This is a genomic window from Dehalococcoidales bacterium, assembly GCA_028716225.1.
Lineage (GTDB): Bacteria > Chloroflexota > Dehalococcoidia > Dehalococcoidales > UBA5760 > UBA5760.
This window is the reverse complement of record JAQUQE010000005.1, coordinates 1-55,894: the sequence shown is the minus strand read 5'-3', so window position 1 is coordinate 55,894 and position 55,894 is coordinate 1. Positions and strand designations below refer to the sequence as shown.

Annotated in this window: 63 protein-coding genes, 5 tRNA genes and 1 pseudogene (1 of these 69 cut by a window edge); 37 read left to right on the top strand and 32 right to left on the bottom strand. The window is 50.9% G+C overall.

What is annotated here, in order from left to right; all coding sequences use genetic code 11:
* The 13 genes from ychF to hypB all read left to right on the top strand — a co-directional run.
* Positions 1-197, top strand: the final stretch of a protein-coding gene (ychF, locus tag PHI12_04810) for a redox-regulated ATPase YchF (GenBank protein ID MDD5510108.1). The gene continues 910 nt to the left of window position 1, outside the view; only the last 197 of its 1,107 coding nucleotides appear in the window; its start codon lies beyond the left edge, outside the window; it ends in the stop codon at positions 195-197.
* 337 nt (positions 198-534) lie between these two features.
* A complete protein-coding gene (locus PHI12_04805; GenBank protein ID MDD5510107.1) occupies positions 535-1,509 on the top strand; it encodes a F420-nonreducing hydrogenase in 975 nt (324 codons plus the stop codon).
* A gap of 9 nt (positions 1,510-1,518) precedes the next feature.
* Complete coding sequence (locus PHI12_04800; GenBank protein ID MDD5510106.1) at positions 1,519-2,979, top strand: Ni/Fe hydrogenase subunit alpha; 1,461 nt, start codon at positions 1,519-1,521, stop codon at positions 2,977-2,979.
* Positions 2,980-3,014: 35 nt separating this feature from the next.
* Positions 3,015-3,233 (top strand): NifU family protein, encoded by a 219-nt coding sequence (locus tag PHI12_04795; protein ID MDD5510105.1) that lies wholly within the window; start codon positions 3,015-3,017, stop codon positions 3,231-3,233.
* Positions 3,234-3,249: 16 nt separating this feature from the next.
* Entirely contained in the window at positions 3,250-3,699 is a 450-nt protein-coding gene (locus PHI12_04790) for a hydrogenase maturation protease (GenBank protein MDD5510104.1), read from the top strand.
* 132 nt (positions 3,700-3,831) lie between these two features.
* Entirely contained in the window at positions 3,832-6,015 is a 2,184-nt protein-coding gene (locus tag PHI12_04785) for an FAD-dependent oxidoreductase (GenBank protein ID MDD5510103.1), read from the top strand.
* Positions 6,016-6,657: a methylenetetrahydrofolate reductase C-terminal domain-containing protein gene (locus PHI12_04780; GenBank protein ID MDD5510102.1), complete on the top strand. Its 642-nt coding sequence runs from the start codon at positions 6,016-6,018 to the stop codon at positions 6,655-6,657.
* A gap of 32 nt (positions 6,658-6,689) precedes the next feature.
* Positions 6,690-8,999: a carbamoyltransferase HypF gene (gene hypF / locus PHI12_04775; protein ID MDD5510101.1), complete on the top strand. Its 2,310-nt coding sequence runs from the start codon at positions 6,690-6,692 to the stop codon at positions 8,997-8,999.
* A complete protein-coding gene (locus tag PHI12_04770; protein ID MDD5510100.1) occupies positions 8,990-9,220 on the top strand; it encodes a HypC/HybG/HupF family hydrogenase formation chaperone in 231 nt (76 codons plus the stop codon). Before hypF ends, PHI12_04770 begins: the two co-directional genes overlap by 10 nt.
* Positions 9,217-10,311, top strand: a complete 1,095-nt coding sequence (gene hypD / locus PHI12_04765) for a hydrogenase formation protein HypD (GenBank protein MDD5510099.1) — start codon at positions 9,217-9,219, stop codon at positions 10,309-10,311. Before PHI12_04770 ends, hypD begins: the two co-directional genes overlap by 4 nt.
* Positions 10,301-11,305: a hydrogenase expression/formation protein HypE gene (gene hypE, locus PHI12_04760; GenBank protein MDD5510098.1), complete on the top strand. Its 1,005-nt coding sequence runs from the start codon at positions 10,301-10,303 to the stop codon at positions 11,303-11,305. The genes hypD and hypE overlap by 11 nt, the downstream gene beginning before the upstream one ends.
* Before the next feature lies 1 nt (position 11,306).
* Positions 11,307-11,648: a hydrogenase maturation nickel metallochaperone HypA gene (gene hypA / locus PHI12_04755; protein ID MDD5510097.1), complete on the top strand. Its 342-nt coding sequence runs from the start codon at positions 11,307-11,309 to the stop codon at positions 11,646-11,648.
* Between the two features lie 77 nt (positions 11,649-11,725).
* Positions 11,726-12,379, top strand: coding sequence for a hydrogenase nickel incorporation protein HypB (gene hypB / locus PHI12_04750; GenBank protein MDD5510096.1), 654 nt, complete (start codon positions 11,726-11,728; stop codon positions 12,377-12,379).
* A gap of 74 nt (positions 12,380-12,453) precedes the next feature.
* Here the strand turns inward: hypB and PHI12_04745 are convergent, their stop codons facing one another.
* Genes PHI12_04745 through PHI12_04730 form a run of 4 tightly spaced genes read right to left on the bottom strand, consistent with a single transcriptional unit; the run spans position 12,454 to position 16,884 of the window.
* The gene (locus tag PHI12_04745) at positions 12,454-12,918 is read right to left on the bottom strand and encodes a hydrogenase maturation protease (GenBank protein MDD5510095.1); all 465 of its coding nucleotides are present in this window, start codon (positions 12,916-12,918) and stop codon (positions 12,454-12,456) included.
* 9 nt (positions 12,919-12,927) lie between these two features.
* On the bottom strand, positions 12,928-14,352 hold the full coding sequence (locus tag PHI12_04740) for a Ni/Fe hydrogenase subunit alpha (protein MDD5510094.1): 1,425 nt from the start codon (positions 14,350-14,352) through the stop codon (positions 12,928-12,930).
* 23 nt (positions 14,353-14,375) lie between these two features.
* Complete coding sequence (locus tag PHI12_04735) at positions 14,376-14,909, bottom strand: hypothetical protein (GenBank protein MDD5510093.1); 534 nt, start codon at positions 14,907-14,909, stop codon at positions 14,376-14,378.
* Positions 14,910-14,919: 10 nt separating this feature from the next.
* A complete protein-coding gene (locus PHI12_04730; protein ID MDD5510092.1) occupies positions 14,920-16,884 on the bottom strand; it encodes a molybdopterin-dependent oxidoreductase in 1,965 nt (654 codons plus the stop codon).
* A gap of 613 nt (positions 16,885-17,497) precedes the next feature.
* On the opposite strand from PHI12_04730, the gene PHI12_04725 reads away from it, so the two are divergent.
* Positions 17,498-17,797 (top strand): winged helix-turn-helix domain-containing protein, encoded by a 300-nt coding sequence (locus PHI12_04725; GenBank protein ID MDD5510091.1) that lies wholly within the window; start codon positions 17,498-17,500, stop codon positions 17,795-17,797.
* 235 nt (positions 17,798-18,032) lie between these two features.
* Here PHI12_04725 and PHI12_04720 read toward each other — a convergent pair whose 3' ends face one another.
* The 7 genes from PHI12_04720 to PHI12_04690 form a co-directional block, all read right to left on the bottom strand.
* Positions 18,033-18,647: a molybdenum cofactor guanylyltransferase gene (locus PHI12_04720; GenBank protein ID MDD5510090.1), complete on the bottom strand. Its 615-nt coding sequence runs from the start codon at positions 18,645-18,647 to the stop codon at positions 18,033-18,035.
* Between the two features lie 89 nt (positions 18,648-18,736).
* Complete coding sequence (gene fdhD / locus PHI12_04715; GenBank protein ID MDD5510089.1) at positions 18,737-19,522, bottom strand: formate dehydrogenase accessory sulfurtransferase FdhD; 786 nt, start codon at positions 19,520-19,522, stop codon at positions 18,737-18,739.
* A 217-nt stretch (positions 19,523-19,739) separates the two neighbouring features.
* Positions 19,740-22,457 (bottom strand): formate dehydrogenase subunit alpha, encoded by a 2,718-nt coding sequence (gene fdhF, locus PHI12_04710; protein MDD5510088.1) that lies wholly within the window; start codon positions 22,455-22,457, stop codon positions 19,740-19,742.
* Between the two features lie 3 nt (positions 22,458-22,460).
* Positions 22,461-25,556, bottom strand: a complete 3,096-nt coding sequence (locus tag PHI12_04705) for an FAD-dependent oxidoreductase (GenBank protein ID MDD5510087.1) — start codon at positions 25,554-25,556, stop codon at positions 22,461-22,463.
* 11 nt (positions 25,557-25,567) lie between these two features.
* Complete coding sequence (locus PHI12_04700; GenBank protein ID MDD5510086.1) at positions 25,568-26,077, bottom strand: NAD(P)H-dependent oxidoreductase subunit E; 510 nt, start codon at positions 26,075-26,077, stop codon at positions 25,568-25,570.
* A gap of 272 nt (positions 26,078-26,349) precedes the next feature.
* Entirely contained in the window at positions 26,350-27,165 is an 816-nt protein-coding gene (locus tag PHI12_04695; protein ID MDD5510085.1) for a formate/nitrite transporter family protein, read from the bottom strand.
* 272 nt (positions 27,166-27,437) lie between these two features.
* On the bottom strand, positions 27,438-27,896 hold the full coding sequence (locus PHI12_04690; GenBank protein MDD5510084.1) for a ferritin family protein: 459 nt from the start codon (positions 27,894-27,896) through the stop codon (positions 27,438-27,440).
* Between the two features lie 301 nt (positions 27,897-28,197).
* On the opposite strand from PHI12_04690, the gene PHI12_04685 reads away from it, so the two are divergent.
* On the top strand, positions 28,198-28,878 hold the full coding sequence (locus PHI12_04685) for a vitamin B12 dependent-methionine synthase activation domain-containing protein (GenBank protein MDD5510083.1): 681 nt from the start codon (positions 28,198-28,200) through the stop codon (positions 28,876-28,878).
* Positions 28,879-28,971: 93 nt separating this feature from the next.
* On the top strand, positions 28,972-29,292 hold the full coding sequence (locus PHI12_04680; GenBank protein ID MDD5510082.1) for a hypothetical protein: 321 nt from the start codon (positions 28,972-28,974) through the stop codon (positions 29,290-29,292).
* A gap of 123 nt (positions 29,293-29,415) precedes the next feature.
* On the opposite strand, the gene PHI12_04675 is transcribed toward PHI12_04680, so the two are convergent.
* From PHI12_04675 to PHI12_04655, 5 genes are all read right to left on the bottom strand, one after another.
* Positions 29,416-29,491, bottom strand: a tRNA-Asn gene (locus tag PHI12_04675).
* 9 nt (positions 29,492-29,500) lie between these two features.
* Positions 29,501-29,574: transfer RNA gene (locus PHI12_04670), tRNA-Gln, on the bottom strand.
* A 62-nt stretch (positions 29,575-29,636) separates the two neighbouring features.
* Positions 29,637-29,725 (bottom strand) — tRNA-Leu (locus PHI12_04665).
* 3 nt (positions 29,726-29,728) lie between these two features.
* Positions 29,729-29,800: transfer RNA gene (locus tag PHI12_04660), tRNA-Gly, on the bottom strand.
* Between the two features lie 11 nt (positions 29,801-29,811).
* A tRNA-Phe gene (locus tag PHI12_04655) sits at positions 29,812-29,887 on the bottom strand.
* 193 nt (positions 29,888-30,080) lie between these two features.
* Between PHI12_04655 and PHI12_04650 the strand changes: the two genes are divergently transcribed.
* The 7 genes and pseudogenes from PHI12_04650 (at position 30,081) to panC (ending at position 34,484) form a co-directional block, all read left to right on the top strand.
* The gene (locus PHI12_04650; protein ID MDD5510081.1) at positions 30,081-30,548 is read left to right on the top strand and encodes a universal stress protein; all 468 of its coding nucleotides are present in this window, start codon (positions 30,081-30,083) and stop codon (positions 30,546-30,548) included.
* Between the two features lie 214 nt (positions 30,549-30,762).
* Positions 30,763-31,215 carry a hypothetical protein gene (locus PHI12_04645; protein ID MDD5510080.1) on the top strand — a complete coding sequence of 151 codons (453 nt, stop codon included), beginning with the start codon at positions 30,763-30,765 and terminating at the stop codon, positions 31,213-31,215.
* A 255-nt stretch (positions 31,216-31,470) separates the two neighbouring features.
* Positions 31,471-31,806: pseudogene (locus tag PHI12_04640) on the top strand (NAD(P)-binding domain-containing protein).
* A gap of 30 nt (positions 31,807-31,836) precedes the next feature.
* Positions 31,837-32,367: a DUF2520 domain-containing protein gene (locus PHI12_04635; protein MDD5510079.1), complete on the top strand. Its 531-nt coding sequence runs from the start codon at positions 31,837-31,839 to the stop codon at positions 32,365-32,367.
* A gap of 2 nt (positions 32,368-32,369) precedes the next feature.
* Positions 32,370-32,744, top strand: a complete 375-nt coding sequence (locus PHI12_04630; protein MDD5510078.1) for an aspartate 1-decarboxylase — start codon at positions 32,370-32,372, stop codon at positions 32,742-32,744.
* A gap of 49 nt (positions 32,745-32,793) precedes the next feature.
* The gene (gene panB, locus PHI12_04625) at positions 32,794-33,621 is read left to right on the top strand and encodes a 3-methyl-2-oxobutanoate hydroxymethyltransferase (GenBank protein ID MDD5510077.1); all 828 of its coding nucleotides are present in this window, start codon (positions 32,794-32,796) and stop codon (positions 33,619-33,621) included.
* 32 nt (positions 33,622-33,653) lie between these two features.
* Positions 33,654-34,484: a pantoate--beta-alanine ligase gene (gene panC, locus PHI12_04620; GenBank protein ID MDD5510076.1), complete on the top strand. Its 831-nt coding sequence runs from the start codon at positions 33,654-33,656 to the stop codon at positions 34,482-34,484.
* A 106-nt stretch (positions 34,485-34,590) separates the two neighbouring features.
* Here panC and PHI12_04615 read toward each other — a convergent pair whose 3' ends face one another.
* From PHI12_04615 to PHI12_04550, 14 genes are read right to left on the bottom strand one after another with little or no spacing between them, the layout of a single operon-like run.
* The gene (locus tag PHI12_04615) at positions 34,591-35,472 is read right to left on the bottom strand and encodes an ARMT1-like domain-containing protein (GenBank protein MDD5510075.1); all 882 of its coding nucleotides are present in this window, start codon (positions 35,470-35,472) and stop codon (positions 34,591-34,593) included.
* 38 nt (positions 35,473-35,510) lie between these two features.
* On the bottom strand, positions 35,511-36,494 hold the full coding sequence (locus tag PHI12_04610; protein MDD5510074.1) for a histidinol-phosphate transaminase: 984 nt from the start codon (positions 36,492-36,494) through the stop codon (positions 35,511-35,513).
* A 17-nt stretch (positions 36,495-36,511) separates the two neighbouring features.
* Positions 36,512-37,618, bottom strand: a complete 1,107-nt coding sequence (locus tag PHI12_04605; protein ID MDD5510073.1) for an ATP-NAD kinase family protein — start codon at positions 37,616-37,618, stop codon at positions 36,512-36,514.
* A 6-nt stretch (positions 37,619-37,624) separates the two neighbouring features.
* Positions 37,625-38,608, bottom strand: a complete 984-nt coding sequence (locus PHI12_04600; GenBank protein MDD5510072.1) for a radical SAM protein — start codon at positions 38,606-38,608, stop codon at positions 37,625-37,627.
* A gap of 11 nt (positions 38,609-38,619) precedes the next feature.
* Entirely contained in the window at positions 38,620-39,264 is a 645-nt protein-coding gene (gene mobB / locus PHI12_04595) for a molybdopterin-guanine dinucleotide biosynthesis protein B (protein ID MDD5510071.1), read from the bottom strand.
* 20 nt (positions 39,265-39,284) lie between these two features.
* Positions 39,285-39,734 (bottom strand): iron-sulfur cluster assembly scaffold protein, encoded by a 450-nt coding sequence (locus PHI12_04590; GenBank protein ID MDD5510070.1) that lies wholly within the window; start codon positions 39,732-39,734, stop codon positions 39,285-39,287.
* A 4-nt stretch (positions 39,735-39,738) separates the two neighbouring features.
* Positions 39,739-40,758: an Mrp/NBP35 family ATP-binding protein gene (locus PHI12_04585; protein ID MDD5510069.1), complete on the bottom strand. Its 1,020-nt coding sequence runs from the start codon at positions 40,756-40,758 to the stop codon at positions 39,739-39,741.
* 57 nt (positions 40,759-40,815) lie between these two features.
* Positions 40,816-41,154, bottom strand: a complete 339-nt coding sequence (locus PHI12_04580) for a NifB/NifX family molybdenum-iron cluster-binding protein (GenBank protein ID MDD5510068.1) — start codon at positions 41,152-41,154, stop codon at positions 40,816-40,818.
* A gap of 35 nt (positions 41,155-41,189) precedes the next feature.
* Positions 41,190-42,050: an ATP-binding protein gene (locus tag PHI12_04575; protein ID MDD5510067.1), complete on the bottom strand. Its 861-nt coding sequence runs from the start codon at positions 42,048-42,050 to the stop codon at positions 41,190-41,192.
* Positions 42,047-42,919 carry an ATP-binding protein gene (locus PHI12_04570; protein MDD5510066.1) on the bottom strand — a complete coding sequence of 291 codons (873 nt, stop codon included), beginning with the start codon at positions 42,917-42,919 and terminating at the stop codon, positions 42,047-42,049. Before PHI12_04570 ends, PHI12_04575 begins: the two co-directional genes overlap by 4 nt.
* Before the next feature lies 1 nt (position 42,920).
* Positions 42,921-43,151: a hypothetical protein gene (locus tag PHI12_04565; protein ID MDD5510065.1), complete on the bottom strand. Its 231-nt coding sequence runs from the start codon at positions 43,149-43,151 to the stop codon at positions 42,921-42,923.
* Between the two features lie 51 nt (positions 43,152-43,202).
* Positions 43,203-43,775 (bottom strand): NifB/NifX family molybdenum-iron cluster-binding protein, encoded by a 573-nt coding sequence (locus PHI12_04560; protein MDD5510064.1) that lies wholly within the window; start codon positions 43,773-43,775, stop codon positions 43,203-43,205.
* Between the two features lie 4 nt (positions 43,776-43,779).
* Entirely contained in the window at positions 43,780-44,148 is a 369-nt protein-coding gene (locus PHI12_04555; GenBank protein ID MDD5510063.1) for a hypothetical protein, read from the bottom strand.
* On the bottom strand, positions 44,141-44,635 hold the full coding sequence (locus PHI12_04550; GenBank protein MDD5510062.1) for a DUF134 domain-containing protein: 495 nt from the start codon (positions 44,633-44,635) through the stop codon (positions 44,141-44,143). The genes PHI12_04555 and PHI12_04550 overlap by 8 nt, the downstream gene beginning before the upstream one ends.
* Positions 44,636-44,790: 155 nt before the next feature.
* Between PHI12_04550 and PHI12_04545 the strand changes: the two genes are divergently transcribed.
* Complete coding sequence (locus tag PHI12_04545; GenBank protein MDD5510061.1) at positions 44,791-45,450, top strand: YggS family pyridoxal phosphate-dependent enzyme; 660 nt, start codon at positions 44,791-44,793, stop codon at positions 45,448-45,450.
* 99 nt (positions 45,451-45,549) lie between these two features.
* On the opposite strand, the gene PHI12_04540 is transcribed toward PHI12_04545, so the two are convergent.
* Positions 45,550-46,191 (bottom strand): MtnX-like HAD-IB family phosphatase, encoded by a 642-nt coding sequence (locus PHI12_04540; GenBank protein MDD5510060.1) that lies wholly within the window; start codon positions 46,189-46,191, stop codon positions 45,550-45,552.
* A gap of 90 nt (positions 46,192-46,281) precedes the next feature.
* Entirely contained in the window at positions 46,282-46,776 is a 495-nt protein-coding gene (def, locus tag PHI12_04535) for a peptide deformylase (protein ID MDD5510059.1), read from the bottom strand.
* A 447-nt stretch (positions 46,777-47,223) separates the two neighbouring features.
* On the opposite strand from def, the gene PHI12_04530 reads away from it, so the two are divergent.
* The 13 genes from PHI12_04530 (at position 47,224) to PHI12_04470 (ending at position 55,779) form a co-directional block, all read left to right on the top strand.
* Entirely contained in the window at positions 47,224-48,153 is a 930-nt protein-coding gene (locus PHI12_04530; GenBank protein ID MDD5510058.1) for a tyrosine-type recombinase/integrase, read from the top strand.
* Positions 48,119-48,355: a hypothetical protein gene (locus PHI12_04525; protein ID MDD5510057.1), complete on the top strand. Its 237-nt coding sequence runs from the start codon at positions 48,119-48,121 to the stop codon at positions 48,353-48,355. The genes PHI12_04530 and PHI12_04525 overlap by 35 nt, the downstream gene beginning before the upstream one ends.
* Before the next feature lie 128 nt (positions 48,356-48,483).
* Positions 48,484-48,708 carry a hypothetical protein gene (locus PHI12_04520; GenBank protein MDD5510056.1) on the top strand — a complete coding sequence of 75 codons (225 nt, stop codon included), beginning with the start codon at positions 48,484-48,486 and terminating at the stop codon, positions 48,706-48,708.
* A 2-nt stretch (positions 48,709-48,710) separates the two neighbouring features.
* The gene (bet, locus tag PHI12_04515) at positions 48,711-49,754 is read left to right on the top strand and encodes a phage recombination protein Bet (GenBank protein MDD5510055.1); all 1,044 of its coding nucleotides are present in this window, start codon (positions 48,711-48,713) and stop codon (positions 49,752-49,754) included.
* On the top strand, positions 49,754-50,095 hold the full coding sequence (locus tag PHI12_04510; GenBank protein MDD5510054.1) for a hypothetical protein: 342 nt from the start codon (positions 49,754-49,756) through the stop codon (positions 50,093-50,095). The genes bet and PHI12_04510 overlap by 1 nt, the downstream gene beginning before the upstream one ends.
* Positions 50,092-51,336, top strand: coding sequence for an AAA family ATPase (locus PHI12_04505; protein MDD5510053.1), 1,245 nt, complete (start codon positions 50,092-50,094; stop codon positions 51,334-51,336). Before PHI12_04510 ends, PHI12_04505 begins: the two co-directional genes overlap by 4 nt.
* Positions 51,337-51,909: 573 nt before the next feature.
* Complete coding sequence (locus tag PHI12_04500) at positions 51,910-52,107, top strand: hypothetical protein (protein ID MDD5510052.1); 198 nt, start codon at positions 51,910-51,912, stop codon at positions 52,105-52,107.
* Positions 52,104-52,502, top strand: a complete 399-nt coding sequence (locus tag PHI12_04495; GenBank protein MDD5510051.1) for a J domain-containing protein — start codon at positions 52,104-52,106, stop codon at positions 52,500-52,502. The genes PHI12_04500 and PHI12_04495 overlap by 4 nt, the downstream gene beginning before the upstream one ends.
* A 95-nt stretch (positions 52,503-52,597) precedes the next feature.
* Positions 52,598-53,524, top strand: coding sequence for an ATP-binding protein (locus tag PHI12_04490; protein ID MDD5510050.1), 927 nt, complete (start codon positions 52,598-52,600; stop codon positions 53,522-53,524).
* 178 nt (positions 53,525-53,702) lie between these two features.
* Positions 53,703-54,383: a hypothetical protein gene (locus PHI12_04485; GenBank protein MDD5510049.1), complete on the top strand. Its 681-nt coding sequence runs from the start codon at positions 53,703-53,705 to the stop codon at positions 54,381-54,383.
* Between the two features lie 39 nt (positions 54,384-54,422).
* Positions 54,423-54,716, top strand: coding sequence for a hypothetical protein (locus PHI12_04480; GenBank protein ID MDD5510048.1), 294 nt, complete (start codon positions 54,423-54,425; stop codon positions 54,714-54,716).
* Between the two features lie 459 nt (positions 54,717-55,175).
* Positions 55,176-55,415, top strand: coding sequence for a hypothetical protein (locus PHI12_04475; protein ID MDD5510047.1), 240 nt, complete (start codon positions 55,176-55,178; stop codon positions 55,413-55,415).
* Positions 55,416-55,563: 148 nt separating this feature from the next.
* Positions 55,564-55,779: a cell division protein FtsH gene (locus PHI12_04470; protein MDD5510046.1), complete on the top strand. Its 216-nt coding sequence runs from the start codon at positions 55,564-55,566 to the stop codon at positions 55,777-55,779.
* Positions 55,780-55,894 lie beyond the last annotated feature (115 nt).

The window sequence follows — 55,894 nt, the reverse complement described above, 5'->3', positions numbered from 1 at the left end:
CCAGTGCCCTTAAGGCGGCCGGTAAAATCCACTCTGATATTGAGAGAGGCTTTATTCGTGCCGAGGTAATCAGCTATGAGGAAATGATAGAGTGCGGCGGCCTTGCCGAGGCCCGCAAGAAAGGGCTGCTTCGTCTGGAGGGGAAGAACTATACAGTCCGGGATGGTGATATCATTAACTTCCTGTTCAATGTTTAAGGCTGCCGTTAGCAGCGTTGACAATCTCGAGAACACAATGGTAAGCTACCCTTGTTATTCATGGATTTGAGATAAAATCACTACTGGATCCTGCCTGAAATCATTATATAAGATTAGCAGTTCCTGTCTATCTCCTTTCCTGTGGCGAAGGGGACTTCCTTGCTGAATAGCTGGCCTAATACGGCTGATGGCCATGGCTGGTTATATATGCTGTTCGAAGTAGTGGTGCGTACCGGGTCAAAGAGTGTTGTGCTTTGTGCCGGTATTTTTGTTTAGTAACATGGAGAAGACTGGATAAAAGCCGCTTGATAACATTCGATTGATGTAGAAGGGGATGATGGCTAAACCGAGGGTTGCCTTTTATTGGTGTGCTTCGTGCGGTGGCTGTGAAGAGGCGGTGGTTGACCTCAACGAAGATATTCTGCAGTTAGCCGATACGGTGGATATTGTCTTTTGGCCGGTGGCGCTGGATTTCAAGAAAAAGGACATTGAGGTGATGAAAGACGGTGGAATCACGGTAAGCTTCATAAACGGTGCGGTCAGGCTTAAAGAGCAGGAGGAAATGGTCAGGCTGCTGCGGCAGAAGTCGGATTTAGTGGTTGCTTTTGGCGCCTGCGCTCACCTGGGTGGTATTCCCGGTCTGGGTAATCTCTGTACCGGTGAGATGATCTTCCAGCGGGTCTACCACGATTCTCCCAGCGTGATCAATCCGGAGAAGATTATCCCTCAGCCGAAAACCATTGAGGATGGCAGGGAGCTCACTCTACCTGAGTTCTACGATACGGTCAGCGCTCTGGATCAGGTCATTCCGGTTGATTATTATCTTCCCGGTTGCCCTCCCCCGCCCGACTTGATTATGAATGCGGTGAATGCGGTTTTAACCGGCCAGCTGCCGGAGAAGGGTGCTGTGCTCGCTCCCAACATCGCTCTCTGTGATACCTGTCCCAGGAGGGACTCGAAACCGGATAAGATTGTAGTAAAAGACATTAAAAGACCATGGGAGATCAAGATTGACCCCGAGCAGTGCTTTATGGTACAGGGGCTGTTTTGCTACGGGCCGGCGACCCGTACCGGCTGTGGCGAGACCTGTATCAGGGCCAATATGCCGTGCCGCGGCTGTTTCGGTCCCGTCGATGGCGTGGTTGACCAGGGAACTAAAGCCCTGGCCATGTTTGCCTCTATTTTGGGGGTTGATGAAGAAGGGAAGATGCCGGATGAAGATATCCGGAAACTAATCGATAGGTTTCCCGACCCGGCTGGCACATTCTACAGATTCAGTCTGCCTACTTCACTTCTAAAAAGAAAGAGGTAGGGTAATAATGTGAAGAAGATAACGATTGATCCGATAACTCGACTGGAAGGACACGGTAAGATAGAAATATTCCTTGATGATCAAGGCGGCTGTGAGCGGGCCTGTCTGCAGGTTCCCGAGCTTCGCGGTTTCGAGGAGTTCTCGGTGGGCAGGCCCGCTGAGGAGATGCCACGGATAACCTCTATGATCTGCGGTGTCTGTCCTACCGCTCACCACATGGCATCGGCCAAGGCCCTGGACGATTTGTTCAAGGTTGATCCTCCTCCCGTAGCGAAGAAGATAAGGGAGTTGATGTACAATGCCTTTCAGGCTGAGGATCACATATTGCACTTCTTCTTCCTGGGTGGTCCTGACTTTATTGTCGGTCCACAGGCGCCGGCCGGAGAGAGAAATATCCTGGGGGTCATTGCCCGGGTGGGGCTGGAGACCGGCGGTAAGGTTATTCGGATGCGCAAAGGAATGAGAAATATCTTAAGGATAATCGGTGGTAAGCCGGGTATGCCCTCCTGTGCGCTGCCCGGAGGGGTGTCCAAGGGCCTCAGTAAGGATGAGCAGAAGACAATCCTGGAGGCTGGGGAATATAGTGTGGAGTTTTGCAAACTTGCCCAGGGTCTTTTTGATGACATCGTACTGAAGAACAAGGACTACATCGATCTGGTTTCCGGCGATGTTTATTCGCATAAGACGTATTATATGGGAATGGTGGACAAGAATAATAAGGTAAACTTCTACGATGGCGCGATAAGAGTGGTTGACCCCGGCGGCAAGGAGTTCGCCAGGTTCAATGGCCGGGATTATCTTGGCCACATCGCTGAGCATGTCGAGCCCTGGACATACGTCCGCTTCTCCTACCTTAAGACGATAGGTTGGCAAGGATTTGTCGACGGCGAGGAGAGCGGTGTTTTCCGTGTTGCTCCCCTGGCCCGTCTGAATGTCTCCGATGGTATGGCCACGCCGCTGGCACAGGAAGCCTACGAGAGGATGTTCTCCGTACTGGGTGGAAAGCCGGTACACAGTACCCTGGCTTTCCACTGGGCCCGGCTGGTGGAAGCGCTATATGCCTCGGAGCGAGTGGTAGAGCTTGCCCGTGATCCGGAAATTCTTTCTCCTGATATTGTAAACCTGCCTGTCCAGACGCCTAAGGAAGGAGTGGGTGTTGTCGAAGCGCCAAGAGGAACCCTCATTCACCATTATGAGACGGATGACAGAGGGATTCTCACCAGGGTCAACCTGATTGTCGCCACACAGAATAATGCTGCGGCCATTAATATGTCGGTTGAAAAAGCAGCCAAATCCCTGATAAAGGACGGGAAGGTCCCCGATGGTATTCTCAATATGATCGAGATGGGTTTCCGGGCTTATGACCCCTGCTATGCTTGTGCCACCCATTCCCTTCCCGGAGGAATGCCGCTCGAGGTGAGCATCTACGGATCTGATGGGAAGCTAAAAAGGAGTTTAAAAAGAGGATAAATGTGTAGAGTTATCAAAATAAAGGGGGGTATTTTATGAAGGAAAAGGTAGAGGCTGTTCTGGAGAAGATAAGGCCGGCTCTGCAGGCGGACGGTGGTGACGTCGAGCTGGTAGAAGTGACCGAAGGCGTGGTGAAGGTGAGACTGAAGGGTGCCTGCAGCGGCTGTCCGATGTCGAAGATGACGCTGAAACAGGGTATTGAACGGCTCCTTAAGGAGAAAGTACCTGAGGTTAAAGAGGTTATTGCTGTTTGAAAACAGAGGACAGGAGATGGAGACACTCATCCTGGGCATAGGGAACCCGATTCTCAGCGATGATGGAGTGGGTATTGAGATTGCCCGCCGGCTCAAGGCGGCAATACCCGGCTTGAAAGTCGAGGAAACCAATGAGGCTGCCGTTGTCATAATTGATTATGTAGCGGGTTACGATAAGCTCATCATCATCGATTCTATCAAGACCGGGCAAGGGCGACCGGGCGATCTGTACAAACTCGGGCTGGAGGATCTCGGCAGGGCTGCCGTTCCCTCTTCTGCCCATAGTATGGATGTTGCCACTGCCTTCGAGGTCGGCAGAAACCTGGGGTGCAAAATGCCTGAGTCCGTCAGTATTTATGCCGTTGAGGTAAGGGATAACGCGTGCTTTTCCGAGCGGTGTAGCGAAGAAGTGGCGGAAAAGATACCGTCCATTGTCGAACGAATAATAGTAGAGGAAAAGCTATGAACGATCTCGGAGATGGATAATCCGGTGATGACGGGTCTCTTTGTGATAGCCGGGCGGCGAGGTAAACCCTCTATCTCTGAAGTCGTATCTGGTATTCGTGAGATGCCATTTTTCGAAGAAGGCTGAAAACAGATGAGCGAATTAGTTCCTCAAGAAGACCTGACCCGGGTTGAAGAAGTAAGTCGTGGTGCTGAGGGAAAAGTTTACTTGGCTCCCTGCCAGATAGCATGCCCTCTTGGAGAAGATATCCAGCGCAGCCATACCATGCTTGCTTTGTTGCCTCTGGATCCTGAAGAAGCTGACCGGCAGATAATTAGGATTGGTGACGAAATCTATGAAAAGAACCCCCTTTTCCCGGTCTGTAGTTATATTTGCGGGCTCTGTGAGAGGCGGTGCAATTACAAGGATGAGACCGGGGCCGTAAGGCGGAGGATGCTGGTGCGACTTGTTGCCGACCGTTACATCAGGTATCTTGAGACCGCACCAACCCTGCCTACGCCGGATAAGGAAAAGGTGGCCGTCATCGGAAGCGGACCCGGAGGTTTGATGTGTGCCTACGAACTGAGCAAAAGGGGGTATCGGATTACCATATTGGAGAGAAGCCACGAGTTGGGCGGTGCCCTCAGGCTAATCCCACGCTACCGTCTTCCCGGGGATATCGTTGATTCTGTCATCAGCAGTCTGCTCCGGATTGCCCATATTGAGGTCAGGCTTGGTGCTGAAATAGGAGGCGTCGGTAAAAAGCTTGACGACCTTAAGAAAGAAGGCTACCAGGCTGTATTCCTGGCTACCGGTACGCCGGTTAGCCGGCCTCTTACCATTGATGGTAAACCGGTTGACAATGTCAATCTGGAGGGGGTTGTGTTCGGGTTGAACCTGCTTTATGAGGTAAATCAGGGCATATCATCTCCAGGACTCTATCGGGGCAAGAAGGTGATTGTCCTTGGCGGGGGTAATGTCGCCTTTGATGTCGCCCGCACTGCTCGGAGGCTGGGTGGCGAAGTAACCCTGGTCTGCTTAGAGAATGAGAACAGGTCCTCCAGGGATGGCATCCCTGCCGACGGGGAGGAAATAGAAGGAGCTACCCAGGAAGGGATAAGGATAGCCTATTCCAGGGGAGTAGCAGAGGTAATCGGTGAAAGTGGAAAATTTAAGAAGATAAAGTGTCCCCGGTGCACCTCGGTATTTGATGAGAACGGCGGGTTCAATCCCAGGTTTAACCATGATGATGTGGTGTACCTTGAAGGTGATGTGCTGCTGGTTACCATCGGTCAGGAGCAGGATCGGGCTATATATGAGCAGGAGGGTTTGCTGGATAAGAGCAGGAAGCTTGACGTTGACGAAATCATCCTGATGAGCAACCTTAAGGAGGGTGTATTCATCGGTGGTGACGTGAGGAGGGTGGGTTTTGCTGCGGAAGCGATGCGGGATGGACTGAACGCGGCTGAGTCCATCGACCGTTATATCAGGGGTGAGGATTTAAAGACCGGGAGAAAGAAGGAGTATCAGGATGCGTCTGTCCTGAGTAACGCTTATTATAAGTCTCAGCCGCCGCTGATATGGGTACCCGCAGAGGCAAGACTGAATTTTGAGCCCTTTGAGAAAGCGTTTACCCTGGAGCAGGTGGTAGAGGAGGCGAGGAGATGCCTTTGTTGCGGCCCTTGTAAGAGTTGCAAGGGGTGTGTTGCCGCAGGACTCCAGCCGGTGGTATCGGGGATTGAATATGATGAAGAGTCGTGTATTAACTGTGGCGACTGCGCTTTTTACTGCCCTTGCGATGCTATTTCCTTCAAGAGCCCGCATGGGGTCAGCTTTGATATGACCCTCTGCCGGGGCTGTGGCTTATGTGCTGCTGTTTGTCCGGCTATGGCAATAGAGCTTGAAAGCTGGGAGAGAGAGCGTATCTCCGGTTCGATTACTGAGGCGGTCTCGGAGATGAAAAGGCCGGGGATCTTGGTATTCCTGTGTCAATGGACGGTATTACCGCCCCTTGATAAGAAGACCAATCCGAATGCAGGTGTTATTGACGTGCCTTGTGCTGCCCGTGTTGAGAGTATCCACATTCTGGAGGCTTTACAGCAGGGAGTCGGTGGGGTCTTGGTGGTAGCCTGTCCGGAAGAGGATTGCCATCGTCAGACAGGGAGCCGGGAGGTACAGCGCTCGATTGCGGCTCTGAAGAAGAGATTGAGCCAGATAGGTATTCAAGATAGGGTTAGCTTTTGCACGGTGACTCCCCGTCATCAGGAAGAGTTTGGCCGGGAGCTGGAACGGTTTAGCCGGGAAATAGAGTCTATCGGGTCGAAGGAGAGTAAATAGATGATAGTAACAACACTAAAGCCTCTGGATGAAGTGCTGGGCTTTATTTTACCCTATTCTGATATTCTGGTTGTGGGTTGTGACGGCTGTAACCAGCCGCCGAGAGGCTTGAGGGAAGCCAGTACACTGGGCCAGATGCTTGACCTCGCGGGAAAACCGAGAGGTAAGGTTTTTAATTTTAAGATAACTACGGTGGGGAAGCAGTGTGATGACTATATGGCAGCGTCGGTGCTCAAACCTGAAATAGGTAATGCGGAGGCGGTGCTCTCTTTAGCCTGTGGATTGGGAGTGCAGACCCTGGCCAAAATTTTCCCTGAGCTTCCTGTTTTCCCTGTGCAGAATACGCACTTTATGGGTGCGGAAGACAGGGATGATGGCATTCTGGAAATGAGGTGCGTTGGTTGTGGCGATTGTCTCCTTGCCGTGACCGGCGGAATCTGTCCGGTGGCCTGCTGTCCCAAAGGGCTTCTTAACGGTGCCTGCGGTGGAGCTAAAGACGATAAATGTGAACTCAGTCCGGAAAAAGACTGCGCCTGGGTTCTGATCTATAATAGTCTGAAGAGACAGGGAAAGTTGGACCTGCTTAAGGGATATCGTCCGCCCCGGGATTACCAACTGACCGGTTGGAAGATTACCGCTTGATGTATTAATTGGAGAATGGGTGGATGGTGCTGGTGAGAGCAAAAAAATTGGCTAGAGTTTTGGTGTGGGGGGTGGTGCAGGGGGTTGGTTTCCGCCCCTTTGTCTATCGACTGGCCTATCAGTATAGCCTGCAGGGTTGGGTACGTAATACTTCGGGGAATGTCGAAATCGAGGTAGAAGGAAACGAGAGCAATATAAGGAGTTTTCTTGTCGACCTCGAAGAAAAAGCTCCTCCCATGGCTCATATCGAGAGGGTTGAGGTTTCCTTCTTGCCCGCTAGGGGGAATAGCGGGTTTGAAATTCTGCCCAGCCAAGGCGAAGCGGAACGGTACCAGCTGGTTTCGCCGGATATTGCCACCTGTGAAGATTGCCGGAGAGAGTTGCTCTGCCCGTCTGACCGCCGCTATCGCTACCCGTTCACCAACTGTACTAATTGTGGCCCCCGCTTTACCATCATTGAAGATATCCCTTATGATCGTGCCAGGACGACTATGCGCCAGTTTAAGATGTGCCCCCGGTGTCAACAAGAGTATGATGATCCGCTCAACCGGCGCTTTCATGCCCAGCCTAATGCCTGTCCCGATTGTGGTCCCAATCTGGAGATAGTTGATGGTGACGGTAGCCGTGTTGCTGCCGATGATGTCATCAGGGCGGCCGGAAAGTTTCTAAAACAGGGGAAAATACTGGCAATTCGAGGGTTGGGTGGCTTTCAACTTGCCTGTGATGCTACTGATAGAGATGCGGTAGACTTGTTGAGAACGCGCAAGAAGCGGGGTGCCAAGCCTTTTGCGGTTATGGTAGCTAATATGGAAGATGTGGCAAGACACTGTCTGCTGTCACCCGGGGAAAGCAGGCTGCTTGAGTCTCCAGAGTGCCCGATAGTACTGCTTAGATGGCAGCATAGCTCATCCGATGTCTGCCCTTCGGTAGCGCCCAACCTGAAATATATCGGTATGATGCTTCCCTATACACCGCTTCACCATCTCCTGCTCAGTGAGACCGGTCTGCCGCTGGTGATGACCAGCGGAAATTTAAGTGAAGAACCTATTGCTAAGGATAACGGGGAGGCCTTAGTAAGGCTTAAGGGGATTGCCGATTATTTCCTGCTTCACAACCGGGATATCTACTCGAGGTATGATGACAGCGTTTATTTCGTGGATGAGGTTCCCCGGCCGATACGGCGGGCTCGCGGCTATGCCCCCTATCCTATCTTTCTCTCCTTCAAATCAGAGCAGGTCCTTGCCTGTGGTGCCGAAGAAAAGAATACCTTCTGTCTGACCAAGGATGAACATGCCTTCTTGAGCCAGCATATCGGTGATATGGAGAATGAGGAGACTCTGGAGCATTTCGAGAATACCATTGAGTTATACAAGGGTTTGTTTCGTGTTGAACCACGGGTGATAGCCTGCGATATGCACCCCGAATATCTCAGTACCAAGTATGCCCGGCAAATTGGTGCTGAATATGGGTTGAGTCTGGTTCCGGTTCAGCACCATCATGCCCATATCGCAAGCTGTCTGGCAGAAAACAGGGTGAACGGACCGGTTATCGGGGTGGCCCTTGATGGCACCGGGTACGGGAGCGATGGCACAATCTGGGGTGGGGAGTTCCTGTTTGCTGACTTGAATTCCTTTCGAAGGATGGGACAACTGGAGTATGTACCCCTACCGGGAGGTGCCGCTGCTATTAAGAAACCTTGTCGTATGGCCTTGAGTTATCTCTATACCCTGCTCGGTAAAGACTTCCCGTTAGCTGGTTTCCCTTTGGCTGGTCTTGATCCTGGTGAGGTCGAAATAGTGAGCAGGCAACTGGAGCGGAGGGTAAATTCCCCGCTTACCTCGAGCGCCGGACGACTTTTCGATGCTGTTTCGGCTCTGGCGGGGGTGAGGGGGAAAATAGACTACGAGGCACAAGCGGCGATTGAGCTCGAGATGGCTGCTCCCGATAATGCGGAGGATTTTGAGAGTGAATCGTATCCCTTTGCTATCATTGAAGAGCAAGGTGTAAGGGTGGTAAAATTAGCTGGTGTTATTTCGTCGGTAGCCCGGGATGTCAGGGCAGGGGTTCCGGCCCCGATAATATCAGTCAGATTCCATCATACCGTCGCTCAAATCATCACCCGGATGTGCCGGGTGATTGCTGAAGTAAGCAGCATTAGGGACGTGGCATTGAGCGGTGGTGTTTTCCAGAACCGTCTTCTGCTAAAGCTGACTACCTCGGCATTAAAGAGAGATGGCTTTCGTGTGTTTACTCACCAACTGGTGCCCTGTAATGATGGCGGGGTTGCCCTGGGACAGGCTGTTATTGCCAATTTTGCTGTTAAGGAAGGGTTATGTGTTTAGCGATACCGGCACTTATTAAATCTGTTGATGGTATGGAAGCCGAGGCGGAAATAGGCGGGATAAGCCGTCGCATCAGCTTGCAGTTGACTCCGGAAGCCAGGGTGGGTGATTATGCTATAGTCCACACCGGTTATGCTATCAGCATTATGGATCAGAAAGAGGCTGAGGAGACTCTAAGGATTTTGGATGAGATGGCCCATCTTGTCGAGGAGTCGGGTTGAGATTCATTACCGAATTTCGTAGCAGCAAGTTGGCCTCAGGGCTGCTTTCACAGATACGGCTTCGGTCACGGATCCCGGCCCGTCTTATGGAGTTCTGTGGCGGCCATACGGTGGCCATTTTTAAGCATGGCATTCGTCAAATGCTTCCGTCTACCCTGGAGATGGTCTCCGGTCCCGGCTGTCCTGTCTGTGTAACTGCTAATGCTGATATAGACAGGGCGATTGCCCTATCGCAGATTCCCGGTGTAATCATTACTACCTTCGGTGATATGCTGAAGATCCCGGGAAGCCGTTCCAGTTTACAGGAATCTAAAGCCAGTGGCGCTGATGTCCGTATGGTCTATTCCACCATGGATGCCGTTAAGATAGCCAGTGAGAATACCGACAAATCCATCGTATTCCTCGGTATCGGTTTTGAGACTACCGCCCCGACTGTCGCTGCCTCTGTTATCCAGGCTAAGGAAAGGGGGATAGATAACTATTATGTCCTTTCTTTAAATAAGCTCTGTCCTCCCGTAATCCGTGCCATCCTTGATTCCGGTGAGGTCAGGTTAAACGGGCTCGTCTGTCCGGGACATGTAAGCGCCATTATCGGCTCTTATCCCTGGGAGGTTATCGCCCGGGAATACCGTATCCCATGTGTTATCTCCGGCTTCGAGCCGGTAGATATACTGCAGTGCGTCAGCATGCTGGTAGACCAGATCGAACAGGGAGAGGCTAAGGTTGAGATCGCTTACCGGCGGGGGGTTCGCCCGGAGGGAAATCCGGAGGCCATCAGACTGATGGAAAAAGTGTTCGAGCCAGCTCCGGCACGGTGGCGGGGAATGGGGGAGCTTCCTGCAAGCGGCTTGAAGTTAAGGAAAGAGTACCGGCAATTCGATGCTGAACTGGCTTTTGATATTGCTACCGAGCCTGCCCAAGAACCCGTGGGCTGTATCTGCGGTGAGATTCTGAGGGGGACCAAAGTCCCCCGGGACTGTCCCCTCTTTGCCGGTATCTGTACGCCGGAGCACCCGGTTGGGCCGTGTATGGTCTCATCAGAGGGTAGTTGCTCCGCCCATTACCTTTATGGAGGAAATCTTGCCGGATAGAATTCTGCTTACTCATGGTAGCGGCGGTAGCCTGGCCCGTGAGCTGGTTGAGAAGAGCTTTCTTAAGGTCCTGAATAATCCGCTGCTGGCCAGGCTGGATGACTCTGCCGTCTTTGACTTCAGCGGTACACTCGCATTCACTACGGATAGTCATGTCGTAAGTCCTATTTTTTTCCCTGGCGGTGATATCGGTAGGCTGGCGGTCTGCGGTACGGTCAATGACCTGGCTATGTCGGGGGCCAGACCCCTCTATTTAAGCCTGGCCCTTATTATCGAAGAAGGGCTTGCTATGAGTGACCTGGATCGGGTGGTCGCTTCTATACAGAGGGCGGCTGAAGAAGCGGGGGTGAAGATTATCACCGGGGATACCAAGGTGGTCAGCCGGGGTAGTGCTGACGGGCTCTTTATCAATACTGCCGGTATCGGCGTGGTGCCGGAAGGGGTCAACATTTCCGGCAGTAATGCAAAGTCGGGAGATAAGGTTATCTTGAGTGGAAATATCGGTGATCACAGCATTGCCGTACTGAGCAAGCGGGAAGGATTGAGTTTTGCCACTACTCTTGAGAGTGATTGTGCGCCGCTGGGTAGTCTGGTGGCGGAGATGATAGCCGTCAGCTCCAGTATCCGTTGCCTGCGTGATCCTACCCGGGGGGGGCTGGCGGCTACCTTAAACGAGATAGCCGGTCAGTCGGCTGTGGGCATCCGGATCGAAGAAGAGAAAATTCCGGTGCGGGAAGAGGTCCTGGGTGCCTGCGAGATGCTGGGGCTTGATCCTCTATACCTCGCCAATGAGGGTAAGCTGGTCGCGGTGGTGCCGGAACGAGATGCCGAAGTGGTACTTAAGGCAATGCGGGCAAACTGCTATGGGAAAGAAGCTGCCATCGTTGGTGAGGTGTTATCGGAGAGCCCCGGCCGGGTAGTAATGAAGACCGGGCTGGGAACGTCCCGAATAATTGATATGCTGGTCGGAGACCCGCTGCCGAGGATTTGTTAGAATGCATGAACTTGCTATCACACAGAGTATGCTTGATATCGTTCTGGACCAGGCGGAGAAGGCAGAGGCTGAGCGGGTTTTGGCAGTAAAGCTGTCCGTCGGCGAGTTGTCCGGTTTTGTTGAGGAGTCGGTGCAGTTCTACTTTAATTTTCTGGTCAAGGGTACTATTGCCGAGGGCGCTACCGTCTCCTTTACCATGGTGCCGGCGAAGGCACGCTGCAGGAACTGTGCCCGGGTCTTCAAGCTCAAGGAATTTGATTGGTCCTGTCCTGATTGTGGCCAGGATAGCATAGAAATTACCGACGGTAAGGAACTTTTTGTGGAGAGCATTGAAGTCGAGTAGTTACTGCTGGTGAATTAGTAGGTATCAGGGTGGAGTAATTGGCGAAAAGCCCTGACAAAAATATTGAGGTGGTATAGATGGAAATAAAAGTACTTAAAAACATTCTCAGTGCTAATGACGAAATAGCGGAAAGAAATCGTGCCCTACTGGACAAGAATAACGTATTTGCTGTGAATATAATGGCCTCTCCCGGTGCCGGTAAAACCAGCCTTATTCTGGAGACGATAAGGAGGCTGAAGGACAAAATCAGGATTGGTGTTATTGAAGGAGACATCACCTCAAGCGTGGATGCTGAGAAGGTGGGTAAGGAGGGTGTCCCTGTGGTTCAGATAAACACCGGCGGCGGCTGCCACCTCGATGCTAATATGATTCAAAATGCCCTGGGTAATATGACTCTTGAGGATATCGACCTGCTTCTTATCGAAAATGTGGGTAATCTGGTCTGTCCTGCCGAATTCGCCATCGGTGACCATAAGAAGGTATTGGTGTCAAGCACTCCTGAGGGGCATGATAAGCCATTCAAATATCCTCTTATGTTCCATACAGTTGATGCCGTGCTGTTGAACAAAATCGACCTTAAGCCTTATCTTGACTTCGACCTCGAGATCTTTTCTCAGGCGGTCAAGGGCATCAACGAAAAGGTAGAGGTCATTCCGATATCCTGTACCAGCGGGCAGGGTATTGAACGGTGGCTCTCCTGGCTTCTTATCCAGATGGGCAGGAAGCCTTAATTGTCTTTAACTGTAGGAAATAAATCGCACCAGCCGTGGTTTACCCTATCTCGGCTGGTGCAACTATAGGCTGCTTAATTCAGGTTGAGCTCTTCCAGAACGAGGTTTACCACTATGGGCAGAGCGTCCTTCACTCTGCCCGTCATTTCTTCGGTAACCATAGTAGCTTCCTCAGTGCCCACGGCGAAGGCGATGACCTCTTCCGGCATCCTCCCCGGGAAGAGTTTTTTCCCTATTTCAATCGTGGTTGCCAGGTTGAAGTGGTGTGGCGAGATAGCCGAGCGTGAAGGATCGTAGACGTTCTCCGGCTTGAACCGGTAAACTTCGCCTACCTTTTCTCTCTCCGTCAGGACGGCATCGATCACGATCAACTTATCGTATCCGAGAATCAGATCCAACAGATTCAACCCGTCTATGCCGACATCCCTGACATCAATATTATCGTTCTTAATCTTCCCGGCTAACTCCTGAGCGACACGCACTCCGACGCCATCGTCTCCCAGGATCGAATTACCGATACCCAGCACCAGGGTCTTCATCTGTTACTGCTAGCTCCTTAAAACTTGGCGAATGCTCCCGTCCGCCTCATGGATAGTGAGCTCCAGGGGCATATGGCCCAGAGCGTGCGAAGAACAGGAGAGGCATGGGTCGTAGCAGCGGATGGCGACCTCAACACGGTTAAGTATTCCTTCGGTTACCTTACCGTCCTTGATGAAGGCATGGGCTACTTCGTTGACGGCACGATTCATGGCCAGGTTGTTGTGGCCGGTGGCTACAATCAGGTTGGCCTTGAGCATCTTACCGGTTTTGTCTACCCAGTAGTGATGGAAGAGTGTCCCCCGGGGTGCCTCGATTACTCCGACTCCCTCCTCGTTCAGACAGTCCGAGTTAAGCCAGATGTCTGTCGAGCAGATGTCCTTGTCCCCGGTAAGCGCCTTTATCTCTTCGGCGCAGTTAAGCATTTCGATCAGCCGGGCATAATGATAGTATAGTGACCCTTGCAGTATACCGTTTTTCCCCAGCTTCTTGAATTCCTTGAACTCCTTGTCTGCCAGGGGAGTGGTGCAGCCGTCGGCGACATTCAGTCGTCCCAGCGGACCTACCCGGTACATACCGGCGGGGTAGCCCATTTTCTTGTAGTAGGGGAACTTGAGGTAAGACCAGTCTTCGACCTTTTCCTCAATGATGGAGAGGTAGTCTTCCGGGGCCACGTCGTCTTCCAGTGTCATGCCGTCTTGGTCCTTCAGCCTGAGTTTACCGTCGTAGTACTCGGCATTGCCGTTATCATCGACCAGCCCGAGATAGGCGCTCTTAAAATCAGCGAAGCTTTCAGCAACCTCGCCATTTTTATCACAGTAGTCTTTGAACAGGTCAACGGCAAACTGGCAGTCGGCGATGATATCGTCAATCTGGCTTAAGATTTCATCACGCTTGTCACTGTGCAGGGCGCGGTTCATTCCCCCCGGAACGGCGGCATTGGGGTGGACTCTCTTGTGTCCCATTGCCTCTATTATCTTCTGTCCGAAGGCGCGTAGTTTGACCCCCTTCACGGCAGCATCGGGCATTGCGGCAATAACCCCGATGACGTTCCGTTTTGCCGGGTCGGCTTCCATACCGAAGATCAGATCGGGACTGGCCAGATGGAAGAAGTGAAGCGCGTGGGACTGGACCATCTGCGCCATATGAAGCAGCCGCCGCAGCTTATCGGCAGTAGGCGTTAGTTTAACACCCAGGATGGCATCTCCGGCCTTAGCCGCCGCCAGGTGATGGCTTACCGGGCAGATGCCGCAGATTCGGGGGGTAATTACCGGCATCTCCCAGAAGAGTCTTCCTTCACAAAATTTCTCAAAACCCCTCACCTGAGTAACGTGAAGATAGGTCTTGTCTACATTACCCTGTTCGTTGAGATGGATGGTAACTTTGCCGTGCCCCTCGATTCGGGTAACCGGCTCAATAACAATTTTCCTGGTCATAATATCCCCCTTTATCTCGGACCTTAATCGTACCTCATTGTCTCGCTTGGTAGCACCGGTATCCTACCCTCCAGAAGCTCGGATAGCGCGTACAGAATCGCCTTCGCACTGGGCGGGCAACCGGGGACGTAACAGTCAACCTTGACCACCTGGTTTATCGGTTTAACCTTTACCAGCGGCGGCAGTTCTTCTGAGCAGGGAATCTTGCTGTTGATAGTAGTGCTCTCGGTACTGTAGTATCTGTCAAGGACTTCTTCGTTGCTGAACAGGTTACGCATACTGACTATACCGCCGAAAACGGCACAGTCGCCCCATACCATCAGTATCTTACAGTTAGCGCGAATCTGTTTGGCTACCTCTTCGTCATGCTCGTTGCTGATTGCCCCCTCGATAATCCCTACATCGGCCGGGGTAAACTCCTTGAAATCAGTTATCGGTGTGGCAAGCAACTCTATCTTGTCTGCCAGCCCGATAATCGCTTCGTCAATGTCCAGAAAGGACATATGACACCCTGCACAGGCATCCAACCATGCTGAAATAACTTTTACCTTTGCCACTGTTAACCCCCTAGCGTAATACCAACTCTTTTCCCATTGTTTGAGAAACTGCCATCAGTATTTCTTTATCCTGAAGTACACCTTCTCCGGGTTCTAATACCTGCTTGATTTCCAGTGTACGTCCGCCCATATCAACATATTTACCTTCTCGCTCCGCCCATATCGGTGATGGTAGTACCACATCGGCGATAGCGGTAACCGGTGATTGATAGCTTGCCTGGACCACCAGAAAGTCGATCTCCCGGAGCCAGTTAAGCAGTTTCTCATCTACCGTATCATCGGAAAGCAGGAGATAGAGGCCCTTCGGCTTATCCTGCTTGATACCCTTGGCTAATCCTAATTCCCAGGCGCCGCGGCTGTTGGCACCGGATTTCAGAGAAACAACTCTTAAGCTGTTGCCCACCTGGTTCGCCGTGATACTGGCCAAGTTGAGAATAGTGGCAACCGCATCAGCACCGCCGCTCACAACAAGGTTTTCTCCGTAGATGATGATACCGCGCTCGGCCCGTGCGTATATCTCCGCTGCTTCCTCCAGAGTCTCCTTATCTATACCGGTGGTCCGGGTAACCTCGCCTACCTCGCACCGGTTGAGAGAAGTCTTAATCGCATCAGCCTTTCCTGATTTAGCCAGGCCTTTATCGAGAATGACCTTGGCCAGCCCGGTGAGCAGAGCTGCTTCACTGCCTGCCTTCGGCTTTAACCAGAGGTCGGTCCAGAGAGGGAAAGCATCCCTGGACGGGTGTACCACTACCAGTTTTGCTTTACCCTGACCGGCGGCACGGCGGATGAGAGTGCCGACTACAGGATTAGTCTTCTGGGGATCGGCTCCGATTACCATAATACAATCCGCTCCCGGTATCTCCTCGATAGAACACTCGATATCCAGCTTACCGTTGCCGGTAAACTTAGCGATGCCCTCGCTGATTATGCGGTAGCTGGCTCCATCCGGGGTATCAATTGAGTCACTGCCGATTACCCCTGAAATAAACTTGTGGAACAAAGAGAGCGTCTCACTGGGAAGTTTGGTGGATGCCATACCGGCGAAGCTCGCCTTCGCCTCTTTCAGCCCCGCGCTAATTCGTTGCGCCGCACTGTCCAGGCTGCACTCTTCGAACTCACAATCCTTGCTCCGTACCAGCGGTGAGGTAATTCTGGACTGTGTTTGTTCAAGCAGTTCAAAACGTCCCATTCGACACAGGGCCCCTCTCGGACTGGTCAAATCGGGAGCATCGATCCTGACTAGGTTGTTATCTCTTACCAGTACATTCAGCTCACAGCCTACCCCGCAGTCAGGACAAACGGTCTCGATCTGTTCACAGTCGTCGGTTATGCCTTTGTAGAGATTGATCTTATTAAAGATGGTGCCGGTAGGACAGGCTTGAACGCAAGGCCCGCAGTTGAGACAGGATGATTCATCCAGCGGCTGGTTCAAATCGGCCACCACCGTGGTCTTCCAGCCCCGCTGGCCGAAGTCCAGAGTGTTTACTGCCGCTATTTCACGGCAGGCCCGGATACACCGGCCGCAGAGAATACAGCGGTTGTGGTCGATTGTGATGTATTGATTCAGCGAATCTACCGATAGAGAGGGGAAGGTGTAGGGGTAGCGTACGTTGTCCATCTGGTATTGATAGCCCAGCTTTTGCAGCTCGCAGTCCCCGCTCTTTTCGCAGAACATGCAGAAGTGGTTGTGCTCGGTAAATATGAGCTCCAGTATCTGGCGGCGGTATTTCTCCAGCTTCTCGGTGTGGGTCTGTACCACCAGTCCTTCCCGGGCCGGGTAGGTGCAGGAGGGAACCGGCCTCCTCTCCCTTTCAATCTCTACGACGCACATTCGGCAGGCACCGACATCACTCAGTCCGTAGAGGTGACAGAGGGTAGGTATATCAATACCATTAGCCTGACAGATTTCAAGAACGGTGCTGCCTGCTTTTCCTTTAACCTGTTTACCATTTACTGTTATTGTTATCTCGTTCATGGCTTATTCTCCGACCTCCAAATCGTATCTAAGGCATCTTGAGGCTTCTTTCATTGCCTCTTCCGGGCTGTAAGTTAAGGTCACTTCCTTAAATAAGCGAGTGCCTTCACTCGCGGTGATTCCAGGAGCTCTGATTCTGGCCTTTTCCTTAACGTCTTCCTCTCTGGGGGCTCGGGAGAGCAGGTAATCGGTTTGTATCCGTTATGCTCTACCAGAGGTGTTAGCGCCTCTCCATTGAGGTACCTTCTTAAAGAGTTATGTTTTGGCACTAGCTTATTGGCGACAAAATTGTCTATTTCGTTCCCTCACAATCCCACATCTGCTCGCCACAACCCAGGTGAGAGAAGAAATAATAAGCTTCCTGTATATCGTCCTCTATGCCTAGCGCGGTATTTTTCGCAAAAAGGTAAGAGTTCACGTTATCCGGGTGTTGCGTACTCATACATCTTGGAATTTTTCTAGTTGTCACTCATACCTCACTATAGACATTTCACTTCGAATTGACATTCACCCTAGCGTATATTATTATTATGCATTATAAAACACGTATCATAATACTTATATTTTAGCAGAAGCCCTAGCTGGAATCAAGAGTTAAGGAGCAAGCAACAAGATGAGAAAAGGGGAATGGACATTCCTTACTAATCATGGGCGTCTGTTTACTTATATAGCAAAACATCCGAAAAGTACAGCCCAGGGGATTGCCCAAGAAGCTGGGCTAAGTATAAGGGCGGTGCAAAAAATCATAGGTGAATTAGAAAAAGGGGGTTACATAATCCGGCATAGAGAAGGCAGGTGTAATCGCTATGCAGTAAATCCAGAAATGCCAATGAGGCACCCATTAGAACGAGGACACCCTGTTGGAGATATACTTCTAGCTTTAGGATATCGATCACAAAAAGAGGACTCATAACAATGAACAAGAGTTTGTCTAGAGCTTAGTTACGCTTCTATAGGTAGAAAATGATGAATGTTAAGGAGTTATGAGAAGTAATATGACTCTAGGTACTTGACCTTCCCCTGTATTATAGGCCAACAGCAGTTAGAGTCTTATCGGTATTGGCTACCTAGTAGTGATGGAATGGTGCTCCTTGGAAGTGTAGCGCTGCCCCAAATTACACGTTTCCGGGTACTATTAAAGGGGACTATTAATAGTCACAAGTAGAGGTAATAAAAAGTTCTAATTCCTTTTTGGTATTTATATTAAAAAAACTAACTCCCCTGGGATCATATTGATGAATCTCACGCTCACCTAAATATCTAACCTTAACCAAACAGAAAAGCTCGCTTATTTTCCTGACACCTCTATTCAATAACTCCTCGATAAGAGCTAAACAACTTTTATTGTATATTGCATGCAATGGCTCTGTAAGATTACCTATACGTGGAATCACCGCATCATATTCAGCAGAAATGCTTATCATGTAACGAAGTAAATCACGCTGCAGGAATGGCATATCGCAAGCGACTACCAAGCCAAGATCTGAGTTAGAAGCTGATAGTCCCGCATGAATTCCGGCTAAAGGACCTTTATTGGGATATATGTCATTCACTATTCTCACTTTTGAATGCAAGACTGGCTTTTGGAGATTATTCAGAGGGGACGACACTATAATAATTTCGTTACACAAAGAATCAATTGAAGATATTACGTGTTCCAGCAAGCTTTTATTTTTTATGGTCAAGGATGCTTTGTTACAACCCATACGCTCACTCTTCCCACCGGTTAGAACAATACCACTTGTCTGAAACTCTTTTGACATCAAACACCAATCTAAATCTTAGTCTAATATCGTTAATACTGTGGTGGAGGGTGTATTAGCAGGTTACGCGCTCTAAAGGATCCTGCTCTTCAGGATTTCGAATGATCTTGACAATCACCATTTGATAACACTCTGTAGTCACCGGCGTAAACGTTCAGACTATTCCCTCTAACAAAACCAATTAAGGTCACTCCTAAATCTTTAGCCAACTTTATTGCTAAGGTGGTTGGAGCAGACTTAGATACAAGTATAGGAATATTCCTTTGGGCCACCTTTATTAATATATCGGAAAAGACTCTTGAACTGGTGAAAATTAGATGATTATCTGTTATCACGTCTTTTAAAAGGCATTCCCCGAATATCTTATCAATGGTGTTATGCCGGCTGATGTCTTCGGTAAAAATTAATATCCCTCCGGTATTATACAACGCAGCGCTGTGAAAGCATCCCGTAGATTTGAAATATCCCGACCTTTGGTTAAATTCTTCCATCATAGCGAATATCTTATCAGGAGAAATATTGATGGAGCTTTGTATCTTTAATTTTTTAACGTCGGATGAAAATTTATTAACGTCCCCAGAGGTAGAAGCATGTTTTGAAGGATCTACTACATTTTTCTGGGTTTCTATTTTAACAAAGCCTTTTTTTTCATTACATACTATTCCTCTTACTTCCTCTTTACTGTGAATTAAACCTCTATAAAAAAGATGCCCGACGGCCAGGTAGTCTAGGTTCAGAGGAGAACAGGGTAGAGTGATTATCTTATTGCCATTGAGAAATATATCAATATTATATTCGGTGGCAACCATATCCTCAACGATTGCTTTACCTTGTTCCGTAATACGTAGTACGGCTAATTTTTCTACTTCTCGCAAGTGCGCCCCAAAGAATAATAGATATTTTTGATAATCAACAGCATATGCTGTGACTTGTCAGGTGTCGTGATTCTAATGGTTGAATCAGAGTTGTTGTCATCTTGACTTCGGGTACCAGCAACCTGGAGAGAAGGGCGCTCTATGGCTTTATTTCATTGTATTCCTTCCGCCGTATCTCTCCAGGTATCTAGCTCTGGGAAAATATATTAATAACTCATTAGCTGCCTTTTACTGTTTGAAGTTGTTTCTCTAACCTCTCTATTTTTACAGCTGCCACCTTAAATTCTGGGATCTTGGCTACAGGATCAACAGCATCGTTGGTTAGGAAATTGGCTGCTGACTCGCCAAAATGAAAGGCCATGAAAACTGTTCCCTCAGGTACCCGCTCTGTAATATTAACTCTTGTTTCCATATGTCCCCGACGTGAACTTACCTTAACCCAGTCCATGTCTGCTATATTCAGTTTTTCCCCGTCCGCCGGATTCATTTCAAGGAGACCTTCCGGGGCAATCTCTGCTAAGCCCTTTGACCGTCGCGACATAGAACCGGTATGGAATTGAGGGCGGATTCTACCTGTATTCAGTAAGAATGGATAACATTCGTCTGGCAGTTCTGCAGGGGGTCGATATTCTACAGGAGTAAAGTGCCCCAATCCTCGAGTGAATTTGTCTTTATGAAGATTTGGTGTTCCCGGATGCTCACGAGTGGGGCATGGCCACTGTAAGCCTTGACCGTCCAGACGATCATAATGAACACCGCCATAAGAAGGGGTAACGGAAGCTATTTCCTCCATTATATCTGATGGTGACTGGTAAGACATTGAGTAACCCAACCTAGAACCAATCTCCTCGATAATCTCCCAATCTTGTCTACTCTGCCCGACTTCAGGAATTGCCTTACGAAGACGTTGAATTCTCCGTCCGGTATTAGTAAACGTTCCGTCTTTTTCAGCGAAGGAAACTCCGGGGAGTACAACGTCGGCCATCTTAGCCGTCTCCGTAAGGAAAATGTCCTGTACCACTAGAAAATCTAAATTCTCTAATGCTTCCTTAACATGGTTAAGATTGGGATCAGAAAGCATCGGGTTTTCCCCCATAATGTACATTGCTTTCAGAGTGCCTTTCTCGGCTTGGTTCATCATTTCAAGAACTGTTAGACCTGGTTTTTCGGGTAATTTTGCCTGCCAAGCATTCTCCATAGTCGCGCGTATGTTTTCATTAGCCACGCTCTGGTATCCCTGGTAGACATTGGGTAAAGCCCCCATATCACAGGCACCCTGAACATTACATTGCCCTCGTAGTGGGTTGACCCCTGTTCCCGGACGACCTATGTTACCAGTGAGCATGGCCAGATTAGCGGTAGACAGGACGTTGTCAACTCCAGTAGTGTGTTGAGTGATTCCCATCGAATAAACGATCGAGCTACTTTCTGCCTCAGCATACATCCTTGCTGCAGCAACTAATTGATCTTTTGGAATGCCGGTAATATTTTCTACCCGCTCAGGGGTGTATTCCGAGACGACTTTCTTGAAATCCTCGAAATTCTCAGTTCGGCTTTCCACGAATTCATGGTCATAGAGATTTTCGTTGATTATTACATTCATCAGACCATTAAGGAGGGCTACATCCGTTCCTCCTTTTTGCCTTAGCCATATATCAGCGTATTTCGTTAACTCGATTGCCCTCGGGTCGGCTACAATCAACTTTGTCTTCTTGGTTCTTACAAGACGCTTTATATGGTCACCGATTACAGGGTGGTTTTCGGTAGTATTGGAACCGATTACTAAGATGACCTTTGATTCCCCAAAATCCCGAATCGAATTAGTCATTGCACCGCTACCAAATGCCGCGGCTAGACCAACCACGGTAGATGCATGACAGAGGCGTGCACAATGGTCAACATTATTGGTCCCGAAACAGGCTCGAACAAATTTTTGAAACAGATAATTTTCTTCGTTGGAGCATTTAGCTGAGGATAACCCAGCCAAAGCATCGCTACCGTATTTTCTTTTCAAATCACTAATTTTTGTTGCAACTAGATCTAATGCCTCATCCCAGCTAGCTTCTCGAAATTCCCCGTTGCACTTGATTAAAGGAGTGGTAAGACGGTCAGGATGCTGGACAAAATCAAGGCCAAAACGACCTTTGACACAAAGATGTCCCATATTATCAGGACCGCTTTCAACACCACGGACCTTTACTATTTTGTTATTATTAATACCGAGTTCAATCTGGCAACCGACTCCGCAATAGGGACATGTGGTCTCGATCTTACTAATATCCCAGTTTCTACCCTGAAAGCGGGACAGCTTTTCGGTGATTGCTCCTGTGGGACAGGCTTGAACACAAGCACCACAGGCAAGGCAGCAAGTATCGCCTAATAGTTGTTTTATCTCTGCGGTAACAAAGGTCTTACTACCTCGATTACCAAAACCCAGTACCTGGTTGCTGGTAATCTCATCACAGGCACGGACGCACCGCCCACACAGAATGCACTTATTCGGGTCTCTCAATATTACCGGACTTGAGTCATCAATTGGATCGATCTCTTTGTTAATTAGAGGTATCGGGCGATCAATACAATATTGATATATCAAATCCTGTAGTTCGCAACTACCATTTTTTTCACAAAAGAGACAATTATGCTCATGCTCGGATAAGAGAAGCTCCAGTATCTGACGGCGGTACTTTTCCAGTCGTTCCGTATTAGTTTTGACTACCAGTCCGTCTCTTATAGGATAAGTACAAGCAGGGACTGGCTTGCGCTCTTTCTGGATTTCAACAACGCACATACGACAGGCACCGACATCACTCAGTCCGTCAAGGTGACAGAGTGTTGGCACATAAATACCATTCTCCTTACACACCTCGAGAACCGTGTTCCCGGGGCGTCCTTTTAACTCACGATCGTTTATTGTTAAAGCTATTTCTTTCATGATTTATTCTCCAACCTCCATGTCGCATCTAAGACACCTTGATGCTTCTTCCATTGCCTCTTCCGGGCAATAAGTTAAGGTCACTTCCTTAAATGAAGAAGTCTTTTGGCTCATGGCGATTTCAGAAGCTCTGATTCTGGCCTTTTCCTTAAGCTCCTCTTCACTGGGTGGTTCGGAAGAGTATGCAATCGGTTTATATCCGTTACGCTCTACCAGAGGTGTTAGCTCCTCTCCATTGAGGTACCTTCTTATTGAACAGGCTGCTCTCTGTCCAGCAGCAATAGCTTCGATGACCGTTTGGGGACCGGTGGCGACATCTCCGCCGGCAAAAACCCCTTCTCTACTGGTAGCCAGGGTCCGTTTATTAGTGGTTACTATTCCGCCTTTTCCTGTTTTGATAGTATCGTTCTTGATGAAAGAGGTATCCGGTTTTTGGCCGATAGCTTCGATGACCATATCCACATCCACCACATATTCGGAGCCTTGAATAGGGTTGGGGGTCTTCCTCCCGCTGCGATCAAACTCTCCCAGCTCCATGCGGATACACTCAAGTCCGGCTACTTTTCCATTTTTACCCAGGATCTTGGTTGGCGCAGTCAGTAAATGGAGCGCCACGCCCTCCTCCTTGGCCGCTTCTATCTCTTCAACTATCGCCGGCATATCCCGTTCTTCACGCCGGTAAAATATGTGTACCTCTTTGGCCCCTTTTCTCAAAGAGACCCGGGCAGAGTCGATTGCCGAGTTACCGCCGCCGATAACGGCTACCTTCTGACCAACCTTTAGCGGTCTGCCCAGATTAATCTCTCTCAAGAACTCAATTGCATCGTATACCCCGGGCAGTTCTTCACCGGGAATACCCGCTTTGGTACCTTGATGAGCGCCGGTGGCGATGAATACCGCCTTATAACCATCGGCAAACAGTGTGTCAATGTCATTGACCGGGGTGTTCAGCTTGATATCCACGCCGAGGTCTTCAATGTCCTGAATTTCCCTTTTAAGCATGTCATTGGGCAGGCGATATTCCGGAATAGCTACCGCCAGCATCCCTCCCGCTACGGGGAGAGCTTCAAATATGGTAACTTGGTAGCCCTCCAGGGCAAGGTCCCAGGCTGCGGATAGCCCGGCCGGACCGGCCCCGATAATAGCCACTCTTTCCGCCTTTTTCTCCTTCATCTTGGGGGTGTATTTGAACCCATGACTGTAAGCGTAGTCGGCAGCAAATCTCTTCAGATCCCTGATAGCTATCGGTTCGTCAACCTGAGCGCGGTTGCACTTGAATTCGCAGGGATGATGACACACCCGTCCGCATACTACCGGCAGTGGATTACGCTGTTTGATTAGACTGTAGGAATCGGTGAACCTGCCTTCCTTGATCAAACTGACGTAGCCGGGGATATCCAGCTCTACAGGGCAGGTATGCTGGCATGGAGAGCGAAATAGTCCTGAGCAGACGGAGGCCGGGCATTTTTTATCAATAATATGCGCCTCATACTCATCACGGAAGTAACGTAGTGTAGTCAGAACCGGGTTGGGGCTGGTCTGTCCTAATCCGCAGAGTGAAGCAGAAGAAATCATTTCTGCCAATTCCATAAGAGCATCCAGGTCGGCTAATGTAGCCTTACCGGTGCTGATCTTGTTGAGAATATCCAGCATCTCGGGAATACCGGCACGACATGGAGTACATTTGCCGCAAGACTCACCTTTTGTAAACTGGAGGAAATACTTGGCGATGTCTACCATACAGCTATCTTCATCCATGATAACAACGCCACCGGAACCCATGATAGCACCAAGAGCAGGAATTGACTCGTAATCAACGGGGGTATTCAGATGTTCGACTGGAATAACGCCACCGGAGGGGCCTCCTAACTGGGCAGCTTTAAATTTTTTACTGTCAGGTATACCCCCGCCGATATCATTAATAATTTTTCCTAGCGGAGTTCCAAGTGGTATCTCAACGAGCCCCGGGTTATTTACTTTACCAACAAGACATAGCGTCTTGGTACCTTTACTTGTAGTGCTGCCTACACTAGCAAACCATTCGGATCCCCTTAATATAATCTGCGGAACATTAGACCAAGTTTCCACATTATTAATAGTTGTTGGTTTGCCGAAAAGACCACCGCCGACGTTGGCAGGGAAGGGAGGGCGCTGACGGGGATTACCCCTCTTGCCTTCAATAGATCCTAATAGTGCAGTTTCTTCACCACAGACAAAGGCTCCAGCCCCAGGGAAAATATCAAGATCAAATTCAAAACTGGTTCCCAAGATATTCTTACCGAGAAGACCATATTCGTGGGCTTGTTGAATAGCATGATTCAAAGTTTCGATGGCTAGCGGATATTCAGCGCGGACATAAGCGTAGCCCTGTTTAACGTTACCTATTGCATAAGCACCGAGGGTCATACCTTCAATAATGGAGTGCGGGTTACCCTCAAGAACAGCACGGTTCATATAAGCACCGGGATCACCTTCATCGCCGTTACAAACAACGTGCTTCTCCGGAGCAACAGCACTACGCACAAAACCCCACTTAGTTGCTGTAGGAAAACCAGCACCACCACGGCCGCGGAGTCCGGCTTTATTAACCTCCTCGATAACCTCCTCTGGCTTCATGCTACTTATAGCTTTGCCAAGAGCAAGGTAACCACCACGGGCAATATAATCTTCAATACTAGTAGGGTCTATGTCCTGATTATGCATGATACGGATTTCTTGGAGTTTAAGTAGCGGATCATCGAGGGATAAGGCCCACTTATTAATAGGGGTACCCTTTACCAGATGCTCTTTGATGATTTCCTTTACCTTTTCTTCATCGACATTGTAATAGATAGTTTTTCCTTTCTGGGGAGTAATTACGGTTACAGTAGGTTCACGTCCGCAAAGCCCGATACAGCCTGCCTTTAATACTACAACATCGGTCAACTTACGCCGGTTCACTTCTTCGTTGAATGCCGAGAGTACCTTGTCTGCACCGGAAGAAATGCCACATGTTCCGAGGTGAACCTTGACCTGGATTTTACTGTCTAGCTTTGCTATGTTTGCTTTGGCCTGTTCGTACAGGCTGTTTAGTTCCTTTACTGATTTCAATTGTTTCATTATAGACCTTCCTACCGATAAGAATTCAGGATTTCTTTCATCTGGTTGGGTTTAACTCTACGATGGACATGTTCATTGATAGCAATAACAGGAGATAGTCCGCAGCATCCCAGACAGCGAACCTCTTGAAGGGAAAATCTCCCATCACTGGTGATACTACCAGGTTCCAGCTTCCACTCTTTCTTTAAATGGTTGAGAATCTTCTCACCACCCCTTACGTAGCAACTGGTGCCCATACAAACCTGGATAACATATTTACCTTTAGGAACCATGGTGAAGAATGAATAGAAACTAATGATACCGTAGATCTCACTTTTGGAGATCTTTGTTAGCTGCGAGATTTTTTCGATAATCGGTACAGGAAGATAGCCGAATAGCCCTTGCGCCTGCTGCAAAATTCTGATGATGTCGCCGGCTTTACCTTTGTTAGCCACGACTATCTGGGCGACTTTTTGGAAATCTTCTTCCCCAAAACCGTTTTCTCCCACTATCTTGGCTTGTGTTTCACTTTCTTTCATCATCTTGATGCCAATTTCCCTCCTACCTTGATTCTAGCCCCTCATTTCAAGAGCCAGTATTATTTTCAAGAAATCTTTTTTCACCGCAACTTTCTTCGCTATCAAGTACCCGTTCCTGAAGCTAAACTGGTAACGATCCCCAATCCCAATGAACAGCTGATACCGCTTTCAGGAGCAGGTCAGGAAGTTACAACCACACCAGCAACATTCCAGCAGGATAACATCCTGCTGGAATGTTAAAAAACTAACTGCTTATACGATCAGTCTTGAGATCCCTATTTCGTCACCGTACTGCACTGAGCCCCGGAGTCCTTCTTTCTCTGGTATAGCCACCAGTATATTGTTCCAACGAAGAAGGAACCGCCTAATATATTACCCAGGGTGACCGGGATAAGGTTATTGACAATCATCGCAGCCCAGGTTATTTTACCCGTGGTGAAAATGGCTGCCGGGAGGAAGAACATGTTCGCTACACTGTGTTCAAAACCCAGAGCGACAAAAGCCATGATAGGGAACCAGATAGCCAGAATCTTCCCCCCAATATCATCGGCACTTATAGCCATCCATACGGCCAGGCACACCAGCCAGTTACAGCCCACAGCACGCCAGAATGCCGCTCCCCAGCTAAGAGAAGTCTTGGCTACTGCAATATTACCAATGTAGGTATTCCAGGGGTCGTTAGCGAGGAGACCGGTCAGATGAGCTAAGAAAAAGGCGACAAACAGGGCGCCTATAAAATTACCGATATAGACAAGAAACCAGTTCCGGAACAACCCGATCCACCTAGCTTTCCCCTCGAGGCAAGATATGAAAGGAACCATGCAGTTGCCCGTAAAAAGTTCTGATCCCGCAATAACCACCAGCATTAGTCCGACAGGAAAGACGCTGGCGAAGATCAGTTTCTGTATGCCCGGGATTGTTGCCGGCCAGGGGCTACCGGCGGCAGTGGTGACAGCCAGTTGGCTGCCAAAAGCAATGAATGCGCCAGCAAGGAAAGCTAAGACAATCAGTTTGCTTTTGGGTGATTGTATCTTTGCACAACCTGCTGTACACGCCGCCTCTGCAATATCACGTGGTGACTTGAACGCCATTAATATACCTCCTACATATATTAATTTAGTATATTTTGACCAGTGTCGTTGTACTCTGAGTTGGCGAAATCGGTCCCGATTTGAGCTCCACTGTCACACGAATATTCTATTAACTAACCGTGCGTTCGATACTGCTGATATTAGTGTTGATATTCAGGTAGCCCGTTACTAAGTTGATCACCAAACAAAACCCGGAACAAACAAAGGGTTCAGGCCATCGATCCATACCGTGCGTGAACAGACGGGACTGCTCATAGCCTAAGTTTGATAATCTACCACGCCTCCGGATAACCAATGTCGACGAAAATGGTCTCTAGGTGGGTTTTATGCCCTATTTCCATGTTGGCTAGCCCTTTGAAAGTCTCACGGTAGGTCGAATCAATTGCACAAGCAGCCAGCTTGGAATAAAACTCTGCGGCTTCCTGTTCTTTCTTCATCGCCAGAGCCATTGCTTCCTGCGGTTTCATGTTAGTAGAAAGGATTGGCCCCTCAGTGGCTTCTGCCACCTTGTAATCTTGCGGTACTGGCAGATTTCGTAGCAAATTTTTATCTTTTTTGCACTTCTTCAGGAAATCCATGTGCCCTAGTTCATCTACGGCGAGTTGCTGAAAGGTCTTTTTGACATTCTGATCACGCGACTGATTCGCCACACTACTGTAAAATGCGTGCGACTCTTTCTCACGTTCAACTGCGGAGTCTAAAATGGTGTCGATATTCACTGGATCCTTCATAACACCTTCCTCACAAAATAGCCGATATTATATTACTATATTGCAGATCATAATGCAATAATAGAAATTGTGTATGTTGTAATAGTGTAATAGGGCAACTCTGTGCTGGGGCTTATCTTATGTTGCGATGATATTGGGGCGGCTGCCGGATGGTAGAACTGCGATACAATCTGATACCAAAGCAATGATGCCGCCGAAAAGGGTGGATCTGTTATAATTTTGCAGAGGCCAACCGGTTGGGCCTGAGGGTATTCATTAATGAAGGGAGTAGCGGGTAGAGTTACCTCAGTTGAGCCGTTTTATGAGAATATTAAGCGACATACCGGTCAGCCTGGATGCCGGAGAGGTGCTGGAGCGGATAAATATACGTAGTAAAAGGTCGGATATGCTGAATAGTATCCGGGAGCTGATTGCGGTTGTCCTTCCCGTTGCCAGGCCTAAGGTTATCTATCAGGTCTGCTATGTCGATAACAGAACCGAAGACTCGCTTGAGGTTGATGGGGTAAGGTTCACCAGCCGTGTTCTCCGGAATAGCCTGGATAAAGTAGGTCGTGTTTTTCCGTTCGTGGCGACCTGCGGCAGGGAGTTGGATGACATAGATGTCCCGTCCGGTGATTGTATCAGGTGTTACTACCTGGACCAGATTAAGGAGATGGTCCTGGAAATGGCGGTGCGCCATCTTGAGGGACATCTGACCGGGAGATACGAACTGGGGCAGATATCGGAAATAGGGCCGGGCTCTCTGGAGTCCTGGCCGATAACCCAGCAGAAAGAGCTGTTTTCCATCTTGGGTAATGTCGAGGAAGCCATTGGGGTAAGGCTTACCGATGAGTCCCTGATGGTTCCGCTGAAATCTATCTCCGGGATATACTTTCCCACTGAGACCAGGTTCGAGAGCTGCCGGTTATGCTCGAGGGAAAGGTGTACCGGGCGCAAGGCTCCCTATGCCCCCGATCTGGCCGGTAAATATACGGGCGCCTGAAGCCGTACTGGATGCTGTACTGAATTGGGATAGCGCCGGGACTGAATATAGTGATAAAATCGTACGGTCATTCGTATATACAGGAGGCGGTTTATGGCAGAGCACATAGACCCACAGCATATCTCCGACTTCATAAAGTGGATCGGCGTAAGTACCTACAAGCAGTATGGCGGTAGCACCAAGGACTACCACAAGATGTCGGCAGACGAAAAGAAGCAACTGGGCGGAATTACAAAAATGGTTGGCGAGGCAATGACTAAGGGTATTATCCTGGCTAAGGAGCAGCCGGAACTGGTTAAAGCCCATATCAAATACCTGGAATCAGTACAACCGGGCTACACTAAACGGATGCTGGAGGATATGTTAACGCAGTATCGGGAGTTCCAGTATGCTAGGACGTACTCTGATGAATAGAGAAGAGAGAAAAAATTGTAGACTATTCTCATCGTGCTGCCCCTCTTGCTCGCTACAGTGCTTCCCGGGGGCATGTTGAGAGATTTAAGTAAGTAGAGCAGTGCAAAAAGCTAGGCGAATAATTGGCTCCCCGGCAAGGACTCGAACCTTGAACCTAGCGGTTAACAGCCGCCCGCTCTACCGATTGAGCTACCGGGGATTGCTATCGTGGCTGCCGAGCCTGGATTCGAACCAGGGCTAAAGGATTCAAAGTCCTCCGTGCTACCGCTACACAACTCGGCAACGGGATTATTATAGCATAAAATCAGGCCTCAAGCTGTCGTTTCGCCCTTCAGCAACCCTAATGGTGCCGAAGGTCGGACTCGAACCGACACGGGGATTGCTCCCCAACAGTTTTTGAGACTGTCGCGTCTACCTCTTCCGCCACTTCGGCACAAGCGGAAGACGAGATTCGAACTCGCGATCCTCTCCTTGGCAAGGAGATGCTCTACCGCTGAGCCACTTCCGCCCGCTATGTAGTGGTGCCGAGGCTCAGAATCGAACTGAGGACACGCGGATTTTCAGTCCGCTGCTCTACCAGCTGAGCTACCTCGGCACAAAGGTTATTTTAACCTAGTGGGGTCACGCCGTCAAACCGGGCTTGCTTAATGATTCAAGACATTCGTCAAATCGCCCGCTTCTGCTCAGGATTAAACTTTCTTGCTATTGACAAGGTATCCAAAGGGGGCTAAACTCAGGTCAATAATCGCATCACCCTGTGCTACATAATCTTGTTGAAAGGAGTCGAGATGTACAAAAAAATCTTGGTGCCACTGGATGGTTCAGAGATCAGCGAGCACGTTCTTGGACATGTCAAGGCGATAGCTCGAGGATGCCAGGTTAAAGAGGTGGTACTACTGCAGGTAATTGAGCCCCTTCTGATATCATTTAAGTCAACTATTACCATGGCCGACCGCTACCGTGAGGAAGAGGACAAATATGAGAAATCCGTTCAAGAGTATCTCGCCCGGGTGGCCGGCACTTTGAAGAAGAATGGCCTATCTGCTGAGACTGTGATGGTACCTGTAACCCATGGTTCTGTGGCAGATGAGATACTTAACTATGCTACCGAGAACGGTGTTGACCTGATTGTTATGAGCACACACGGCAAGTCGGGCCTGTCACGCTGGCACTTCGGCAGTGTGGCTAACAGGGTGTCCAGCCATTCTCCAGTTCCCGTGCTGATAGTCACGCCGAGCGGTTTTCGGACCGGATGAGGCGTCCGGATGCAGACTCGCCTGTGACCGGCGTCGGGGCGTTTTCGGGAACAGACCTTCAGGCTATCCCGGGGATTTGGCGGGTTTGTTCTTGTACCGTTTTGTTTCAGATTCCTAAGGGTGTTGACACCGGGTGGATGTCCAATATAAGCTGATATCACACCTGTGGAGTGCCCCTGAGCCAATGCAGGTAATTTTGTTAAGGAGGTCTTTAATGGTCTCACCGGAAGAGAAAGAGCAGAAGGTGAAGGGGGTAGATAAAACGGCCAGTGGTGAGTCTGATACGCAAATGAAGCAGAACAAGATGGGACTGTTGTGTTATGCCGGCTTCTGGGTAACCGGCATCATCTTCCTTGTTATCGAGAAGAAGAACAACATGATCCGTTTCCATGCCATGCAGTCTCTGGTTACCTTCGGCATTCTCCATATTATCTGGGGTGTTGCCAGCAACTTCGGCAGCCCCCTGGTCTGGGGCGTCGGTTATGGATGGGGTCTGTTTTCGCCGATGTTTATTGCCGGCATGGTTGTGTTCGGGATTTTCTTCGCAATCTGGTGGATACTATGGGCAATCCTGATGTACCGGACCTATCATGGCACGACCTACCGGGTACCCGTATTCGGCAATCTGGCTGAGAAATGCCTGGCCAAACTGGATGCCGGAAAGTAACAACTGACCTGGCTTATTCCCCCGGCGGCAGTGTACCGGACTTGACGAAATCCGTCCGGTTTTCTATACTTGGGTTTGTGGTAGTTGCCAGCCACCGACCTGGGCGGCGGTGAGCTCAGTAGATTAATAAGGATGAGCATTTTAGTCGCTTGGATCTGTTATGACCGAGACGGCAGAAAAATCAGGATTTCTGTTTAATGCCTTCTCTGTTAAAAGGCGGAGGAGGCATTTTTATTTGGGTCCGAGGAGAGAGCAGCTATGCCGGATCTTGGATTTATCGGGGCGGGGACGGTAGGGACTGCCCTGGCAGTTAGGCTAAACAGCAAGGGCTACCCGGTAGTAGCCGTGTCCAGCCGGAGCCGGTCTTCAGCCGGAAAACTGGCGGAAAGAGTCAAGGGATGTGCGGTGATGAGCAGCAGTCAGGAAGTGGCTGATGCTGCTGAACTTGTTTTCATCACCACCCCCGATGATGCCATCGCCTCCGTGGCAGAGCAGGTAAAGTGGCGTCGCGGGCAGGGGGTGATTCACTGCTGTGGGTCCGAATCGACTGATATTCTGGCACCGGCCGGTAAGGCGGGAGCCAGTACCGGTGTCTTTCATCCCCTGCAGTCCTTTGCCAGTGTGGAAAGGGCTCTTGAGAATATTCCCGGCTCTACCGTCACCATCGAGGCTGAGCCTCCCTTGCTGGAAACACTTAAGGCTATCACTGCCGCTCTCGATGCTCACTGGATTGAGCTGACGGCAGCAGCCCGTGTGGTCTATCATGCCTCGGCAGTATTTGCCTGCAACTATCTGGTCACCCTGGAGAAGCTGGCTGCTGATTTGTGGCAGACCTTTGGAATCCCGCGGCAGCAGGCTGTCCGGGCATTGCTGCCGTTGATACGGGGTACCATCCGTAATATTGAGACCGTCGGCATTCCCGGCTGTCTTACCGGCCCAATCGCCAGGGGAGATATCAAGACAGTCAGCAAGCACCTCGATGCCCTTAAAGAGGCGGCCCCCGACCTGCTTTCTACCTACCGGGAACTGGGCTTGAAGACCATTCCGGTTGCCCTGGATAAGGGAAAGATAGACGGACGGCGGGCGAAGGAACTGGAGACGGTGCTGAAAGGTACGAAAGAGAAGTTTACCGAAGCTAGGGGAGGAAGATAATAATGAGAAAAATGCTGAAGAGTAAAATCCACCGGGCCCGGGTTACTCAATGCAATATCGATTATGAAGGCAGTATTACTATTGGCAGGCATCTGATGCAGTCGGCCGATATTCTCCCCTACGAGCAGGTGGAAGTTCTGGACATCAATAACGGCGCCCGTTTCACTACCTATGCTATCGAGGGGGATGAAAGCGGTGAAATCTGCTTAAACGGTGCTGCGGCAAGGATGGTGGCTAAGGGTGACAAGGTTATCATCCTTACCTACTGCTATCTTAGTGATGATGAGGCGCTTAATCTGGTGCCTACACTGGTCTATGTTGATGCGCAAAATGTCATCGTTAAAAGTAAACAGGCGGTTGCGCCTTTCCTATACTGAGGACGGGTGCGGTTCCTCCGGATAAGATAGAGAAAGGAGAGGAGAAAAAGTGCGGATTTCCATTAACGAAATAAAGGAAATGAAGCGGAAGGGCGAGAAAATCGCTATGCTGACCGCCTATGATTATGTTATGGCCGGCATCATCGATGAGGTGGGAGTGCCGCTCACTCTGGTCGGGGATAGCCTGGGAATGGTGGTCCTGGGTTATCAGTCGACGATACCGGTGACGATGGATGAAATGCTGCACCATACCAGGGCTGTGGTCAGAGGCTCCAGCCGCACTTTGGTAATCGGTGATTTGCCGTTTATGACCTATGCTAATGTTACCGATGCCCAGCGTAACGCCGCCCGCTTTATTCAGGAGGCTGGCGCCCAGGCGGTTAAGCTCGAGGGCGGTGTACATATGGCGGAGACGGTAAGGAGCATCGTTAATTGCGGGATACCGGTGATGGGACACATCGGCCTGACACCCCAGTCGATCAATCAACTGGGTGGTTTTAAGGTACAGGGCAAGAGTGACGAGGCCGCTGCCAGGCTGATTGAGGACGCCCGTGCCCTGGATCAGGCAGGCGCCTTTGCCGTTGTCCTGGAAACGGTACCCGCTCCATTGGCGGCGCTGATTACCCGGAGCATCAGTATTCCTACCATTGGCATAGGGGCTGGCGCCGGCTGTGACGGCCAGGTCCAGGTCATCAGCGATATTCTGGGTTTGTTTACCGATTTCGTACCCCGGCATGCCAAACAGTATGCTAAATTAGCCGAGGCGAGCCGGGCTGCCATCACCGAGTATGTTAGAGAGGTAAAGGATGGCCTCTTCCCCACCGATCAGCAGAGCTTCTCGATGGACGAGAGCATACTAGACAGACTGAGCAAATAGCTTGCTGCCCCCGTGAGGCGAGGTGGATAGTAGTGCGGGTCGTCGAAAAAATAGCCGAGATGAGGTGTCTGAGGCGGGAGCTTGCCGAACCGGTCGGCTTCGTGCCTACGATGGGCTATCTTCACGAGGGTCATCTCTCTCTGGTGAGGGGGGCCAGGGCGGAAAACCGGTCGGTGGTGGTCAGTATATTTGTTAACCCGACGCAGTTCGGCCCGCAGGAGGACCTTGCCAGCTATCCCCGTGATATCGAGCGTGACCTGGCTCTGCTGGCAGAGGAGGCGGTTGATGCCGTCTTTATGCCCTCGGCTGCCGAGATGTACCCCGGGCGGTTCGGTGTCTATGTGGATGGTGGCAAAATAACCGAGCGTCTGGAGGGAGCCTGCCGCCCCGGTCACTTCAGGGGTGTTGCTACCGTAGTGGCCAAGCTTTTTAATATCGTCCGGCCGACTCGAGCTTATTTCGGACAGAAAGATGCTCAGCAGGCGGCGGTGATTAAAAAGATGGTGGCTGATCTAAATATGGATCTGGAAGTCGCTACCTTGCCTACCGTGCGTGAACCGGATGGGCTGGCGATGAGCAGCCGTAATATCTACCTTAACCCTGCTGAGCGCAGGGCGGCGCTGGTACTCTACCGGGCGCTCTGTCTGGCGCAAAGGCTATGGCGGGAGGGGGAGACGGATGCCGGACGCTTGAGGCGGGAGATGATAGCGCTGATTGAGAAAGAACCGCTGGCCATTATTGATTACGTCTCTATAGCCGGTACTGATACCCTGAACGAGCTGGATGAGGTTAAACCGCCGGTTCTGGTCTCGCTGGCGGTAAGAATCGGAGGAACTAGACTTATCGATAATATCGTGTTATAATCTCTTTTCGAAAGTGCTCTACGGCTTCTTGTAAGCCTTGGACCATACTTAAAGGGGTAAAGATTTATCTTTACCCCTTTTTGTTTCCGGTTAAGGTAAGCTTGTTTTACAAGACCGAGTGGGATAGTGACAGAGTCTGTTTCTTGAGTACGGCGCCACCAATTCCCACCTCAAGTATTTTAGCAATTACATCGCACTTTGCCTTAAGTAGAAAAAATATGTTCCCCTCTTCTTCGCTTAAGGACTCGAAGTTCCCTTGCCCCTTGGCAATAATCATATCAGCGGCGTAATAGAGCTCAAGTATCTTGTCAGAGCACTGGGACAGAACGGTGGCCGGAGCATCTGAGCCGCTGGATATGAGATTAGCCACTCTATCCAGGCCGACGTATCTCGCATCAGTCATTGTGGCGTCATTGATAATCGGGCTCTCCCTGACCACAAAGTCAACGCGAATGTCCTTAATCTGCTTGATTTCTTCGATAAGTATCCTGTCGAACAGGATCTCCCCGGCATTGTCTCCCAGGTAAAGAATACGCCTGGATTCATTGATGCTGTTGCAGAGTATCTCATAATCATTGATGCTAAGATTGTCGGCCAGCGCCGGGGCGATAATAGAGTTGATTGCCGCATATCTTGAAGTGGGCCCCAGGTCTATGGAATTTCCCCCGATTGCCAGCTTGCTGGCGGTAAGTAGTGGTTCATCAGAATCAGCGACTGTCTTTTTCAGATAGGGATAAAGAGCGAGGGCTCTTTCGTTAGCCTTTCTCTTCTCCGCTTGATAGGGATCGTTGTTACCGGTAATCTGGTAGGTGAGACGGTAAACCCTCTGAGCTATTTCTGGTGGTGTAATCTCAAGCGGTAACTCCGGTATCAAACCGGCTACTTCGTTCAGCACCCGGCGGTGAATATTTATGTCGTCAGTGGTTGCTCTGGCAACTCCCAGAGCCTGTCTGAAGAAACAGGGTATACAATCCAGACGGGTCTTCAAGATATCCTCCCCTTGACTTTAAGTATAGGGTGAGCGACTCACTCCATGGCAATGACTTTTTCCAGAGCAGAGAGGAAGCTGTTGTTCTCATCCGGGGTACCGATGGATACCCGGATGAATTGAGAAGAGAACTGATTTGAGGGGTCAAACACTATCACCCCCAGGTCTTTCAGCTTTCTGGCCGCGTTTGCTTGACTGGTTCGCATGAGGAGGAAGTTGGTACTGCTGGGGTATACCTCTACCCCCATCGCAGATGCTGCTCTGCTTACCCTTTCCCGCTCCTTGCCGACCAGTGCAACGTTGTTTTTCATATATTCGATATCCTTCAGGGCGGCGACGGTAGCGTAGGCGCTTGGCGTCGTCGGCCTGAGAGCTACCTCCAGGCTGGAAAGGTCCCTCAGCACGTCTTCTGCGGCAGCCATATAGCCTATCTTCAACCCGGCCAGTCCGAAGGCCTTGCTCATAGTCCGGGTGACGATGAGGTTGCTGTAGTTCTTTACCATGTCAATAACGCTGAAACCGGCAAACTCACAGTAGCTCTCGTCTACCAGCAGCATACCTTTGGTGCTTGCACAGATTTTCTTGGTCGATTCCCGGTCCAGGAGTAGTTTCCCCGTGGGATTATTGGGACTGTCTATCACCACCAGGGCGGCGTCCCTTGCTTCATCGATCAGGGGCTCCATGGGTAAATCCAGGGATGGTCTTATCAGTCTGACCTTACGCAGCCTGGTCTTTAGCGATTCCGCCACCCGGGTAATAATGAAGAAGGTAGGGTCTATAATGACAACCCCCCCCTTCCTTGAGAAGAGCTGGATGAGCTGACCGAGCAGTATCTCGACTCCGGAGGTAACGAATATGGACTCCTCGGCTATGCCGCAGTAGCCGGAGAGCGCACTTCTCAGCTCGGCTATTTCTCTTACTGTGGCATAGCGGTTTATCCCCTGCAGGCCTTTCCGGGCAGCCTCGATTACACCGGGCGGGGGAGGGTATGAGAGCTCATTTCGATTTAATTCGATAACCATTTTTCCGGCAGCTATCTCTAAACGACCTCCACTACTACTTCTTCGTTGTAGTGGGTTACCACTCTCATAAAGCCTTTCAGCTTACTGTCTACCGCGGCATCGTTGGTATCGACCCTCAGGCTGGCGGCCCTGTTTATCTTGTCTCGGGTAGCCACCACGATAATGTCCTCTTTCTCAATCAGCTTGAGTACGGCGGGGGAGAATTCCTGGTTACCCCGGCCGAAGATGAAGCCGTTGCCCCCGATGGGAGAGATGATAATTTTCACTTTTTTGTGATGCTTGAGCAGTTCCAGAATTCCTTTCTCGTTCAGGTTGCCCGCCACGACTCTGTTATTGTAGATAGCGTCAACGCCGAGCAGCGTTTTTTTGACCTTGAGTCTTTCCGCTATGGCCGTGGTGGTGGAACCGGCCCCGAGCAGGTACAGCGTGTCTGCTAGCATGCCTTCGATGATGTAGCGTGCGATTGCCGTCTGATTTTCATGGGATGATTCGCTATAGGTAGTGGCTTCTTTCCCCGACTGCACCAGCCCGGCTACCTCGGGGACCATCAGGTAGCCGTAGAGCTTGCTCTCCAGCCTTCCTTCCCGGTATGCCTCTTCGTTGATGTCCATAACCTCTTTTTCCGAGATGGCGGCGTTGCCCTCGATAAAGGCATCGACAATCTCAGCCGCTGCTATGGCATTGACCGCAAATACGGCACCGAACATCTTTACTCCTGACGGGACTCCGATGGCCGGGGTCTTCAGACCCACGGCGTCGTAGACGTCCCGGGCGGTGCCGTCCCCGCCGACAAATACCAGCAGGTCTACTTCACTGCTCATCTCCCGGCCGATTCTCCGAGTGTCGTCGGCAGACGTTTTTTCTCCGGGTAGCGAAGATACCACGGTAAATTTGATGCCGGCATCTCGTGCGATATCCTCTCCCATCCTGCCCGGAGCGACGGAGAATAACAGCTTATCCTTATGTTTTAGGTGGGACAGAAAGACCTTTGCCCTGGCTGCCGTAACCGGCTCCGCGCCTAATTCGACGGCTTTGGGATACATCTTGCCGTCCGTCCCCTTCAGGCCGACGCTGCCACCCATTCCGGCTATCGGGTTCACTATCAGACCTATTCTTTTCGCCATGTCTGCTTATCCTCCCTCTTTGCCGGGCTCCCCTTTCGCCCTGGCTCTATCGGGCAGTTTCCGCATATAGAATTTCTTCCCCTGATATTCCAGCTTCACCAGGGCGCCGTCCTTCATCAGCTTTTCTATCACCGACCAATCATCGCCCGTCTTATCCAGCAGTTCTATCACGGCTTCTTCTCTCATCGGGTGCACTGAAGTGATGCCGAGCAGGTCATTTTTAATGTTGCCGGTGGAGGCAAAGGCGTTTCCTTCGTAGCCGATGAGATACTCGACATTACTTAATCTCTTCGAGAAGATCTGGTAGGCCATATTTATCGCCGACTCGGAAGCAGCCTTTATCTCCTTTCTGGCCGGTGGCCTGGTTGGGATGGCCAGGTAGGCCCTGTGCGGCTTCAGCCTGGTCAGGAATCGAGCTATTTTCTCCAGTTCTTCGCTGTTGTCGTTGAAATCCTGGATGAGCATGGTCTCGGTAACCAGCTCACCCTTGAAGGCGGCGGCGAAGTCGAGCATGCCCTCCAGAATCGCTTTGAGCTCCAGCGACTTGTGGGGCCAGATTATCCGGCGCCAGACCTCTTCGCTTACGGCATCTATCTTCAGTGAGACCCAATCGGCTTTGCTCAGTTCCTCCCTGACGTCTTCACGCCAGATAAGAGAGGCGTTACTGATTATGGCGATCTTGATGCCGAGCGGCCGCAAAAGCTCGATCTCTTTGCCCAGATTTATGTCCAGAGTAGGTTCACCGTCGGGGACGAAAGTCAGATATTCTACCGGTTCGTTTCTCTCTTTGACCTTGTTAACCTGATTCGTTACTGACCGGATAATCTCCTCCGGCCGGTAAAAGGATTCTCGATCCACCTGCATATTGATGGTCTTGCCGAGCTGACAGTAGACGCAGGCATAGGTGCATATCTTGGGCGGGATATTATTGATACCCAGGCTGCGTCCTAGCCGGCGGGATGGGACCGGGCCGTAGCTGATAGAATCCATGACCTTTCTCCTTATTTCCTTCGTTTCAGGAAAATATCGAGGCTCTTGACCTTACCCACTCCCTTTAGCGAAGAGACCATCCCCAGCAGGGTATTGGTAATGAATTCCCTGGGAAAGTTGCTCAGTTGTGCGGGAACGTTGTTGATATAGAGGGTGGTCCTCTCCATCTGGGGTATTATCATACCCTTTTCCAGGAGGTCGGCCAGGCCTTTGATGTCCTCCAGTGAGAACTGCCTTACCTTGCTCTCCAGCGGTTCGTCGCTGACGATGGCGATAAGCTTCTTGATATTGCTCAAGGGAGGGCCGATCTCCCTGCGGTGTACTTCTATCTTGGGGGCATCGCCCTGCTTGAACCCTTCGGTAATGATAAGGTCGTAGTCTTCACCCAGCATCCGGCCCAGCTCGCCGGTCGTAACCCCTTCCTCGACCGGCCTGATGAGTACCGCCTTGCCCGGGCAACTGAGAATAGTGGAATGGCTTCCCGCCTTGATGTGGCGCCAGCTGTCTTTACCCGGTTCATCAAGGTCGACGTTCCGGAGGGTATGTTTGATGGTAGCTATCAGATAGCCCCTCCCGGTCAGCTCGGCGAGCAGCTTCTCGATAAGGGTTGTCTTTCCCGACTTCGACCTGCCGATGATAGAAACTATGGGAGGCATCTTCAGCTTCCTCCTTTATTTCAATACTTGCGGTAGGCCCTTTTCCAGGGCTCTTTGCGGAAAGCCAGGTAGTCCTTGGCCGCCTTTTTCAGAGTATTGGCGGCAAGAAGGGCACAGTGCCGGTTGCCTTCCGGCAGCCCATTCAAGGCATCCAGTATGTCCTGCTGGCTGATGCCGAGGACTTCACCCACTGTTTTCCCTTTGACCATCTCGGTGACCATGCTTCCTGTCGAGATAGTGGCGGCGCAGCCGTCAGTGGCAAAGCTGGCGGCGGTAACTTTATCGCCGCTTACTTTGAGCCATATCTCCATGGTGTCGCCGCAGGGTCCGGTAATTCTACCGAATGCGTCGGCATCTTTCATGTCCCCCAGATTCCTCGGGTGCAGGGCATGATCGACCACTTCCTCACTGTATGCCTCTCTCATCTTTGACTCGATGAGGTCTTCGTGTTCCTGGCGTTCCAAAACCATGTTTTCAGCTCCCGGTTTTATCTTTTTTGGGCAGGGATAGTGCTTTGTTGAGGGCTTGGGTCAGGCTGCTGAAGGCATCCGAGCTGTAGCGCTCTATATTCCCTTCGTCGCATAATTTGGCCAGCTCAGGGTCGATGGGCAACTCACCCAGCAGCGGCGCATCGGCTGCTTGTGATAGCTCCTTACCCTTGCTTTTACCAAAAAGCTCGATTTTTTTGTCTATCTCGGCCACATAGAGGTAGCTCATATTCTCGATTACTCCCAGGATTGGCTTGTCCATCTTCTTAGCCATGCTGACTGCTTTTTTGACTATCATGTTGGTCAGGTCCTGGGGTGTGGAGACGATGATTACCCCCGATACCGGCAGGGTCTGCATCACGGTCAGGGGAGCATCGGCAGTCCCCGGCGGCAGATCGATAATAAGGTAATCGAGTCTACCCCAGACTACTTCCTCCCAGAACTGGGTAATTGCCCTGGAGATGAGGGGGCCGCGCCAGATGACGGCATCCTCCTCCTGCTGCAGCAGCAGATTAAAGGATATTACCTCGATACCGGACCGGGAGAGTACCGGCAGAATTCCGGTACTGCTGCCCGCGGGCCGCTCGTTGATCCCCATCATCTTGGGGATGCTGGGGCCGGTGATATCCGCATCCAGAATACCGACCTCGTAACCCTGTCGCTTAAGGGCTATTGCGGTAAGGCCGGATACCAGGGACTTGCCCACTCCTCCCTTACCGCTCATCACGGCGATAATTGCTCCGATTCGATTCAGCTCAGCCGGCTTGGCCTCGACGAATTCCACCTGCACACTGTCGGCGTCGCTCAGTTTCCCGACAGTTTCCTTCACCTTATTTCCGAGCCATTCCTGGACTGGTTCACCCAGTGCCGCTGACGCCAGCGTGATGTCTACCTTACCGTCGGAAACTGCTATCCCGCGGATCATATTCATTGCTGCCAGGCTGCGCTTGACGCCCGGCACCAGCACCTCGTTCAGGCTTTTCTTTACCTGTTCCTCAGTTAACATCAGCATCTCCTGTCATTATTCTTATCTTACGTAATGTTCTGTCGGGGAAGTCCGCTGCTAGTGGTCGCAGACATCGCCGCCTGTTTCCAGGGTGCCGGCCAGATAGCTCAGTACAGCCTGCTCCGGGTCGCTTGCCAGTACGTTGGTAACGACCTTGATACGGTTCCGGGCGAACAGCTCCTGTGCCCGGGAGCCCATACCGCCGGCGATAACTACCGAGACGCCCTCCTCAGCCAGCCACCCGGGCAGAAAGCCGGGTTCATGTCCCGGTGATGGGACCAGCTTCTTGCTGATAATCTCTTTAGTTTCCTCATTAACATCAAGCAGAGCAAAATGCTCGCAGTGGCCGAAATGCTGGGACAGCATGCCTCCACTTACCGGTACTGCGTATTTCATCTATCGATTTCCTCCCCTCTATCTTCCTTTGTTTCTCAGTTCAGGTATCCGGTAACAACCTGCCACAACTTCTCTATCTCGCGGCCGACACGGTTCCGGGAGTATTCCACCACCGGAATCCTCCTGACCAGTGCCCTGGTTACTAAGGTGTCGAAAGGAATCCGTGCCGCTACCTCTATATTCTGTGTCTGGCAGTAGTTCTCGATTTGGTGGCTGTTTTCCGAGTTTATATCGTACTTGTTTATACAAACTATAACAGGAACGGCGAAGTGCTGGCAAACGCCGATAACCCGCTTAAGGTCATGTATTCCGGAGAGGGTTGGCTCGGTGACGATTACCGCCAGGCTTACTCCTGATAATGAAGAGATAACCGGGCAGCCGGTACCCGGTGGCCCGTCGCTGATAATGTAATCCAGTCCTCTTTGCTCCGCGATATGTTTCGCCTCCTGCCGGACCAGGGCTACCAGCTTCCCCGAGTTCTCCTGGGCTACCCCCAGTCTGGCATGAACCAGAGGACCGTAGCGTGTTTCCGAGGTAAACCAGTGCCCGGATAGGCTCTGCTGCATGGTGATGGCATCCGCCGGGCAGATATTATAGCAGAAGCGGCACCCATCGCAGGAGATCGGGTCGATCTTATACTCGCTGCTTATCGCCTCGAAGCGGCAGACTTCTCGACAAAGCCCGCATCCGGTGCATTTGTCTTCTGAGATGACCGCCTTTTCTCCGCCCCGGAACTCCTGCTTCTGCCGGAAGGTCGGTTTGAGGAGTAGATAGAGGTCGGCGGCATCTACGTCACAGTCAACCATGACCTTATTTTTGGCCAGACTGGCCAGAGATGCTGCCACACTGGTCTTGCCGGTTCCCCCTTTGCCGCTTAAGATAGTAACCTCTTTCACTGCCTGCCCCCTTCCCGACCATTCGAGTTACTCATCAGACGCTCGATTTTATCAAACAGCTCGAGGAATGCTTCCCGCCAGCGGGGCATGCCCTCTGCCAGAGTAATCCCCTGAGAGTATAACCGGGCAATCTTAATATCGAGCGGGATTCGCATTAGTATCGGGATAGCCTCTTTAAGGCAATACTTATCAACTTCGTCGTCGCCGATGCCGTCCCGGTTGATGATGACGCCGCAGGGAATGTCCAGTTCTTTTATCACATCTACTGCCAGAGCAAGATCGTTAAGTCCGAAGCAGGTCGGTTCGGTGACCAGCAGGCAGAAGTCGCTGTGCTTCACAGCGGCGACCACCGGACAGGATGTCCCCGGGGGAGCGTCAATGATGTTCAGTTTCTCCCGATCCAGGTATTTTTGCACCTCATTAATGATGCGGGGCGCCGCCACCTCACCGATCGAGAGCTTGCCGTGAACGAATTCTATATTCCCCGACTGGCCGGACTGGACAACTCCTACCTCCCTGCCTTCCTCGGAGATAGCGCCTTCAGGACAGAGATAGCTGCAGGCGCCGCATCCGTGACAGAGCTCCGGGAATACCAGTACCCGCTCTGCAATCACGGCAATGGCGTTGTAGGCGCAGACCTCGGCGCACCTGCCGCAGTAGTTGCATTTATCTTCGTCTACTCTGGGTACGGGGATAGATACCGCCTGGTTGCAGTCGAGAGACGGCTTCAGCAAAATATGGGCATTGGGCTCCTCGACGTCACAATCGAGTAGCTTGACCGGCCTTTCCTGGCTTAATGACAGGGCGAGACTGGTCGCCACCATGGTCTTCCCGGTCCCGCCCTTGCCGCTGGCGATGGAGAGTATCACCCTATTCCCTTACCATTCTTGTACCGCATTGCGGGCAGTTGATATTGTAGCACGGGGTTCCCCTCTGATGAACGGTCTTCGCCCCGCAGGCGGGGCAGACGCAGTTTCCCACCGGGCCGGCACCGGGTCGTGTTCCCCCCAGCCTGCCGGCACCCTGTCTTCCCCGTCCGATACCTTTTCCTGTCCCCGGGCCAGCTCCCCCGGGCGGTCCGGTCCTATCTCTTCCGGGCATAACTATACCTCCTGTGAGTAATCGAGTTTATTTTGCCGTTCTGGCGGCGGTCTATGCTTTTCTCTCCAGTTCGTCAATGGAGCGCTGTATGCCGGATAGCTGTTCCGACAGCGATTGCAGTTTCTCCTTCAGCGCCTTCAGTTCTTCTTCCGGATCCGCCGTCGGGGCGGCCGGAGCCTCGCCATGGAAGCTGTCTGTCGTCCGCATCCCCATGCCCTTGCCGCGCCCCATTCCTCCCCCCTGGCCGGGGCCGCTTCCGGCCCTCATGCCGAAGTGGGCTGCTACGGTTGGCTGAGAGGTATTTTGCAGTTGGCCGGCCTTGTAGGCGCTGACGGCATCCCGGACCTTGCCGCTGACACCGGTGATTATCGTAATACCGGCTGCCGACAGGACCTGGTAGGCATTGGGGCCGCAGTTTCCGGTAAGCACCGCGCTTACTCCTTTACCGGCTATCATCTGGCCGCTGGCAATACCGGCGCCGCCGGATGCCATGGCACTGGAGTTCTCGACCGCCTCGAACTGCATCGTGTCGGGATCGACGATAATAAAATAGGGACATCGCCCGAAGCGGGGCTCGACTTCGGCATCGAGGTTCGGGGCGGTGGCTGATATGGCAATCTTCATAGGTTTATTTCTCCTTTTTCTCAATCTGGCGAATCCTGGCTTCCATCTGCTCTAACTGGCCCTTTATCATGTCAGCCTGTTCCTTCAGGAAGCCGCACTCTTCTTCCTCAGTCATTCGGGGAGCAGATGGTGCTGTTCCCGGTGCTGCTCCGGATGCTCCGTAGTAGGGCGGGGGTGTCTGTCCCGCCTGCATGGTCTGCCAGTAGGCCTGGGCCTGTGCTGTCGGCCAGCGGCCGGTCATCATATAGCCGGCGCACGGGCCCAGTCCGGTTGGACTTCTCCCCTGCCATCCCGGGCTATAGCCCAGTCTCATCCAGCCCGGCAGTCCGGTCATCTGGTACATCCGGCGGTATCCTCTTCCTCCGTTAGGCATCGCTGTCACCTCCTTGATTATTTATTGTTCCCAATTGCTGTCTTCCCTGTCCGCGCCAGCCCCGGCCCGGTTGATGCGTCTGGATGGGCATAATGTTCGGTGTTTCGCAGGTGGGGCATATCCGGGGCGGGTTGGTTATCATATCCTGAAAAGGAACGCCCCATCGGTGTCCGTTGATACAGTAGAAGGGGCGCACTGCCATCTCAAAATTGCCGCCCTCGATGCGTATCGCCTTCCCGTTGAGGAGGGCGTCGGCCAGCTTGCTGCGGGCGGAGCCCAGCACCCGGTGAAAGGTAGGCCGGGAAACATTCATTTTCCGGGCGCACTCCGCCTGCTCCAGGCCTTCCAGGTCTTTGAGCCGGATTGCCTCCGCTTCCTCTACGGAGAGGCATACCTCTTCGAGAAGCCGGTAGGGTATTCCCAACGGTTTGAAGAAGGTCACCTCGGGTATCGAGCCTACACAGCGCCACTTCGGCATTCTGCCCATGTCTATTCTTATCCTTTACTGTATTTAACCTATGTTCATAATAGGCTTTTTATGGACCTATGTCCATTAATTATGATATAACTTTATTTGAATGGTGTCAAGAAAGTGCTAAAATGTTGCTGACTTTAAGCAACAGGGAGACAAGGGGCGTAACTATGACGATTGCGGAAAACGTAAAGGCGATTCTGAGCGAGCTGCCGGAGGGGGTGGAGCTGGTGGCGGCGGCTAAGACAAGAAGTCCGGAGGAGATCCTGGAGGCGATTGAGGCGGGGGTAGGGATTATCGGTGAAAACTACCTCCAGGAGGCGGAACAGGTCTATCGTGTCGTCGGGGAAAGGGTGAAGTGGCATTTTATCGGCAGCCTGCAGAAAAACAAGGTGGGTAAGGCGGTCAGGCTGTTCGATATGATCGAGACCGTTGACTCTATAGAGATAGCCGGGGAGATTGACAGAAGGTGTGCCGGCATCGGCAAGGTTATGCCGGTACTGATTGAGATAAACAGCGGCCGGGAGAGCCAGAAGACAGGTCTCTTTCCGGAAGCGGCGCTTGCGGTGATCAAAGAGATTTCAAAATACCCGAACCTTAAGGTAGAGGGGTTGATGACGATGGGCCCTATGTGGGGGGACCCGGAAGACTCCCGGCCGTACTTCCGGGAAACGAAGAAGCTATACGATGAAATGCGGAGCCTCGGCTTGCCCGGCGTTGAGATGCGCTACCTTTCCATGGGAATGACCAATTCCTACCGGGTTGCCATTGAGGAAGGGGCCAATATCGTTCGGATAGGCACCAGGATATTCGGCGAGCGGAGCCGTTAGCAGCTTAATCCCGGCCGGTTTTACCCAGTACTACGGTTGACATAAATTACACGCCGGTGAAAAAAGCGGGTCGCGTCGGTACACTAAAATCGGATGTGTTTAGAGGGGCAGCAGCTCGAGGCCGTTAGCGATGTCGTTCAGGTCGTCGAAGGGTGTGCAGTCTACCTTTCTCTTCCGGAAGTAGGCCAGCAGGTCGCCGGTGGCGAAGATGTGATAGGCCTGCTGCGCCGGGGGAGCGTCGGAGGTACCGTTGCCGGCGTAGATGACTCGGTAGCCCGATTCCTGAAACATCTTGAGGTGAGCCTCTTTGAAGCCTTCTTCCATCTCTTTGCCTCCCGGTCCCAAGTAGCGTGCCTCGACGCCGCTAGAGCCGAACCCGGTCCTGGCGGCGAATACCCTGATATTCTCCAGTCCGATGTCTTCGAGGATTGCCCGGATGTAGAAGTCCAGGCCGTTGGAGACGATGGTAAACTCTATCCCCTTGCGGTGGCAGCATTCGAGCAGATTGGCTAGTCCCGGCCGTAGCTCCGCCTTTTCCTTGACCAGCTTGAGCAGGGTCTCTTTATCCGCTTTAACCGTGGCAAAGGCCATGGTGTTGAATCGGCCCACCGATATCTTGCCGTCTTTGTACTCCTGGAACATCCGCCTCCAGTTCTTGTCGCCGAAGGCGTCCAGTATCAGAAAGCTGATGTCTTCAAAGGTAATGGTACCGTCGAAATCACATTGAAAGAGCGTCTTCATGGTGGTATTACCTATTCCTAATGGATTCTGAACTTGAGTTTTGGACCGGGCGGTCGCATGAAACAGCACTAATCAGGCAAGGTCCTGGCTTTACATACCCTCCGCCTCAGCTTCGGGCTCGACCCGGTACAGCTTATCCGGGCTTTCGATATGATCGATGAACAGCGTTCCGTCCAGGTGGTCGATCTCATGCTCCAGGGCCTGGGCGAGCAGGCCGTTTGCTTTAATCCGGAACGCCTTTCCCTGACGGTCGAGGCCTTTTACCGTGACCGAGAGCGAGCGCTTAATCTCGCCGCCGTAGCCCGGTACGCTAAGGCAGGCTTCGCTAACCTCCCGCTCCCCGATGCGTTTAACAATTTCAGGGTTGATGATGGCGATGGGTTCCTCATCCGGCATCTGGACTACTATCACCCGCAGCGGTACCCCGACCTGGGGCGCCGCCAGCCCCACGCCGTCGGAGTGATGCATCGTCTCCACCATATCATCGATCAGGCGAAGGACCGATTTGTCTATGGAGGGTACTCGCCTCGCTTTCTGTCTCAGCACCGAATCGTTGGGGAGGCGGTGCATTTCCCGAATTGACATCGTACTCTGGTTGCTCCTTTACCCTGTTGACAGTGAAATCCGGTAACGAAGTCCGGCTGCCGGGACTAATATTAGCAAATTCCGCTCGTTCCTGTCCATTGCTTAAGCGGTATGGTGCCTCCTGTTTGCCCGTCGTGGTGAATTATGCTAATATCTTGTAATAATGGCGGGGTGTAGCGCAGCCAGGTAGCGCACCTGAATGGGGTTCAGGTTGTATTCCCCGAACAGACTGTAAGCTAACCTCGTCCATGCGGCCCATCTTCATCGAGCAACTGGCCGATGATCAAAAGGCCGATACAGATCATGTTTTAGCATCACAGGGGGTCAATATCCGTATCGGCCAAAGGCCCCAGATTCAACTAGTCCTCGCCCAAACAGCATCGCCTGTTTGGGCATTTTTTGTCCCCGCTAGTGGTGGTAACCTCATCTTTGGTAGGAGGTTACCACATGAAGACAGAGCTGGCACTTCGTGAATTCCTAGACAGCCGGATTTCGTCAAATCTAAGCCCTAGAACCATCGAATGGTACGAGGACAGGCTCCTGCCCTTTGCTAAATCTTGTCCCAATATCCCACGCAGACCAGAGCCCATTGAGAGCTTCCTGGCATCTGTACAAGGAAGTGCCGAAACGAAGAGGGGCAGCTTCAACGCCCTCCGAACGTTCTTCGGGTTTATTTGCAAACGTCACAAGACTACCAATCCGATGGACGCCGTCAATCCACCCCGTCGCCCGAAGACTCGTATGGCGACCCTTGAGGCCAACGAAATTGTGACGCTCTTGCAGTTAGCGGATGGCCTACGGGAAAGGGCGATATTAACCTTAATAATAGACAACGGCATGCGGGCCGGTGAGGTTTGCTCTCTTCTTAAGCATAACATCAAACAGGAAACGGTGATTGTGTGTGGTAAAACCGGCTGGCGTGAGGTACCCATCAGTGGAGAGACGAGGGAATTACTTCTAAATGTTGCTGCCACAGGACCCGGTGAGCATGTATTTCACGGGCATAAGGGGCCTCTGACCAGATTCGGCATATATCGTATAGTGCGCGAGCATATGGTGAAGGCGGGCATCAAGGGGCCAAAGCTCGGCTCGCACCGACTCCGACACGCTTTCGGCAAGAATTTCCTTATCCAAGGCGGTGACCTGCGATCCCTACAGGAGATAATGGGACACACCGACATAAAGACAACCCAGAAATACGCCACACTCAATCTGACCGACATTATCAAAAAGCACCAGAAGTTCAGCCCACTCAAGGCAGTTCACGATGCGGAACAGGAGATCATATTCACACCTGAAATCCTGAAGCAAGCCGAAGCAATACTGAAAGGAAGGAAGTCCAATGATAGTGCGGGCACAGATCCTGGACATGGGTGAATTTGCCCGAATGGGATTCACATTCGAGTGCTACGGATGTGAAGTAGCGTGGCTACTTCATGACGGCGAGAAGGTAGTCGGTCTTAAACAGACCGAAGCTACAGAACAGGATATCCAAGCGGAGTGCGCTAGGCACCTGGCTACAAAACATGGCTGGGACGGCTGCCTGTGGCGAAGGAGAAAAGAAGGCGAAGGAACTTGAATGCTTAATCCACTTTTGGAAGGACAACTTGTCCCAGTACCGCCCGCTGATGAGTCCGTTCACGGTATACCTAGTAGAGCAGACTGTGCTCAATCTTGAGGGGCTAAAACAAAGCAGGGAGGCAGAATATGAGAGCAGAAGCAAAGCATTCGGAGCGGATAAGGAGAAACGGTTACATTGCCACGCCGCGGAAGGCACGCACTGCCAAGAAATGCAGTGAATGTGCCCTGACAATAGAACCAGGCAGTTACTATTACGAAGTTGTCGCTGGCGGTGGTGGGCTGAGGTGGCTGAAGTTTCCCGACCGTTGCCACATCGACTGTTTAAACCGATATCTGGATCATGGGAGGTAAACATGGTAACGCAAACGAAAGACATTTCCGCAACGCAGCAGGAAAAAGCCGTCATAGTCTGGCAAGAAGGGCAAATAACCGTTAGCTTTAGTGATGTTAAGCAGTACCTCTGTCCTAAAGCTACCGAGCCAGAGATTATCATGTTTCTCAAAACATGCCAAGCCTTCGGTTTGAACCCGTGGGTACATGAGGCCTATCTGATCAAGTATAAAACTGATGACCCTGCTGCAATAATCATCTCAACAGAGGCTTACCAGAAGGGGGCTGAGAACTGTAAAGAATTCGATGGCTACGAAGCGGGCATTATTTTAAAAGATAGTACCGGCAAGTTGGAGTTTCGAGAGGGTGCTTTCGCAGCTGATGGAGAGACGGACAATCTGGCTGGGGGTTGGGCCAGGGTATTCAGGAAGGACCGGCAAAAGCCCTTCTACGTAGCGGTAAACATCAAGGAGTGTCAGAAATATACCAGGGAAGGTTATCCCACTCGCTTCTGGCGAGAGATGCCTAGCACAATGGTGCGTAAGGTGGCATTATCTCGAGCCTTGCGCGAAGCCTTCCCAACTCGGCTCGGCGGGATTGTTACCGATGTTGAGGTTGAATCTGATGGATTCCCGACTGGAAAACTACCCCCGGCTTACGAAAAGCCAGATGGAGAAATAAATTGGCGTAAATTCTGGGGCAAGGTCAAATCAGAGCTGGGCCTGACAACTGAGCAGGCCAGGGAGTTATTGCAGGTGGAATCTATCAAAGAAGAACTGATCGATGCCGACTGGAGCATGGAGAAGATATGGGACGAGTTAATCCAACGTCTTCAAGTCGAAAACCATTCTAATGCCAAGAAAGAACATATTGTTGAAGAGACAACTAAGTCCCAACGAGACCCCGACACAATCAATAGCTTTGGTGATCTATATCAGGCGTGCCGGGAAGACTTCGGCTTGAGCAGCCGCCAAGCAGTCTGGGAAAAACTTGAGGTCAACTCTCAAGTAGATATAGTCGAGACCCCGAAAGAGTGCTACGAAAGAATAGCAAAGAGTGAGTTTTAATGCTGACCGATGAACAGTTTAAGTACATGCGCAATCACGGGCTAACCTGGCGGGACCTTTATGACTTTCCGATGTCCTGGGACTGGTGGCGCCACTATTCTGTATACAACACAGGTACCGACCCCGGACCTAATAAAATACCACAGAGGCCCCTCGTGCCAGTGCCTCCCGACCCCAGCGAAGCAGAGGCTAGACATCATGAGCTAAAGGAAATAAGAGAGGATATTCATCAGCTTCGCATGGGATTGCGATATACCCAGAAGCTTCAGCAGCAGCTCCAACAAAAAATCCAGGCCAAGAGCCTGCGAACGAGAGGAATCACAAAGGGGGTGCCGCTATGAACACTCCCAGAATCACGGATACTGTAAGTGGCTACATATTCGCCTGGGAGCAAGAGCACTTAACCGTTGAGGTCAACCGCCTTCACAATCACAGTGACGGCAGAGTAACCGGTGAGATAGCTATCAGTACCTCGGCACCTGGTTACAGCCCTCATCTGCACCAGGCGCATTTTAACTTCAGTGCCACCCGCAGCCGTAATGAACTAGGTAAAAACATGGATGAGAGATACGGGAAACTAGCCGATTGGCCTACAGTGCTGGAGCAGCTGTGCGTATACACACTGGAGAGGATGAGACGGGGTGAGCCATTGGTTGAGCTCCGACCCGGCGATGGAATCAAGCCGCCAGAGTATCTTCTGGAGCCGCTTATTCTCAAGAATAACCCTGTCATTATTTTCGGCGATCCTGGTAGTGCAAAGTCGACCATAGCACTTATCCTTTCTCAAATCATGGCTTACCCTGACGATAATTACGGGCTCGATATCACCCCGCCGTCTCACAACGTAAAGTGCCTATATCTAGACTATGAAACCGATGATAATACCCTGAGATGGCTTTTAACCAAACTCAAGAGAGGGACAGGACTCTCCCAGGCAGCACTAAGCTACCGACGTTGTGTTTTGCCTCTAGCCCAAGATCTGGACCAAATCCACAGGCATATTCATGATATTGGAGCTGAAGTAATTATCATAGACAGCCTTGGTTTGGCTTGTGCCGGAGACCTAAAAGATGCTCAGGTAGCGCTAGCCTTTTTCTCTGCTCTCCGCCAGATCAAGACTACAAGCCTGATTCTGGCACACACTGCAAAGAACCCCGAAACAAAGAAGAGAACAGTCTTCGGCTCGGTATTCTTCGAAGCCCAAGCTCGCTCAATCTGGGAAGTCTGGAAGCGTCAAGACCCCGGAGAAGATGAGATGGATATCGCCCTTTTCAACAGGAAACCGCCGCCGTTTGAAAAGCTTTATCCGCCGGTGGGAATACACTTGGAGTTCGGCCCAGATACCATCAAAGTGTCACCGGCTCAACCACGTACGATAAGTGAATTCCTTGCCGGACTTGGCACTCAGATGCAGATTCAGGAAGTTCTTAAGCATGGGTTAATGTCGACTAAGGAAATAACGGATACTTTAGGCATATCCCGAGGCGCCGCAGATTCCGCTATCAAGCGGCTAAAAGATAAAGGGAAGATAGTCAGGGTGATTGATAAGTGGGGTCTTACTGAAATAGAGGGGGATTTATGATTCTTTCACCCTCATCTTTCAGGGGGTATATATAACCCCCCTGAAGGTGAAAGATGAGGGGTCAGATGAAAGAAAGATGCAAGATGTGCAAGATTTTGAAGCTGAGCCCAGTCGTGTGGTAGTGACAGAGAGTTGACAGATGCGGACCTTCGGGAGTAACCGCGGTCAGGAGGGTGAAAGAAATCTTGGAGAGCTCGGCCGGTGGGGGATTCCTTTATCCGAAATCATCGTTCACCCCCTGAAAGATGATTGAAAGACGTGAAAGATAAATTAACAAAGAAAGGAGTATTTATTCGATGGTTTACGATATTGAGCGATTTGTACCTAGGGATGGGATCCCGGTGTTAAAGGGGTTTATAAAAAACGGGCAATTGATTGTTTGGTGCCCTTTCTGTCGTTGCTTCCATATCCATTGTGCTACCGATGGCACCAAATCGATGAGGGGGCACAGGGTAGCGCATTGTGCTCCCGATTCTCCGTTCACAAATACAGGATACTATATCCGGCCATTCACTAAAGGAGAGATGACAAAAATGAGGGATTGTTAGTTATGGATCATAGGAGGAAGGGTTCATGGGTGTAATGGCGCTAGAGTATAGAGAGCCCCCAAAAGCAATCAAGATAGCCAGGCGGAACCACAAATGTTGGAAGTGCGGTACGACAATAAAAGAGGGAGACAAGTTTGCTATGTGCCTGGACTATGGTACTTTCAGGAGCTACCCTACATGTCTCAAGTGCTATATGGAATATAAGCCAGAGGACTATCGATGACTGGGAAATTTGACGAACTGCACAAGTCATGGGTTGGCGATCTTAATAAGCTCAGCGCGAAATGGTGCGAGGATTTTCAGGGGATTGTAGGGGGCTATGCCGATTCGGTGATGGGGGATGCTTTTGACCCCCAGAAGTTTACGGAATTTCTGCGTAGCAGCGGCGTGGATTTCACCGGCTTACTGGGAGCGCTGCGGGGACAAGGGCAGCCGGCGGCTGACCCTTATTGGATTTTGGGTTTGGATAGGTCCGCATCCGATGAGGAGGTGAAGGCGAGGCATCGTGAACTGGCTCGCAAACTTCACCCTGACGCTTCCGGTACCGAGGGCACTAACCGGTTTTTTCAGATGGTGCAGACAGCTTATGAGGCTATAGAGAGAGAAAGGGGGTGGTAAGGTGGGTAGTATGAAACAATGTGATCTGACATGTCCTCGTGAATAAAAAGATTCTACCTTACGTTTCATCACCTGAAGAAATAAGGAGGTAAACGATGAAAGAAGGCGACATTGGAATCCTTAATGAAATAGCAGAGCTGGAGAAGACCTGGCCTTTTAGCACACAGGGTGGTGAACTTGGCTGGTCGTTTAGAGATGTACGAAAGCAACCGGCCGTCCTTAATCGGCTCTTTCTTGAGGGTTTGCTGGATAACCCCTTCAAGAGTAATAGCTATACGGGGTACCGTCTCTCTGAGCTTGGCAGGAGGGCAGTTGAGACTGGGGAGCAACCGGAGACTACAGAGATGGAGACGGAAAAACTAGAGATACCTGACGACCTTTTTGATGTGATTGAGGGCTACAACGACATCAAGCAACTTATAGGAGTAGTGCTTAGGAGCGAGAAGCCGGTTCATCTCCTTTTTACCGGTGTTCCCGCCTCGGCTAAGACTATGTTTCTCATGGAGCTTTCAAGATTAGGAGCGCCGTATATCATCGGCTCTCAGTCTAGCCGGGCTGGTATCGCCGACTTGCTCTTTGACGCACAGCCCCAGATCCTGCTGGTTGATGAGATAGATAGAATAGGAACAAAGGATATCTCGGTGCTTCTATCACTGATGGCTACGGGCATAGTCTCAGAAACCAAGCATAGCAAGCAGCGCTCGATCACCATAGATACCAGAGTTTTTGCTGCTTGTAACACCTTAAGGCTAGCACCGGAGCTAATCTCGCGGTTCATGGTGCTTGAGTTCAAGCCATACAGTCTCAATGACTTTTTGACCGTGTCTACCAATATCCTGGTGAAGCATGAGAATATATCTCCCGACTTGGCAGCATACATTGGGCAACAGACGTGGCAGTTTCCCTCCCGGTTCCCCGATCCGAGACAAGCGGTGAGGATAGCCAGGCTAGCAAAAACCAAAAAAGAAGTGGACGATGTTCTTGAGCTATTACGTCGTCATGGGGCTGGTTTGACAAAGTGAATTACATGTGATAACGGGGAACTAGAGGGGGTTACCCCCTCTGCGGAGTATATACTTCGAGTAGGATACTAAGCTACTACACTAGCTATAGCTACTAGGAGTGGTTGCTAGGCACAATATTTGAAGTGGTCAAAGCTAGCGCCACAAGCTGCTAACTGTAGTAGCGATGGAGGCCGATATGGAGAAGGAAAAGGTAATTTGTGAAGTCTGTGGCAAGGAGTTAAAGGATAAAGCCGGATTATCCGGCCACATGAGGTTTAAGCATAACCAGGAGAAGGCAAAGGAATCCCAGGCTACTGAACCGACAAAAGACACGAAGGCTGTTGTTAAGAGAGGACAATCGCCTCTAGAGCAGCTCGTGCAGGAATTAAGGCTGCCGACGATGGTAGATGGCCAGGCTGAGATTTTTGATTCGGGTGTCGAGTATGGCGTTAGATCAGTGCTGGTGGGGGTGAGGGTGGCTCAAGAGCTATCCGCCATGGGTGTACAGCAAGCGGTACCTATTATCAAAATGGCCCAAGAGATGAGGGAGTCCGAGGGACAGGCAGCTAAGATAATCGCGGCCGAGCTCGCAGAGGCTACCCTTGAGGGCAACAAGGACCTCAAGGGAGCACTTCACCAACTTGGTTCTCAAATGACAGCTTCTGCTCCTAATCCCATGATGTCAATGATGGTCGGCGCGCTTCAGCCTATTCTGGGCCAGACTATCGAGAGGATGATGAGAGGTTTTAGTATGGGTAAACAAGGTCAGACTACAACTGAACCTCCTCCCTATGGAGGGCAAGAGATGAATAGAAAGATAGCGTCAGATGTCGGATCAGGGATAGAGGATCACAGTATTGATGAGTGGGAAGATTAAGTAGATAGCCAAGAATTTAATATTATAGGGAGGTTAGAAATGGTAACAGCTCAGCAGACTGGTTTTGATGGGAATCCGATGGTTGACATGATGTGGGGGCTTATGAACCAGCAATTCAACAATCTGCCTCCGGCGGCGAAAGAAGCCTTATCGCAATTAGAGGTGCGTGTAGCCAGGCAGGGAGACAGGGTGGTAATCAAACCGGTATCTCTTATCGAGAATAACCAGACAGAAAAGATGAAGGAAATCATGCTTGACGGTTTTGTTGACTGGATGCCACAGATGATTGAGAAAGCGTTTCATGTGAAGGTCAAAAGGTACAAAGACAAATGAAGCTAGAACTGTTAGTTCGCAAATTAAGGGGCTCGCCAGTTCGACATGAAAGGGAACTGACGGAGATGTTTCCACCTGGCAAAATCGAAGTGATTAAGAAGCGTGAACTGAGGCGGTTCAAAGATACTCAGGATAAGAAATGGCGCAGGTGGTTTGAATCTGTATCCAGGTGAGGTTTAAACAATCCAATTTTGAAATATTAGTAAGCTTTTTCCAACAGGGACTTGACAAACTAAATAAGGTGTGATAACGGAGAAAGTGTAAGCCTTGAGAGCTAGCCGGTGAAAGTCGGCTCTCAAGGCTTTTTACTTTCATCGGTAGAGCTCTCAAGTCAATTAAAGGGGGCTAGCAACCTGAACTCAGAAGGTTCGGGCTAGCCCCCTTTCCTTTTGGGCCAAGGTTGCAGCCTCCAAGCTGGCCCCACCCGGCCAGTTGGAGAATTTTTAGGAGGTGCAAGTTATGGCTGCAAGAACACTAGAAGAGATGGCGGCAAAGGGTCGCCGCAAGCTTTCCGAGAAAGCAGGGGTAATGGCGGATAAATATAACGCCGCCAAGCCCCGGATGAAGGAGGAGTACGGCAGGCTTCCTTTCGGTCCGATTACCAAGAGAGCCTATAGCGCCGGGGTTGATGCGGGAGAATACCGTGCTCCTGATCCGGACAAGTGGGGCCGTGGTTTTATAGCCGGCGCCGGTAGCTAATATCTTACCACGCCATTCTCGGAACAGTTTTAGTCACATCGGTCCTTTTTGCGGCTGGGGTGGCAGCCTTGAGAGCGATGAGCCTGTGTAGAGAAAGGCAGTAAGGCCATAAACAGTACAGTAATGATAATGAGGAGGTACTAGCGCCATGGAAGCATTGCAGACTCTGGTAAACCCAGCGCAAACGCTGGTTTCCCCACAGCAGACCGCGGTTCAGCCCGCTCAGACCGGCGTGACAGCCTACCAGACGGACGGTGGGGGCATGACGGAAATGCTGACGGCAATCATGCCGCTGATCATGATTATGATGGTTATGATGATGCTCATGCCTATGTTTAAAGGCATGTCCAAAGGCTTTGATTAACCGTTAGGCATTCTTAAGCAAGAATAAAATGGAGGTAAAGCAATGATAACAGGACAGCAAGTGAGGACAACGCAGGTCAGTCCTTATGGCTCGGCTCTTCAAACCAGCAGTATCA

Coding starts and splice junctions, on each gene's coding strand:
- PHI12_04805 (MDD5510107.1), top strand. CDS start 535: ATGGCTAAACCGAGGGTTGCCTTTTATTGGTGTGCTTCGTGCGGTGGC.
- PHI12_04795 (MDD5510105.1), top strand. CDS start 3,015: ATGAAGGAAAAGGTAGAGGCTGTTCTGGAGAAGATAAGGCCGGCTCTG.
- PHI12_04790 (MDD5510104.1), top strand. CDS start 3,250: ATGGAGACACTCATCCTGGGCATAGGGAACCCGATTCTCAGCGATGAT.
- PHI12_04785 (MDD5510103.1), top strand. CDS start 3,832: ATGAGCGAATTAGTTCCTCAAGAAGACCTGACCCGGGTTGAAGAAGTA.
- PHI12_04780 (MDD5510102.1), top strand. CDS start 6,016: ATGATAGTAACAACACTAAAGCCTCTGGATGAAGTGCTGGGCTTTATT.
- PHI12_04770 (MDD5510100.1), top strand. CDS start 8,990: ATGTGTTTAGCGATACCGGCACTTATTAAATCTGTTGATGGTATGGAA.
- hypA (MDD5510097.1), top strand. CDS start 11,307: ATGCATGAACTTGCTATCACACAGAGTATGCTTGATATCGTTCTGGAC.
- hypB (MDD5510096.1), top strand. CDS start 11,726: ATGGAAATAAAAGTACTTAAAAACATTCTCAGTGCTAATGACGAAATA.
- PHI12_04745 (MDD5510095.1), bottom strand. CDS start 12,918: ATGAAGACCCTGGTGCTGGGTATCGGTAATTCGATCCTGGGAGACGAT.
- PHI12_04740 (MDD5510094.1), bottom strand. CDS start 14,352: ATGACCAGGAAAATTGTTATTGAGCCGGTTACCCGAATCGAGGGGCAC.
- PHI12_04730 (MDD5510092.1), bottom strand. CDS start 16,884: ATGAACGAGATAACAATAACAGTAAATGGTAAACAGGTTAAAGGAAAA.
- PHI12_04725 (MDD5510091.1), top strand. CDS start 17,498: ATGAGAAAAGGGGAATGGACATTCCTTACTAATCATGGGCGTCTGTTT.
- PHI12_04720 (MDD5510090.1), bottom strand. CDS start 18,647: ATGTCAAAAGAGTTTCAGACAAGTGGTATTGTTCTAACCGGTGGGAAG.
- fdhF (MDD5510088.1), bottom strand. CDS start 22,457: ATGAAAGAAATAGCTTTAACAATAAACGATCGTGAGTTAAAAGGACGC.
- PHI12_04705 (MDD5510087.1), bottom strand. CDS start 25,556: ATGAAACAATTGAAATCAGTAAAGGAACTAAACAGCCTGTACGAACAG.
- PHI12_04700 (MDD5510086.1), bottom strand. CDS start 26,077: ATGATGAAAGAAAGTGAAACACAAGCCAAGATAGTGGGAGAAAACGGT.
- PHI12_04695 (MDD5510085.1), bottom strand. CDS start 27,165: ATGGCGTTCAAGTCACCACGTGATATTGCAGAGGCGGCGTGTACAGCA.
- PHI12_04690 (MDD5510084.1), bottom strand. CDS start 27,896: ATGAAGGATCCAGTGAATATCGACACCATTTTAGACTCCGCAGTTGAA.
- PHI12_04685 (MDD5510083.1), top strand. CDS start 28,198: ATGAGAATATTAAGCGACATACCGGTCAGCCTGGATGCCGGAGAGGTG.
- PHI12_04680 (MDD5510082.1), top strand. CDS start 28,972: ATGGCAGAGCACATAGACCCACAGCATATCTCCGACTTCATAAAGTGG.
- PHI12_04650 (MDD5510081.1), top strand. CDS start 30,081: ATGTACAAAAAAATCTTGGTGCCACTGGATGGTTCAGAGATCAGCGAG.
- PHI12_04645 (MDD5510080.1), top strand. CDS start 30,763: ATGGTCTCACCGGAAGAGAAAGAGCAGAAGGTGAAGGGGGTAGATAAA.
- PHI12_04630 (MDD5510078.1), top strand. CDS start 32,370: ATGAGAAAAATGCTGAAGAGTAAAATCCACCGGGCCCGGGTTACTCAA.
- PHI12_04610 (MDD5510074.1), bottom strand. CDS start 36,494: ATGGTTATCGAATTAAATCGAAATGAGCTCTCATACCCTCCCCCGCCC.
- PHI12_04605 (MDD5510073.1), bottom strand. CDS start 37,618: ATGGCGAAAAGAATAGGTCTGATAGTGAACCCGATAGCCGGAATGGGT.
- PHI12_04600 (MDD5510072.1), bottom strand. CDS start 38,608: ATGGATTCTATCAGCTACGGCCCGGTCCCATCCCGCCGGCTAGGACGC.
- mobB (MDD5510071.1), bottom strand. CDS start 39,264: ATGCCTCCCATAGTTTCTATCATCGGCAGGTCGAAGTCGGGAAAGACA.
- PHI12_04590 (MDD5510070.1), bottom strand. CDS start 39,734: ATGGTTTTGGAACGCCAGGAACACGAAGACCTCATCGAGTCAAAGATG.
- PHI12_04585 (MDD5510069.1), bottom strand. CDS start 40,758: ATGTTAACTGAGGAACAGGTAAAGAAAAGCCTGAACGAGGTGCTGGTG.
- PHI12_04580 (MDD5510068.1), bottom strand. CDS start 41,154: ATGAAATACGCAGTACCGGTAAGTGGAGGCATGCTGTCCCAGCATTTC.
- PHI12_04565 (MDD5510065.1), bottom strand. CDS start 43,151: ATGCCCGGAAGAGATAGGACCGGACCGCCCGGGGGAGCTGGCCCGGGG.
- PHI12_04560 (MDD5510064.1), bottom strand. CDS start 43,775: ATGAAGATTGCCATATCAGCCACCGCCCCGAACCTCGATGCCGAAGTC.
- PHI12_04555 (MDD5510063.1), bottom strand. CDS start 44,148: ATGCCTAACGGAGGAAGAGGATACCGCCGGATGTACCAGATGACCGGA.
- PHI12_04550 (MDD5510062.1), bottom strand. CDS start 44,635: ATGGGCAGAATGCCGAAGTGGCGCTGTGTAGGCTCGATACCCGAGGTG.
- PHI12_04545 (MDD5510061.1), top strand. CDS start 44,791: ATGACGATTGCGGAAAACGTAAAGGCGATTCTGAGCGAGCTGCCGGAG.
- PHI12_04540 (MDD5510060.1), bottom strand. CDS start 46,191: ATGAAGACGCTCTTTCAATGTGATTTCGACGGTACCATTACCTTTGAA.
- def (MDD5510059.1), bottom strand. CDS start 46,776: ATGTCAATTCGGGAAATGCACCGCCTCCCCAACGATTCGGTGCTGAGA.
- PHI12_04530 (MDD5510058.1), top strand. CDS start 47,224: ATGAAGACAGAGCTGGCACTTCGTGAATTCCTAGACAGCCGGATTTCG.
- PHI12_04525 (MDD5510057.1), top strand. CDS start 48,119: ATGATAGTGCGGGCACAGATCCTGGACATGGGTGAATTTGCCCGAATG.
- PHI12_04520 (MDD5510056.1), top strand. CDS start 48,484: ATGAGAGCAGAAGCAAAGCATTCGGAGCGGATAAGGAGAAACGGTTAC.
- bet (MDD5510055.1), top strand. CDS start 48,711: ATGGTAACGCAAACGAAAGACATTTCCGCAACGCAGCAGGAAAAAGCC.
- PHI12_04510 (MDD5510054.1), top strand. CDS start 49,754: ATGCTGACCGATGAACAGTTTAAGTACATGCGCAATCACGGGCTAACC.
- PHI12_04505 (MDD5510053.1), top strand. CDS start 50,092: ATGAACACTCCCAGAATCACGGATACTGTAAGTGGCTACATATTCGCC.
- PHI12_04500 (MDD5510052.1), top strand. CDS start 51,910: ATGGGTGTAATGGCGCTAGAGTATAGAGAGCCCCCAAAAGCAATCAAG.
- PHI12_04495 (MDD5510051.1), top strand. CDS start 52,104: ATGACTGGGAAATTTGACGAACTGCACAAGTCATGGGTTGGCGATCTT.
- PHI12_04490 (MDD5510050.1), top strand. CDS start 52,598: ATGAAAGAAGGCGACATTGGAATCCTTAATGAAATAGCAGAGCTGGAG.
- PHI12_04485 (MDD5510049.1), top strand. CDS start 53,703: ATGGAGAAGGAAAAGGTAATTTGTGAAGTCTGTGGCAAGGAGTTAAAG.
- PHI12_04480 (MDD5510048.1), top strand. CDS start 54,423: ATGGTAACAGCTCAGCAGACTGGTTTTGATGGGAATCCGATGGTTGAC.
- PHI12_04475 (MDD5510047.1), top strand. CDS start 55,176: ATGGCTGCAAGAACACTAGAAGAGATGGCGGCAAAGGGTCGCCGCAAG.
- PHI12_04470 (MDD5510046.1), top strand. CDS start 55,564: ATGGAAGCATTGCAGACTCTGGTAAACCCAGCGCAAACGCTGGTTTCC.